The organism is Stenotrophomonas sp. 80084_Sma, from assembly GCF_056481995.1.
The window spans coordinates 1239554-1294869 of the sequence record NZ_CM151177.1; the positions used below are offsets into that span (position 1 = coordinate 1239554).

Sequence of the window (55316 nt, forward strand, 5' to 3'; positions counted from 1 at the left end):
CAGCGCGCTGCGATCCGGGCCATGCAGCGCACCCTGCAGGAGATCGCAGCGACTGGCGACAGCGGGCGTGTTGCCGGCGAGCTGGCCAGCTTCGGCGAGCGTGAGACGATCGTGCGCACGGCGCGGTATCTGGCACTGGACCGGGTGTGATCCGGGCGTGATTGCGGACGTGCCGATGGACGGAGAAGGGGCGGCGGAATCCGCGTGTGTTGCCTGTTCATCCTGCACCCGGAATCATCGCCGCCAATCCTCTACCATGGGCCACCCTGCCCGGACGTGCCGCCCATGCAAGACGCCCTCGTTGCCCAGCCCAAGCCCCCCGTCCCGAGGATCGCGGCCTGGCTGATGATGCTGCTGGGCATGTGGCTGGCGTTGAAGCTGGGCCTGGTGGTGACCCTGCTGTCGGGCCTGCTGGTGTTCCAGCTGACCCACCTGCTGGCCTCCACCGTGGAGGGCAAGCTGCCGCCAGGCCGGGCGCGGGCGATCGCGGTGATCGTGCTGTCAGCGGTGATCATCAGCGCGCTGGTGCTGGCCGGGATCGGCGTGGCGTCATTTTTCCGCAACGAGACCGGTGGACCGGACGCATTGCTGGCGCGGCTGATGGAGATCCTCAATTCGTCGCGGCACCAGGTGCCGGCGCTGCTGCAGCCGTACATCCCCGAGGACATGCCGGCGCTGCGCACGGCACTGAACGACTGGGCCGCCGAGCATCAGCGCCAGCTGGGCGTGGCCGGTACCTCGGTGGTGCAGGTGGGCGTACGCGTACTGATCGGTATGGTGCTGGGCGCGATGATCGCGCTGTATGACGAACTGCCGCTGCCGAAGATGGGCCCGCTGGCGCAGGAGCTGATCGGCCGCACCAGCCGCCTGGCCACCGCGTTCCGCCAGGTGGTGTTCGCGCAGGTGAAGATCTCGCTGCTCAACACCGTGTTCACCGCCATCTTCCTGCTGGGCGTGCTGCCGTTGTTCGGCGTGCACCTGCCACTGTCCAAGACCCTGGTACTGATCACCTTCATCGCCGGCCTGCTGCCGGTGGTGGGCAACATCATTTCCAACACCATCATCACCATCGTCGCGCTGTCGGTCTCGTTCTACGTGGCCGTGGCGGCGCTGCTGTACCTGATCGTGATCCACAAGCTGGAGTACTTCCTCAATGCGCGCATCGTTGGCGGCGAAATCCAGGCCCGCGCCTGGGAGCTGCTGTTGGCGATGCTGGTGATGGAAGCGGCGTTCGGCCTGCCCGGCCTGGTGGCGGCGCCGGTGTTCTACGCCTACGTGAAGCGCGAACTGGTCGACCAGCGCTGGATCTAGTACGGCAGGGTGTGACGCATTCGCCCCAGCCCGGCGCGGGGTGAGACCTTGCCGGCGCGTTCGCGGTGGCTGCGGTATACCCATGGTCACGGTTCGCGCGGCACTGGCTTGGCGCTGCCGGGACCGGCGGCTACAGTGATCCGCACTTCAGGGGAAATTTGCATGGCCGGCAAGGCATCGCCCATCGGACTGCGGACCTGGGTCTGGATCCTGGCGGGGTCGTTCGTGGTCTGTACGCTGCCGTTGATGGCCATCGCGCTGGTCCAGGGCACGCTGCGCTACAGCGCTGCCGAGGACAACCTGGTCAGCCTGCGCCAGCTGCGCCAGACCTTCGACCTGGCCAACCTGGTCTCGGCCGAACGCGGCCCGGCCAACAGCCTGCTCGGTGCCGACCCGGCCGATGCCAGCGAGCATGCGCGGCTTACGCTGCAGCTGGCGGTGGTGCGCAGGCGTGTGGACACCGCGCTGCAGCAGCTGGATGCCGTGTTCACGGCTGATCCGGGCGTGGTGGATGAGCATGGGATGCTGGCGGACGCGCAACGTCGCCTGCAGTCGGCACGCGCGGGCGTGGACCGGGTGGCAGCGCAGCCGCGCGACGCACGACGCGTCGAAGACGTGGAGCGCGCGATCAGCGGCATGTTTGCCGTGGTCGACCGCCTGCACCTGCTGACCTCGGCACAGATCAACGTACTGGTCAGGGCCGACCGCGAAGCGGCGATTCCAGCCATGCAGGGCCAGGTGCTGATCGACCTGCGCGAGCACGGCGGGCGTCTGGCCTCCAACGTGATGGCGCCGGTGGCGGTACCCGGTGCCTGGCGCAACGAACAGGTGCGCGCGGCGCTGCAGACCGAGGGCCGCCTGTTGGAACTGTGGCGGCTGGCCGGCAGCCACGAATCGGTGTTCCGCAGTGATCCGACGCTGTCCTGGCATTGGGATATGGCGCGCCGGCAGTTCTTCGGCGAGTCACTGCCGATGATCGAACAGCTGATCGACGACGGGCGGCGTGGCCTGCCGCCGCCGTGGACCGCTGCCGAGTTCACCACGCGCTACGTGCCGACCCTGCAGTCGCTTGAGGCGCTGCGTGACGGTTACCTGAGTGTGTCCATCGCCAGGTTCGAGCACACCCGCAACCGGGAGGCCACGCGGCTGGCGGTACTTCTGGCCACCGCGCTGGGAACCCTGGTGGTACTGGGTGTGGCGCTGCGTATCGCGCATCTGCAGATCCTGCGGCCTCTGCTGCAGGCACAACGGCAGGTGATCCAGATTGCCTCCGAAGCGCCTGGGCCCGAGCAGCATGTCACCCATCCGCTGGCCGAGATGCAGCGCCTGTTCGATGCGATTGAAGTGCTGCGCGAGAAGTCGCGCGAACGCTCGGCGCTGACCAGCGAGCTGCGCCAGCTGGCCGGCACCGATGAATTGACCGGACTGCTGAACCGTCGCGCGCTGGAGGAACTGGTGCAGCAGCGCCACGACGAGGGGCGGATGAGCGCAGTGGTGATCCTGCTGGACGTTGATCGCTTCAAATCGATCAATGATGGTCATGGCCACGATGCGGGTGATGAAGTGCTGGTACAGGTGGCGCAATTGCTGCAGCGCCATCTTCGCCGCAGCGACAGCATTTCCCGCTATGGTGGCGAGGAGTTCCTGGTGCTGCTGGCCGACGGTGACCTGGCCGCTGGCCGACAGCTGGCCGAATCGCTGCGGCTTGCGCTGCAGCAGCTGGACATCGTGGTGGCCGGCGGTACCGTGCTGCGGGTGACCGCCAGCTTCGGCGTGGCCCGCGGTGCTACCGACGCCTTGGGCTGGCGGACCCTGCTGCGTGCCGCCGATGCGGCCATGTACCAGGCCAAGGCGCAGGGCCGCGACCGCGTGCGGGTCGCCGGTGGTGGGCGCATTCCACGCTGAAACATCATGTTCATCGCTGGCGCACGCATGGCTGCCTAGACTGGACCTTCGACCATTTGGCAGGAGCGCATCATGACCGTTCGCCCCGTCGTTGCTGCAGCGCTGCTGGCCGGGATGCTGGCCGGCTGTACCTCCACTTCGTCGCAGACCGCTGCGGATGCGCCACGCCACCCCTCGGTTGCCGCCGACCTGAGCCCGGTGCCGGCTTTCACCGGCGGCGGTGCGGGTTGGAGCATTGAGATCGCCTCCACCGGCCAGGGCAACCACGATGCCAGCCTCAGCGCTGACGGCCGTACCCTCAAGGGCACGCTGCGCTATCCGGGGCAGCCAGCCGATGCACCGAGCTCGCTGATCGTGCTCAACGGCGAGCTTGGCCAGCAGCCCGCCATCGTCGAGATCAAGCGTGAGTCGTGCCGCACTGCCGAAGGTGTGGACACCCTGGCCAGCGTGCAGGTGACGATGGAAGGGCAGCCGCAGCGCCGCGGTTGTGGCCACCTGGCCGTGTACTGATCCTGTGCGCCGTCGTGCTTGAGATTCCAACCCTGCACACCGTGCGCCTGCGGCTGCGTCCACAGCAGCTGGATGACTTCGGCGTCTATGCCGCGTTCCTGGCCTCGCCGCGTGCGCGGGGAATGGGCGGGCCGTTCGGTGAGGTGGCGGCGTGGGGGCAGTTCTGCCATGACCTCGCCAGCTGGCATCTGTTCGGCCATGGCGCGTTGATGATCGAGCGTGCCGATACGGGAGCCTGCATCGGCCAGGTCGGGATCAATCATGGCCCGCTGTTTCCTGAAAAGGAGCTGGGCTGGTTGCTGTACAACGGCCATGAAGGGCAGGGCTTTGCCACTGAAGCGGCCGGTGCACTACGCGATTGGGCATTCGTGGTGGTGCGGCTGCCGACGCTGGTCAGCTACATGGCGCCGGACAACCTGGCATCGCAGGCCGTCGCGCGGCGCCTGGGCGGGGTGCTGGATGCGAACGCCGTGCGCAGCGATGCGGATGATCTGGTCTACCGCTACAGCACCCGGTAGTGCCGGCCGCTGGCCGGCATCATCGGTGCACCCGGGGGCGTCATCTACGCATGTCAAGCCATGACCCATTGCGCGTGGCGCCCGGGCTTTGCCATCCTCCCTGCTGTTTTCCGTAGCGTGGAATCCCGATGCGTCCTGTGTTCTGGCTGGCTTTGGCCCTGCTGCCCACCCTGGCGGTGGCGCAACCCGCGCGTATTGCCAAGACCAAGGCTCCGGCGCAGGATCCCTTCAGCGAGCTGTTCGACACCGCCTGCATGCAGCACATCGGTGCCCCGGCGCGGTTGCAGTCGCTGATGGAATCCAATGGGCTGTCGCCGTTGCAGCCCGCCGAAGCCGCGACGCTGTTGCAGGGGCAATCGGGCGTGGCCTGGATGGTGCCTCTGGCCAGTGGCCGCTATGCGGTGAGCTGGGCTGACGATGGCACGTGTACTGTCTACGCCGAAAAGGCCGACGCGGCGGTCGTGCAGAAGGGATTCGCCCGGTTGGTGCAGGCCGCACCGAAGCCGTTGCAGGTGCGGTCGCTGCCAGGGCGTGGGCCGCTGTCGGCCGATCAGGTGGCCATCCAGTACGGCTGGGCCACGCCGGGGCAGGGCAAGCTGCAGGTGCGATTCCGCCTGGTCACACGGCAGGCGGCCGAAGCCGGCGTGCAGGCGATGGCCTCGGCGGCCCCGGGCGAAGCGATGCTGGCGCAGGGCGCGCCTGGGCCCTGAAGGGCCCACGCTCGCGATTCAGCCTTTCACGCGGCAAGTGGTATATCGTTTATCGATAAATTCACCCGGGGCGGCGAGGCCACCCCAATGCCGGAGGCCGCTTGACCGCTCGTCCCGCCCGCGCCAGACCCGCGCGAGGCTTGTTCACCCTGGCCCAGGCCGCCGTACAGGCGGTGCGGGCGATGTGCTGGCTGGGCATCCTGGCCGCACTGCTGGCCGTGCCGCTGGTCGCCCACGACCGCAGCTGGCTGCTCGACAGCATCCACGACGCTGATGCCGCTGCCGTGCATGGCAGCGGCCTGTTCCTGCATTTCTGCCTGGGCCTGGGCGCGATCGTCGCGCTGCTGGTGCTGTGCCTGATGTTCCTGCGCCACCTGCTGCGGCTGTTGAAGTCGGCGGCGCGCGAGCGGCCGTTCACCCACGCCAATGCACAGCGCCTGCAGCGCATGGCCTGGCTGATGCTGTCGATGGAGGTGCTGTCGATCCTGATCGGCGCCTACGCCGCCTGGATGGGCCCGGACTTCACCTGGATGGAGGTGGGCGGCGGCATGTCGATCACCGGCCTGGTCGCGGTGCTGATGCTGTTCGTGCTGGCACGCGTGTTTGTCGTGGGTGCGGCAATGCGCGATGACCTCGACGGTGTCATCTGATGGCGATTGTCATCACCCTGGACCGCATGCTGCAGGAACGGGGCATGACCCTGTCCGAGCTGGCCGGGCGCATCGACATCACCCTGGCCAACCTGTCGATCCTCAAAACCGGCAAGGCGCGCGCCATCCGCTTTTCCACACTTGATGCGATCTGCCGTGAGCTGCAGTGCACGCCCGGTGACCTGCTCGGGCATGACCCGGCGCAGGCGCAGGAGGCTGACTGAGTGTTTCCCCTTTTCCCTTACCTACTGACGAAACGGACCTGAAATGGAATGGTTGGCTGACCCCTCGATATGGATGGGCCTTGCAACCCTGGTCGTGCTGGAGATCGTTCTCGGCATCGACAACCTGGTGTTCATCGCGATCCTGGCCGACAAACTGCCGCCGCACCAGCGTGACCGCGCGCGGGTGATCGGCCTGGCGCTGGCCCTGCTGATGCGGCTGGTGCTGCTGGCCGCGCTGGCATGGATCATGAAGTTGACCGAACCGCTGCTCACGCTGTTCGACCACAGCTTCTCCGGGCGTGACCTGATCCTGCTGGGCGGTGGTCTGTTCCTGCTGTTCAAGGGCACGATGGAACTGCACGAGCGGTTGGAGGGCCGGGAGCATCACGAGGATGGCAAGAAGGTCTACGCCAGCTTCGCGATGGTGGTGGCTCAGATCGTGGTGCTCGACGCGGTGTTCTCGCTGGACTCGGTGATCACCGCGGTCGGCATGGTCGACAACCTGGGCGTGATGTACGCCGCGGTGACCATCGCGATGGCGCTGATGCTGGTGGCCAGCAAGCCGCTGACCCGCTTCGTGAACAAGCATCCCACGGTGGTGGTGCTGTGCCTGGGCTTCCTGTTGATGATCGGTTTCAGCCTGGTGGCCGAAGGCCTGGGCTACAAGATCCCGAAGGGTTATCTGTACGCGGCGATCGCCTTCTCGATCCTGGTTGAAGCCTTCAACCAGTGGGTGCGCTTCAATCGCGAGCGCAACGAGCGCCGCCAGCCCTTCCGCCAGCGTACCGCCGACGCCGTGCTGCGCATGCTGGGCGCGCGCCCGGCCAATGGCCACGATGACGAAAACGCTGACGAACACGTCGATGCCGAAGAGCGGTTGCAGCCGGCCGAGCACGAGATGATCCGCAGCGTGCTGGGCCTGGCTGATCGCCCGGTGTCGAGCGTGATGACCGTGCGTGCCGACGTGCAGTGGATCGACCTGGCACGTGGGCAGGAGGATGTGGTGGCACGCCTGGTGGCATCGCCGCACACCCGCCTGCTGGTGGGTGATGGCGACCTGGACAGCCTGCGCGGCGTGGTGCAGAGCCGCGACCTTCTGGCCGACCTGCTGCAGGGCAGGCCGCTGCAGCTGGAGGGCAACCTGCGCGAGCCGCAGTACGTGCTGTCCAGCGCCAGCGCACTGCAGGCGCTGGAACTGATCCGCCAGCACCCGGTGCCGTTGGCGGTAGCGGTGGACGAGTACGGCAGTGTGGAAGGCCTGGTGACCGCCAACGACCTGCTGGCGGCCATTGCCGGTGACCTGGTCGACACCCAGGACGAGCGCTATGGCGTGGAGGCGCAGGGCGAGAACCAGTGGGAGGCCGACGGTGCGCTGACCCTGGACGACCTGCAGCGCCTGGCCGGCGTCTCGCTGCCACGCAGTGCCGACTACATGACCATCTCCGGTCTGGTGCTGGAGCGTCTGGGGCGCCTGCCGGACATCGGTGACACGGTGGAGATTGCGGATGTACGCATCACCGTACTGGCAATGGAGAAGCGTCGCATCGCCCGCCTGCGGGTGGAACGCATCGGGCTTTCGTAGAGTCGAGCCTGCTCGACTGGCCCTCTGTAGAGTCGAGATCCTATGTTCGCGGTCAAGCCTGCTGGAAGCAGGCTTGACCCACCTTCAGCATGGCCGGATCGAAGTCCCGGCCGCTTTTGAAGACACCCCAGGCGATCCTGGCCAGCTTTCTGGCCAGGATGTTGAAGACGGCGGTGCTGGGGTGACCGCGTTTTGACAGCTCGTCGTAGAGCGGTTGCCCCCGGCGACACCGCTTGAGCCCCATTGCGGCCATGTAGAGCATCTGGCGCAGCACTGGCGCGCCCTGTTTGGACAGCCGACGCCGTCCCGTTCTGCCGCCAGACTCGTTGGGCCGGGGATCCAGGCCGGTGCAGGCGATCCACGCGTTGGCGTTGGCCAACGGCCAGCGCGTCATGTAGTAGATCAGGTGAGCGGCGACGGCAGGGCCGATACCAGGGATGGTCAACAGGCGCTTGTAGAGCGCGCCATGCTCTCCATCGCGACCCAAGCGCTGCAGTTCGCTTTCCAGCTCGGACAGCGTCCCAGCCAGAGCGCAGAACAGATCTGACAGCTCCCCGGGGGCACTTTTGCTTACCCCGAAGGATTGCTCCAGGCGCGCGCGTGTCTTTACCAGCGTCTGCCGCTTGCGCAGCAAATCGTGCATCTGTTGCTGCTCGTCGGTACGCGGTACGTATTCACGCAGGCGATCGTTCTCCTTCTTCACGTACCGGGCGATCGCTTCGGCGTCCATGGCGTCCGTCTTGCCACGCGAGCCCGTCGCCCGGCCGTAGTGCTTGATCAGACGTGGATTGATCACATAGACAACGTGGCCTGCTTGGCCAGCCATCCGAGCCAACAACTCGTAGTACCGCCCCGTCGCCTCCATGCCAATCCGGCATCGCTGGGGCAAGGTGTTGAGCCACTGGGCTATGCCGGCCCGGGTGTTGGCGATCCTGTCGCCGGCCTTGCGGTCGGCCACTGCCGGTACGAACTCCTTGGAGTCCACGTCCACGCCAATATCGAGAGAATCAGACATTTGTACGGCTCCCAGCTATCTTTAAGGGGCTGGGGTGGTACCGCACCGACGTTAGCTTGCCTACATCGACGATCCCCTTTGGGGGCCGTACGATCCTTTATCGACGTTCGTGTGCGGGATGGGGATCGCTCGACTCGTCTGTCGGCTAGTATCCGCAGATGCATGCTTGACGGTCCCTCCACCCTGGCTCCTACATACCGCGTAGGAGCCGGGAGGAACATACAAGCCATGCTCGACTGCCTCCTGAGCAGCCGGGTACGGGCTCGGCTCTACACAACACTGCCGGCAACCGTCACCATGGCGGGCCCGCTTTCTTTCCAGGATGGTTGCAGTGCTGAGTACGATCGGTTTGTTGATGGGCCTGTACGTGGCCTGGCGCCTGTTCTGGCCACTGCGCATGCCCATCTGGATGAAGGTCGTGCTGTCGCTGCTGCTGGTGGGCGTTGCCGTGCAGCTGCGCATCGTAGCCACCTTCTGGGGCACGATGGCCTCGCCGGAGATACCGAAGCTGGCCATCGCCACGCTGGCCACCGGCTCCACCGCCGTGTTGCTGCTGGCGCTGGTGATGCTGGTGCTGGACGCCGGCCTGCTGCTGTCGCACCTGCTGCGCTGGCCGCGTACTGTATCGGTCCTGCGCGCGCCGAAGCTGCGGCCGACGGCAGGTCTGCTGGCCCTGCTCGTGAGCGGTTATGGCGTCAGCCAGGGCATGGCGGTACCCAAGCCCCGGCAGATCGAGGTGAGCATTGCCGGCTTGCCTGCCGCGTTCGATGGCTATCGCGTGCTGCAGCTGACCGACATCCATGCCAGCCGCCTGCTGACTGGCGACTGGGTGCGCAAGGTGGTGGACGAGAGCAACGCACTGACGCCGGACCTGATCGTGATCACCGGCGATCTGATCGACGGCAGCGTCGAGGCGCGTCGCGAGGACGCCCGCCCGTTGGCTGATCTGCATGCACCGGACGGCGTCATCGCCATCACCGGCAACCACGAGTACTACGCGCAGTACCAGGCGTGGATGCAGGCGTTCCGCGCACTGCACATGCAGGTGCTGGAGAACAGCCACCTGCAGGTGCGGCGCGGCGATGCGGCGCTGACCATTGCCGGCGTCACCGACCCCGTGGCCGCACGCTACGGTCTGCCGCTGCCGGACCTGGAGGCCGCGCTGGCTGGCGCCGATCCGGGCGCGCCGGTGATCCTGCTCGACCATCGCCCGCGCAACGCACGCGAGGCTGCCGCGCGTGGGGTGAAGCTGCAGCTGTCCGGGCATACACATGGCGGCCAGATCATTGGCATGGACCAGCTGGTGAAGCGCGCCAATGGCGGTTATGTGTCCGGGCGTTACGAGGTGGATGGCATGACACTGTACGTGAGCAATGGTGCTGGCCTGTGGGCCGGTTTCCCGGCACGCATCGGCGTTCCTTCGGAGATCACCCTGATCACCCTGCGCCGCGCCCCGTGACCCCTGACAAACCACATGGAACGAACCATGGCCCATCCCCGCGCACCCATGGAACGTCTGATCCGCGCCAATGCGGACGAGATCAATCGGCTGCGCCAAGCCATCCGCGAAGCCGCTGGTGCGCGCTGGCGTGGCCCGGAACAAATGCAGCAGCACGCGGCAGCCTGCGCGGAATACCGCCAGCGGTATGAACAGCTTGCGTTCCCGGGTGGCTACGCCAATGCGCTGAAGCAACTTGCCGAACGCGATCCAGATACGGTGGATGTCGTGCTGACCTTCCTTGAGGTGCGCCCGTACTTCTTCCGTTCCGGATACATGTGGAAGACGCTGCTGAAGCGCGTGCAGCGGGTGCCGATGGGCGCGAAGCAGCAGGCCCGGATGCAGAAGATCCTCGATGCCTACGCTGCCTACCGGGCGGGAAGCCAGCACACCGGGTAGCTCCACGCCATGCGTGGAGGTCGCGCAGCACCCAGCGTCCCAGCCGGCTCCGGATCGGCAATCATCTGCACTGGGTTCTGAAACCAGGAAACACGCAATGCAGGGAGCGCATCATTCAATCCGGCGTCCGCGCCACGTCGCGCTGCTGGTTGGTCTGCTCGCGCTGGCGGCATGCCAGCGCACAACGGATGCGCCGACCGGGGCACCCGCAGCGGGCACACCGCTTGCCGCCCCGGCCATGGCAGAAGACCTCTCTCCGCTGCTCGATGCCCTGCCGAGCTGTGCGCTGGACGGCTGGTACATCGACGTTCAGACCGATCGCCCGGCACATCCCTGGCTGGCCGCGAATGCGCCGAAACCCTGCAAGGTGGACGAAGAGAATGAGATCGCCACGTTCTGCACGGGTGGGCAATGGAAAGGATTGCCGGTGGAAGAGGTGATCCTGCCGACGATGACGTTCGTCTCGTTCCGTGGGGCCAGGATTGCCTTGCCGTTGGAGAAGGCGCGTTCAATCGCCCGCCAGCACCTGGGGCAGGACTTCCCGGGTGGCGCGGCTTACGAAGCGGGCCGTGAGCCGAAGCTGTTGGCCGACCCGGAGGATGCGCAGCGTTCGTGGCTGCTGTGCAGCACGCCCGAACCGGGGGACGATGCGGGGAGCAAGGGCAGCGTCAGCTATTCCGGCATGAACCTGCCCTACGACCACGACGGTTGCAGCTACCGCTACAGCCCGGTCGACTTCTGCGATGCGCGGCACCGGGCCGCCATTGAAGAAGCTCTCCAGCATCAGAAGCCCAATTTCAACCAGCACTATCTGCTGGTACAGGTCGATGATCGTCCCGGGTACTTCCAGCGCACGCTGGTGCTGGTCGACACCCGCACCGGACGCGCCACGCCATTGCCGATCGATGCCTTCACCGGCACGGCGGGGAAGGGCGGAGACGCCACCGGCTACGGGACCCTGGAAACGGGTGTGGACCAGCAACAGTTCTGCCTTGATGGTGCGTTGCTGGTCTACCGCGTGTTCGAGGAAGGACGCTTCTGCTTCGGCTTTGACGGTGAGCGATTCACCGGCCATGAAACCCAGTACATGCAGGCGACGGACAGCCGATGACCGGTATTTCACCCCGGCCATGACATCCTGCCCCGAACCTGCGCAACCGGGATCGAGGCTGTTGAAGGCGAACACGCAATGACTGCCGAGCGGCAGCGCTCGATGTGGGTGGCCGGCCTGTCCACGGTGGTGGAGTGGTACGACTTCACCTTGTATCTGTACTTCGCCACGGTGCTGTCGCGGGTGTTCTTCGGTGGTGGCGAGCAGGCGCTGCTGGTCACCCTGGCCGGCTTTGCGGTGTCCTACCTGATGCGCCCGCTGGGCGCACTGTGCTTCGGCCACCTGGGGGACCGGCTGGGCCGGCGTTGGATGCTGCTGGCATCGATGGCCTTGATGGCAGCGGCGATGCTGGCCACCGCGCTGCTGCCGACAGCGGCCACGGCGGGCACTACGGCGGGCGTGCTGCTGCTGGTACTGCGCTGCGTGATGGCATTTTCGGTGGGCGGTGAGTACACCGGCGTGGTGGCGTACCTGCTGGAAAGCGCACCAGCACGCCGACGCGGCCTGGTGACCTCGCTGGCCTCGGCCGCCAGCGAAGTAGGCGCACTGCTGGCGGTGGCGATCTCCGCGGTTACCGTGGGGCTGCTCGCGCCCGCACAGCTGGACAGCTGGGGCTGGCGTATTCCGTTCTTCGTCGGCGCGGCGCTGGCACTGGTGATCCTGGTCGCGCGCTCGGGCATGCACGAATCGCCGGAGTTCGAGCGTCAGCGCCGCGAGGGCAGCATTCCGGCTACACCGCTTCGCCACGTACTGCGCAACCATCCGCTGGCGGTGGCACGCACGTTCGCGATCTCGGCGCTGGGCTCGATCACCTACTACGTGGGCATCACCTATGTGCCTGCGTTCCTGCACGCGCGGGGTCATGACGAGGGCGACGCACTGTGGCTGTCGACGATTGCGGCGGTGGCAGTGATCGCGATCACGCCGTTGTGTGGCGCATTGTCCGACCGCGTTGGACGACGGCCGGTGTTGCTGGGCCTGACCGTGCTGGCAGCGTTGTTGCCACTGTCCCTGTTTGCGTGGATGGCGCAGGCGACGGCGCTGGGCATCGTGCTGGCCGCGGTGCTGCTGGCCTGCGTGGCCGGTGGTGTAAGCGCGGTGGCGGCCCCGGCCACGGCCGAACAATTCCCGGGCGAGGGCCGGGTCAGCGGGCTGGCACTGGGGGTGACCATGGCCACCGCCTTCTTCGGCGGTGCAACGCCATGGCTGGCGCAATGGTGGGTGGAGCGCAGCGGCTGGGCGGCGGCGCCGGGCGCGATGATCGCGCTGGTGGCGGTGCTGGTGTTGCCGGTGCTGTGGACCCTGCCCGAGACGGTCCCGGGCAGGGCCAGGCGCTAGCGGGTCAGACCTTCAGGGTCTGCTCGATGTCGGCCAGTACCGCGGCCGCATCCACGCCGATGGCAATCGACTGCACCACGTGGCCGTCCCACACGCTGGGGCCGAACGCCAGGCCTTCCGGCTTGGGAATGGTCATGCCGCGGGCGACACCGTCGGTGGCCACGCGCACGCTGGCGCGCTCGAACTGGAACAGTTCCGGGCGGGTCAGCGCGATGCAGGCGCAGCAGTCATGCACCACCATGCCCTTGTGGCCGGCCTGCAGGTAGAAGTCCACGTAATCCTGCGACAGCGCACGCACCAGCTCGGCATCGGCACCGCCGATAGCGGCCAGCTTATCCAGACCGTCACGGTCCATTTCCACGCGGGTGGTCACGTCCAGGCCGATGGCGGTAACCGGCCAGCTGGCGGTGAACACCACGTCGGCCGCTTCGGCATCGCCCCAGATGTTGGCCTCGGCGGCAGGGGTGATGTTGCCGTTGACGTGGAAAGCGCCACCCATGATCACCACGCCGCGCACCAGGCCGGCGATGTCCGGGGCCTGCTGCAGGGCCAGGGCCAGGTTGGTCATGCGGCCGACCGCGACCAGGGTCACCTCGCCCGGATGGGCGCGGACCAGGTCGATGATCAGCTGATGGGCCGGGCGCGCATCGGCGGCCACGTCCAGGCTGGCCGGCACCGGGTGGTTGCCCAGGCCGTTGTGGCCATGGATGTGCACCGGCCAGGCTTCCGGGGTGGCTTCCGGCTGCAGCGGGCCGCCGGCACCGCGCGCGACCGGAGCGGCAAAGCCCCAGGCCTGCTTCAGGTACAGCGCGTTGTGGGTGGTCGACTCCACCGAGGCGTTGCCGAAGGTGGTGGTGACGCCGATCAGGTCGATCTGGGCGTGCTTGTGCAGGTACAGCAGGGCCAGGGCGTCGTCGACGCCCGGGTCGGTATCGAAAATGACTTTCAGCATGTTGTTGTTCTTCTTCTTCCGTGTGGTGCGGGGGGCGCCGGCGGCCCGGAGGCAGGCCGGCGCGCCCTACATTGTCCCATCTTCATGACAGGCAGGGCCAACATCGGGGTGGAAGGCCATAATGCCTCCAGTCCAGGCACGGAGTCGCCGAATGCTGATCGTTGCCCTTCTGCTGGTCCTGCTGGTGCTGGGCCTGAACGTGGTGGCTACCGTGGTGATCGTCAGGCGTGATGGCCTGTCGGCGGGCGGCCGGACGGTGCAGCTGCTGCTGGTCTGGCTGCTGCCGCTGGTCGGTGCGATCCTGTGCATGGCAGTGGCCACGGCCGATGGCTCGGGAAGCCGGGGGGATGGCGGCGCAAGCTACGACAGCTCAGGTGGTTATTCCGGTGACAACCACAGCCATCACAGCCACAGCAGCTCCGACTGCAGCAGTGATGGTGGTGGGGGTGACGGCGGCAGCTGCGGTGGCGCCGATTGATGAGACGTCCCAGGGTGCCGGCCAAGGTCACGTCCTGGTAGTGCCGGCCGCTGGCCGGCAACCCCAACAGCTCAGCCGCCGCCTTCGGTCGGCAACGGCGCCGGCACGTTCAACAGCCCGCCCGCCGCCACATAGGCGGCCAGTGCCTGGCCCTGGCTCAGCAGATGGCGTTCCATGGTGCGTTCGGCAGCCTGCGCGTCGCGGCGGCGGAAGCATTCCATCAGCTCGCGGTGTTCGGCCAGCGACTGCGCGGTGCGACCCGGGGTCAGCAGCTGACGGCCACGATGCATCTTCAGGATGCGGTGCAGGTCGTGGGTGATGCGGATCAGCCACGGGTTGCCCGCGTAATGCTGCACGGTTTCGTGGATCAGGTAGTTGTTGCGGTAGTACTCGGCGATGTTGCCCTCGGCCGCCGCGGTTTCCATCGCTGCATGCAGGTCTTCCAACTGCTGCACGCCTGCATCGTCGATGTGCTTCACCGCCTCATGCGCGCAGCGGCCTTCCAGCATCGCCATCACCGGGAACAGCTGGTTGAGGTCTTCCAGCGTCAGTCGCGTGACCCGGCTGCCACGACCCGCATCGATCTGCACCAGGCCTTCGGCGGCCAGCAGCTTCAGCGCCTCGCGCAGCGGCGTGCGGCTGATGCCCAGTTCCTCGCACAGCGCGGGCTCGTCGATCCATTCTCCCGGCGGCAGCCGGTAATCGTAGATGCGCTCGCGCACGTGTTCGGCCACCTCTTCGTACAGAGGTGCGCGCTTCTTCGGTGACCGCGGGGCAGGGGCAATGGCCATGGTGGAAGTGTACCGCCAGGTAGTGCCGGCCGCTGGCCGGCAACCCATGATCGCTGGATGGCTTCATGAGAGTGCCGGCCAGCGGTCGGCACTACCGCTGGGCGGTTACATCCAGCCCGGCACCACGAACACCAGCCAGGCCAGCAGCGGTCCGAGCGCAACCACCAGGCCGCTGTAGACCAGGAAGCGGCGGAACAGGGTCTCGCGCTCTTCCTTCGCGGCCGAGGCCACCACCAGTGCGCCATTGGTCGAGAACGGGCTGACATCGACGATGGTGGATGACACCGCCAGCGCGCAGATCACGCCGGCGGCGCTGAGGTGACCCTGCATCAGGAATGGCACCGCCAATGGAATCGTCGCGCCGAGTACCGCTGCCGACGAAGCGAATGCGGAGACGATGCCGCCGACATAGCAGACCAGCAGCGCTCCGAGCAGCGGGATGCCGATGTCGGAGACACCGTTGCCGATGAAGTCCACCGCGCCGGCATGTTCCAGCACGCCGATGTAGGTCACCACGCCGCAGATCAGCAGCACGGTGGACCAGCTGATGCCATCGACCGCACCCTTCTGGCTCTGCGGGGACAACAGCGCCAGCGCCACCGCCACGGTGATCGAGACCAGGCCGACGTTGAGGTTGTAGATCAGCGCGGCCACGCCCAGGCCGAGCAGGCCGATCAGGGTGAACAACCGCTCGCGGGTCAGGTTCACCGCATCCAGTGCCACCGGATCATTGGACAGGGTGCCACCACCAGCGGCCACCAGTGCGCCATGACCTTCGATCGCGAACTGGCGCGACGACGCCTGCGGGCCACCGGCCATCGCCAGCTCGGCATTGCCGAGTGTTCCTGCTGCGGTGATCGAGCCACGGCGCAGCAGGGCGATGCCACCAAAGGCGAAGAAGCAGATCGTCGCCATCATGAAGTTGAAGCCCAGACTGGTCAGGAACACCGCCATCTCGGTCACTTCCAGCCCGGCTTTCTGCACCACGCCATTGGTGATGCTGCCGTACACGCTGATCGGCGAGAAGCCGCCCGCCTGCGCACCATGGATGACCAGCAGGCCCATCATCAGTGGATTGATGTTGTACTGCTTGGCAAAGCGCAGCGCGACCGGGCCGATGATCGCGACCGCCGCCGGGCCCAGTGCACCGAACGCAGTGAGGACCGCGGTGATCACGAACATCACCCACGGAATGGCCACGATATGGCCGCGCACGGCTTTCACTGCCCAGTGCACCAGCAGGTCGATGGTGCCGTTCTTCTGCGCGATGGCGAACAGATAGGTAATGCCGACCAGGGTCAGGAACAGATCGCCGGGAAAGCCGGCCAGGACCTCCTTGCCGCCCATGTCGACCCACAGTCCGCCGATGATGAAGGCCAGCGCGAAGGCGACGGCACCCATGTTGATCGGCATCGCGGTGGCGACGATGAACATGATCACCAGACCGATGATCGTTGCGATTTGTGGACTCATGCGCCCTCCCAGACACGTGACTCACGTACAGCGCGGATGGAGACCCGCCATCCCGGGGTAAGGCGACGTACTGCGTGTTGCGTGATACGTACTGCTCGAACCCGTTACTGCAGCCGCTCCAGCGCGCTGCGGACCCACGCCGCGGCGCCTTCAAGGCTCTGGAACTCTTCCACCGCGCGCACCTCGCAGCACGGATAGGCCGGCGCGACCATGCGCGCCAATGCGTTGCCCGGGCCCAGCTGCAGGAACACCCGCGCGCCACGCTCGAAGGCCTGGCGCATCACCTGCGCCCATTCGATGGTCTGCGCGAGCTGCGCCGACAGCGTGTGGACTGCCGTTGCGCGATCCCGCACCGGTCGCGCATCGATGCCGGCCAGCAGCGGCAGGCGTGGGGCCTGCAGTGGCGAGGCGTCGAGTGCGGCAGCGAACGGTGCGACCGCCGCTGCCAGCAACGGTGTGTGTGCAGGCACGTGCACCGGCAGTGGACGGATGTCCGCACCCTGCGGCCGCGCGGCATCGGCCAGCCGCTGCAATGAGGCGTGCGTGCCGCCCACGATGAAATGGTCCTGCCCGTTGGCGATGGCCACGTGCGCTCCGTGCAGATCGCACAGCGGCTGCAGTACATGGCGTTCCAGGCCAAGCACTGCCTGCAGGCCTGCATCGGCGGGGCTGGCGCTGTCCATCAACAGCGCGCGCTGCGCAGCCAGGGCAAGGCAGGTGGCCGCATCGACGCCGCCGGCGATGGCATGTGCGGCCAGCTCGCCGATGCTGTAACCCGCGATCACCGTCGGCGTTGGCAATACCTCGCGCAGGCCCTGCCAATGCGCCAGGCTTGCTGCGCACAGCAGTGGTTGCGCCCGCACATTGTCGAAGCGGTCGTCGGCCGCCGCAGCGGCGAATACATCGCGGCCAAGCAGTTCGCTCGTGGCATCGAGCACCGGCCGCGCGGCAGCCAGATCGCGCACGCGATCGAACATCGCCGCGTGCTGCGCGCCTTGGCCGGGGCAGAGCAGGGCCAGGCTCATGCCTGCTCCTGCTGCAGCAGGAACACGCTGCAGGCCAACAGGTCTGCGCTGCCGCCCGGGCTCAGCCGGCGCATGACGAAGCCGTCACCGATGCGACGCAGATGTACCTGCCAGTCCGGCGCGAACGTGCCACCGGCGTCCAGGAAGGTGCGTGCCTGCCGCTGGGCCCAGCGCAGGCCGTCGGCGCCGCCGCGGTGCAGCAGGTTGAGGTCATCCACGCACGCGATCAGCTGCATCAGGGTCTGGCACATCGCGGCCTCGCGTGGCAGGCCGCTGGCCAGTGCGTGGCGCAGGGCAGGCAGTGCCACTTCGCGCAGCAGCGGGTAGCCGGCGGCCGCTTGTTCGCGCACACCTTGCACGCCGTGTCGTGCACGCGCGCGCTGGCCAGGGCTGTTCGCATCCAGAGGCGCGTCGGCGAGCTCGGGCGCCCAACGGCGCACTTCCTGGCAGACCTGCTCGGCTGCGGCGACACGGCCCGCGCGGCCCCAGCAGGCAGCGGACGCGGCCACCAGCAGGCCAAGGCTGAAGATCGCACCGCGATGGGTGTTGATGCCCGCAGTGGCGTTCAGCATCGATATCTCGGCGGCGATGCCATGCCGGCGCAGCGTCTGGAACGGCGCCGCGCCGGCACCGGCGTCGGCCACGGCGATGAAATAGTGGCGCAACGCGAACAGGCTGCGCAGGAAGGTGCCGGCATCCATGTCGTGGTGGCTGCCGCGATCGAACGGTGTAACCAGTCCCGGTTTGGGGGCAAGGGCCAGTTCGGCGTGCAGGCTGGCGATGGCAAGGCGCCCCAGGCGCGCGCTGTCCACCGCCGGGGTGGACCGGGCGACGCGCTTCACGACAGCGTTCATGCGACAACTCCAGTGGCGTTGAACAAGGCCTCGCGCAGTTCCAGAGCGGCACCATCAATGCGTTTGACCAGTACTTCGAGGCTGCGACCGGCGTATTCGCGCCAGTTCACCGCGCCACCATCCACCAGGCACAGTTCGCCATCCACGCGATGCCCATAGGCGCTTTCCCAGTGCTGCAGGCGTTCGACCAGCAGGTCGGCCTGGCGCGCGTCATCCACCTGCCACAGCAGGTCGATGTCCGAGCGCGGGTGCACATAGGGCAGTCCGGTGAGGTGCTGCCATGCGAAGGCGCCGAATACGCGGGCTGGTGCAAGCCGCAGCATTGCCTGCAACGCCGCCTGCCAATCCGCCGGAACGCCGCCGGCGAGAACGTCATCCAAGGCAGGGGGAGGCTGCAGCTGCTGGACGTCCTGCAGGGCCACGCGCAGCGCCAGCCGTTGCTTGCCTTCGCTTGGCGGTAGCGGTACCCCCAGACGCAGCCGAGGGTCGGGGTCGTCCGCCGCACAGCGCGCCACCATGGCCGGCAAGCCCTGCGCGAACCACGCTGCCAGGCGTGGTTCCTGTGCAGTCACGTCAGCCCGCCAGTCGGCATCGGCCGACAGCCAGGCCAGCGTGTGGCGGGCGGGCCGCTCAGGCATCGCCGTGGGCCACCGCAGATGAAACGCCTGCCGCCAGGGCACGACCGCCGCGCTGTGCGCCGCGTGCGGCACGCAGGTCGCCTTCGGCGGGCGTGCGCAGCGCCTGCAGCAGGTGCTGGGCAAGATCGCCCTCCCACAGCGATTCCACCGCACCCATCGCCACGTAGTTCTCCACGCCCGGCGCGAACACCGGCGAGCTCTGGCTGAGTGCCTGCAGTTTCTCCAGCGGTTGCTTGGTCACCCGCGCCATCGCGCGCAGGTCCATCACCCGCACCTGTGCATCGGGCAGGGCGTGGATGTGGTCGGCCATCAGGCCGAATGAGAGGAAGCCGCCACTGACGGATTCACCATAGACCAGCGTGACAAGCCGCGCGCCACGTCGACGCGCGAGATCCAGCGTCTGTGCCAGATGCGCGAAACAGCCGTTGATGCCAAGCAGTTCGTCGCGCCGTGCCAGGCGCTGGCCAGCGGTGTCCACCAGCATCACGATCGGTCGCTGTGGAAGCGCGGCGGTGCTGGCAAGCACGGTTTCGGCCAGTGCCAATGCGTGGTCCACGCCGACTTCGAGTTTGTCGGCGGTACCGATCACGGTCACCTCGCCATCCTCGGTGGTGGCGCTGCCGGTCAGCACCGAATCGTTCACGGCAATGGCATGCCCATGCGGGAACAGGGCATCGAGCAGGGTCTGCAGCGGCATGCTCATGGCAGGCTCCGGTCGGCGGTGGCGATGAGGAACGCATCGGTGTCGAGCAGCGGCAGTCGCTCGGGGGCAGTGATACCCAGCCGCGCCCAGATCTCCAGGCCATCGCGGCAATCGCCCCAGGCCTGCACGCGCGCCTTCAGTGCCGCATGGCGTTCCTGCAGCGCGGCCAGTGCAGTATCTGGATCGGTGCTGGTATCGGGCTGCAGCGCATTGCTGGCAGCCTGCGCGAACGCCTCGATGGCATCGGGCACCAGCACCTGTGCCTGGTCGATCAGGTAGCGGTGCTTGCCTCCCGTTATGCGCCAGACCAGCGCGCGATCGCGGGAATCGAATTCCTCCACGCCGCGAACGGTTTCGATCACTTCCGGTCCGGACAGCGACAGCCTGCCTTCCTCGGACATGACCACGGTGCTGCAGCAGCGGGCGACGATGCCCATGCCACCGAACGCGCCATTGCCGCTGCCGATCAGTGCCACCACCGGCACGCCTGCAGCGCGCGCATCCAGCGTGGCGCGCATGATCTCGGAAATGGCAATCAATCCCGCGTTGGCTTCGTGCAGGCGCACGCCACCGGTATCGAGCAGCAGCAGCACACCGTCAGGTCGGGTTTCCGCTGCACGGTGCAGCAGCCCGGTCAACTTGGCGCCGTGCACCTCGCCCACGCCGCCGCCCATGAATTCACCCTGCTGTGCGGCCAGCAGCACGCGTCGGCCGCGCAGTGTGGCTTCGCCGACAACGATGCCGTCGTCGAACGCCGCGGGCTGGTCGAGCTGTGCCAGGTGCGGGCTCATCATCCGCCGCGCCGGGCCGAGGAATTCACGGAACGAGCCGGCGTCGGCCAGGCCGGCGATGCGCTCGCGTGCATCGGCTTCGTAGTAACTGTGGCGCTGCGTCCGGCTCATCGTGGATCTCCAGCAAGCAGGGTTTCCACTGCCTGGTCCAGGCGCAGGCTGACCACCGCCGGGGTCGCACCGGCATCGTTGATCGAGACGCGTACATCGCGCAGTGGATGGCGCTGTGCGAAATCACCGATCACCGCCTCCCAGACGCGGCCAAAGCCCTGCGCGGCGGTGATGATGCGCACCATCATCGCGCCGTCCAGTGCGGCCGGTTCCAGCAGGATTTCCAGGTTGCCCGAGGCCAGTACGCCGACCAGCATTGCATCGCGCGGAAACTGCACCGCCGTGTGTCCTTCGAATCGATAGTCGAGGGTTTCCATGCTCAGCCCCTTACCAGTTGCGGAAGCGCTTGGGCGGGTCGTACAGGCCGCCTGACCAGCGCACCAGGTCCTTCACCGAACGCGCCGCCAGCAGGTCACGGCTGGCATCGCGCACGGAGATGCCGAGGTCATCGGGACGGCGGATCACGCCGCGGTCGCGCAGGTTCTCCACCATCGCGCGGTCGCGTCCCATGCCCACGGCGGTATAGCCGGACACGCCGCGGATCGCCTGTTCGCGCTCTTCAGGGGTGCGGCACAGCAGCAGGTTGGCGATGCCTTCTTCGGTCAGTACATGGCTGACGTCGTCGCCATAGATCATCACCGGTGGCAGCGGCATGTCCGCGCGCTCGGCCAGCTCCCAGGCGTCCAGCCGATCGACGAAGGCCGGTGCCATGTGTTCGCGGAAGGTTTCCACCATCTGCACCACCAACTTGCGGCCACGCGGCATCTCACCGGGGCGTGCGGCCTGCTGGCCGGCCTTGACCCAGGCCTCGCTGGCATGGCGGCGGCCACGTGCATCGGAGCCCATGTTCGGTGCGCCACCGAAGCCTGCGATGCGGTCGCGCGTGGCGGTGGAGCTGTTGCCCTGCAGGTCGATCTGCAGGGTGGAACCGATGAACATGTCGCAGGCATACAGGCCGGCGGTCTGAGAGAACGCGCGGTTGGAGCGCATCGAGCCATCGGCACCGGTGAAGAACACATCGCTGCGTGCGGCGATGTAGTTCTCCATGCCCAGTTCGGAACCGAACGAATGCACCGATTTGACGAAGCCCGATTCGATCGCCGGAATCAGTGCGGGGTGTGGATTGAGGGCCCAGTGCTGGCAGATCTTTCCCTTCAAGCCGAGCGATTCGGCGTAGGTGGGGAGCAGCAGTTCGATGGCGGCGGTATCGAAGCCGATGCCATGGTTGAGGCGGTTGACGCCGTACTCGGCGTAGATGCCCTTGATCGCCATCATCGCCATCAGCACCTGGATCTCGGAGATCTGCGCCGGGTCGCGGGTGAACAGCGGCTCGATGTGGTTCGGCTTCGGGGCCTGCACTACGAAGTTGACCCAGTCAGCAGGGATATCGACGCGGGGCAGGGTGTCGACGATCTCGTTGACCTGGGCGATGACGATGCCGCCACCGAACGCGGTGGCCTCGACGATGACCGGGGTGTCTTCGGTGTTCGGGCCGGTGTAGAGATTGCCGTGGCGATCGGCGGCCTGCGCGGCGACCAGCGCTACGCGGGGCGTGAGGTCGATGAAGTAGCGGCCGAACAGTTCCAGGTAGGTGTGGATGGCACCGATCTGGATGCGCCCTTCGGCCACCAGGTTGGCCAGCCGCACCGATTGCGGGCCGGAGAACGAGAAGTCCAGTTTCGACGCGATGCCACGCTCGAATACATCCAGGTGCGACGGCAGAGACAGCACCGACTGCACCATGTGCAGGTCGTGCACCCGGGCCGGGTCAAGGTCGGCCAGGGCCTGGGCGAGGAAATCGGCCTGTTTCTGGTTGTTGCCCTCCAGGCAGACCTTGTCGCCTGGCTCCAGCAGTGCGTGCAGCAGCTCGCCCACGTCGGTGGCGGCGACCTCACGTCCCCGGGCCCACGGCGCGGCACGTTCCAGGCGGGCCTGGCGGCTGCGTTCCAACGTATCCCAGCTCGGGTTCATCGACCGGCTTCCGATTGGTGTCGATGTAATTACGGCATAATTACAGTCGGGCATGCAACCCGCACTGCAGCAAAAAGAAGGGCCCGCGCGAAGGCGGGCCCATTCAGATTGAAATGGAGGATGACCCGCATCGATCGGGGTAGTGCCGGCCGCTGGCCGGCTCCGCGTCATCGATGCATCGCTTGGAGCCGGCCAGCGGCCGGCACTACCGTTTCTGGTGGCTCAGAACTTCCAGCGCAGGCTGGCCGACACGAAGCGCGGTTCGCCGTAGTTGTTGTAGTCCAGATTCGCCCAGTAGGTCTTGTCCAGCGCGTTGCGCACGCTCAGCGTTGCCGTCCAGTAGTCGCTGATGCGGTAGTTGGCGTTGAACTGGACCAGCATGTAGGCCGGCTGGTTCACCGTCACCGTGCCGCCCAGCGGGTAGGCGATGTTGTAGCCCTGCACCTTGCTCTGCCACTGCACGCCACCGCCGATGCTCAGGCGCTCCAGCGCGCCGCGCAGCTGCAGCTGGGTGTTGAGCTGCAGCAGGTCCTTCGGCGGGTTGGCGTACAGCAGATCGGTGGCGGCGCGGGTGACCTTGACGTGGGTATAGCCGGCGTTGACCGTCCAGCCCGGCAGGATCTCGCCGTTGACGTCCATCTCCCAACCGCGCGCCTTGGTGCCGTTGACGCCGACGTAGGCGGAGGTGCCATCGCTCAGCGAACCCTCCGGCACGCCCATGTCACGCACCGCGTAGTTGTCCTGCTTGGCTTCGAACACGGCGGCATTGGCGGTCAGGCGGCCATCGAACCACTGCGTCTTGATGCCCGCTTCCAGGTTCGAGCCCTGTACTGGCGCCAGCAGGTTCTCGTTGCGGTCCTTGAAGTTCTGCGGGTTGAAGATCTCGGTGTAGCTGGCGTACGCCGAGACGTTCGGGGTGATGTCGTAGACCAGGCCCACGTAGGGAGTGACTTCATCGCTCACCTTGTACGCGCCGCTGGTGCCGGTGTAGGCGCCTGCGGCGTTGTAGGAGCGGCTGAGGGTTTCCCAGCGGCTCAGGCGTGCGCCGGCAATCAGCGACAGCGGATCGGCCAGGCGCAGGCGGGTGGCCAGATAGACGCCACTCTGCGTGGTCTTGGCCACGCGGCGCGCGCCGGTACGGCGGTAGGTGACCTCGGAGATGTCGCCGTTCCAGCTGTACACGTTGGGAATGTAGTAGCAGCGTTCGCCGCCGCAGCGTGCCCAATCGTTCGGGAAGTTCAGCGCCAGGGTGTTGGTGGTGCCTTCCAGGTCCGACCACTGTGCGCCGAGGGTCACATCGTGGTCGCGGCCGAACAGATCGAAGCTTCCGGTCAGGTAAGCATCGACGTTGCGCCGGGTGTCCCTCGAATCACCGGCGGCCGCGCGCAGGAAGATGCCCGAGCCGGTCACCGGGTCCGGGTTGCCGGTGCCGTACAGGCGCACGTTCTGCACATTGCCACGGGTGTAGGCGGTGTTGATCTTCAGCAGCCAGTTGTCGCCGAAGCGCTGTTCCAGGTTGGCGAAGGCAGTGTTGCTCTCGCGCTTCCAGTAGCTCCACTTCGGCGACAGGTTGGTCGAGCGCGGCAGGTGCGCGAAATGGCCCTGGTTGTCGAAGAACGGCACGGTGCCCCAGGTCGAGCCGGTCGGATTGTTGTCCTGGCTCTGGTAACCGAGGGTGATCGTGGTGCTGTCGGTGACGTCGCCTTCCAGCACCGCCATGCCGGCCATCTTGTTCTCGTCGTAGCGGTCGTAATACAGGCCACGATCGGTATAGGCGGCGACCACGCGGCTGCGGAAACGGCCGTCATCGGTCAGCGGCGCGGTCACGTCCGCCTCCATGCGTCGATAGTCCCAGCTGCCGGCGCTGATCGCGAACGAGGCATCGAACTCCTTGCCCGGCCGCTTGCGCAGCAGGTTGACGGTGGCCGACGGCACGCCGGCGCCGCTGAGCAGGCCGTTGGCACCGCGGATCACTTCGATGCGGTCGTAGAAAGCGGTGTCGTATTCCTGGTTGGTGGAACCGCTGTAGGTGGGAATGCCATCGACCTGGAAGTCGGTGATGGCGAAGCCGCGTGCGTAGTACAGCGGGCGCTGGGTGTCATAGAAGGACACGCTGACGCCGGTGACGTTGCGCATCACGTCGTTGATGCTGAACAGCGACTCGTCCTGCAGGCGCTTCAGGCTGATCGCAGTGGCCGACTGCGGGGTTTCCTGCAGTGTGATCGGCAGGCGGGTGGTGCTGGATGGCGGAGCGGACTGCTCGGCACGGACGCTGACCCGGTCCAGGGTCTTGGCATCGGATGCATCGGCGGCGGCCTCGGCGAACGCCGGAGACGCGACCAGCGCGAGCGAAGAGAGCAGGGCAGCCGGCAGCAGCGCACGGCGGGGCAGGCGGTTACGGAACGTCAGGGACATGGTGGGTTCGAAGCTCGGAGACGGGAAGGGGGCGGCAACAGTCGTCCAGCACCCGGGGCGGCGGCTTCGGGCACATCAGGTCCATCTGGGAGGGGCGCGGTCACTGCGAAGGACGCAAATGTAAATAATTCTTAACAACATTACAATTCGCGTCATTGTGCATAGGATTCCCGGCGCCGGGCATCGCTTTCTGCAGCAGGGAGCGGCCCAAACGCGAACGGCCACCCGAAGGTGGCCGTCCGTGTCTGCTGCAGGGAATCTGCCAGGCTTACAGCGCCTGCAGTTCCTCGTTGGCGTTGCGCTTTTCCTTGGCCGGTGCCGGAGCCGCTGCAGGAACCGCTGCCGGCACCGGCGCCGCCGCGTTCGCATCCACCGGCACCTCCAGATACGGCAGATGCAGGGTCTGGCTGGTCAGCGTACGGATCTCGTTGACCAGCGCGGCGCTGTCGTTGAGCTTGCGCCCGTACGACGGCACGATCTCGCGCAGGCGGGCTTCCCAGCCGGCCTTCATCTGGTCCGGGAAGGCCTTGGCCATCAGGTCCAGCATGATCGGCGGCGAGGTCGACGCACCCGGCGAAGCGCCGAGCAGGGCGGCGAGGGTGTGGTCCTTGTCGGTCACGATCTCGGTACCGAACTGCAGCACCGGGCCCTTCAGCGGATCACGCTTGATGATCTGCACGCGCTGGCCGGCGGTGACCAGCTTCCAGTCACCCGGCTTGGCAGTGGGGAAGTACTTGACCAGCTCGGCCTGGCGGTCGGCATCGTTCAGGCGCGCCTGGCCCATCAGGTACTGCACCAGGTCCAGGTTGTCCTTGCCCACTTCCAGCATCGGGCCGACGTTGTTGTGGTTCACCGACGAGTACAGGTCCCACCACGAGCCGTGCTTGAGGAACTTGGTGCTGTACAGCGCGAACGGCCCGAACAGGACCACCGGCTTGCCGTCCAGCTTGCGCGCATCCAGGTGCGGCACCGACATCGGCGGCGAACCGGTCTCGGCCATACCGTAGGCCTTCACGCCGTGGCGCGAGGTCACGTCCTGGCCCTGGAAGGCGAGGAACTGGCCACCGACCGGGAAGCCGGCGTAGTCCTTCGATTCCGGAATGCCGGACATCTGCAGCAGCTTCAGTGCAGCGCCACCGGCACCGATGAACACGAAGCGGGCGTGGGTGGTGGACTCGGTGCCGGCCTTGAGGTCCTTCACCGTCACGTTCCAGCTCTTGTCGGCGTTCTGCCGCAGCGCGCTCACTTCGTGGTTGAGGTGCAGGCTGAAGTTCGGGCTGCGCTGCAGGCCGGCGGTCAGCTGGCGGGTGATCACGCCGAAGTTGACGTCGGTGCCCAGCGGCATCCAGGTTGCGGCAACCTTCTGCTTCGGGTCACGGCCTTCCATCAGCAGCGGGGCCCACTGCTTGATCTGGGCCGGATCCTCGGAGTACTGCATGCCGTAGAACAGCGGATTCTTCACCAGGGCCTGCTGGCGCTTGTGCAGGTAGGCGATGTTGTCATCGCCCCAGACGAAGCTCATGTGCGGGGTCGGGTTGATGAAGTCGCTGGGCTGGCTCAGCCGGCCTTCCTTCACCTGGTGCGACCAGAACTGGCGCGAGACCTCGAACGATTCGGCGATGCCGACCGCGCGCTTGGTCTCGATGCTGCCGTCGGGCAGTTCGGGGGTGTAGTTCAGTTCGGCGAAGGCCGAGTGGCCCGTGCCGGCGTTGTTCCAGCCGTCGGAGCTTTCACCGGCGACGCCGTCGAGGCGTTCGTAGACCTGGATGTTCCAGTCCGGCTGCAGTTCCTGCAGGTAGGTGGCCAGGGTGATGCTCATGATGCCGGCGCCGACCAGCACAACGTCGACGGGCTTGTCGTTGCTGGCGGCGGGCACCGAGCGCTGGGTCAGCGGCCAGTACAGGAACAGCGCGGCGGCCAGCAACAGCAGCACGAGCAGGGCGAGCAGGGCCTTGCCAAATTTCTTCATGGGGGCGGGATCGTTGGCGGAGGGGAAGGGGTCAGGATGCGCGTGGGGCAGGGAAAGGGCGTGAAGAAACAACGCCTTGCGCCATCCATCCGCGATTCTAACCGGATCCGGTCCGTTTTTGATGCAACGCAGCATCCGACGTTTCGCGGCCCCGTCACGTGAGCGGCGGGCCCAAGCCTGGCGATCGTAGCCCCAGTAGCGCCAGGCCATGCCTGGCGACGCCTTCAATCAGACCAGCTCCAGAATCTCGTCACCGGCCTCATCGATCTCCCCGGTCGGGCGCCAGCCCAGGCGCCGGTAGAAGCCATGCGAGCGCGAACGCGGGTCGGCCGAGCACGCCAGGAACAGCCGGGTATGGCCCGCATCGCGGGTCAGGCTGACCACTTCCTGCAGCAGCTGCCGACCGACGCCACGGCCTTCGTAGTCCGGCAGCAGGGCCAGCACCAGCACCTCGCCACTGTCGCGGTCGGCGAAGCAGTAACCGGCCATGCGCTCCCCTTCCCAGGCGACGCGGCCGATCGAATCGCCCTGGGCGATGCCGGCCGCCCAGCTTTCCGGCGTGATGCCCAGCTCCGCCAACTGCGCGGCACTGAAGGCGTTCTCGCGGGTGCGCCCGCGCAGGTCGATGCAGGCGGCGGCATCTTCGGGGCGCGCATCGCGGACGAATACAGGCATGCAGGGCATCCTTGCAGTGATCGGCCGACCAGTATCCGCATCGCGCATGGACCTGGTGTGGAGACTTCGTGGAGATTGGATGGAGCAAAAAGGGGACGGAGGGGATTAAGTCGTTTAAGGCCTATACGACATTCTGGGCAAAGACGACTTAATCCCCTCCGTCCCCTTTTTTGCAGGGCTGCCTCAGCGCTTGCGCCGCACCAGCGCTGATGAGGCGTCCAGCACGGCGCGGGTCAGCAGGGCCATGGTCTGGACGTCACCCTTCCAGTGCTGCCAGTACAGCGGCACGTCTTCCCACGCGCGCTGGCGTACGTAGACCAGGCGGCCGGCGTCCAGGTGCCGCTTGACCAGCGGCAGCGGGTTCATGGTCCAGCCCATGCCGCCCAGGTTGGCCTGCACAAAGGCGCGGGTGGAGGGAATCCACCAGGTCGGTGCGGTGCTGGGCAGGTCGTCGCCGGCCATGCGCCGGGCAAAGCGCGACTGCATTTCGTCTTTGCGGTTGAACACCAGCACCGGCGCCTGCGCCAGCGCCTGCGCGGTCACGCCCTTGGCAAAATGGCGTTCGCGGAATTCGGGGGTACAGGTGGCGGCGTAACGGATGCTGCCCAGCGCGTGGATCTGGCAGCCCTGCACCGGCTCGTCCAGCGTGGTCACCGCACCCAGCACTGTGCCCTGGCGCAGCAGTTCGACGGTGTGGTCCTGGTCCTCCACGCGCAGGTCCAGGGTGGTGCCGGTGCTCTGTGCGAACTGCGAGGCGGCCTGCGGGAACCAGGTTTCCAGGCTGTCGTGGTTCACCGCCACCGGGATGCTGGCCTGCGGCAGGTCTTCGTCAGCCAGGCCCATCCGGTGCAGGGCGTCGTGCTCGAGCAGGGCGGTCTGCTCGGCCAGCTGCACCAGCACCTGGCCCTCGGCGGTGGCGGTGGCCGGGGTGCCGCGCTTGACCAGCAGGCGACCGACCCGATCCTCCAGTGCCTTGACCCGCTGCGAGATGGCCGAGGGCGTGACATTCAGCGACTGCGCGGCGCGGTCGAAGCTGCCTTCGCGGATCACTGCGGCGAGGGCGCGCAGCTGGGCATGGTCGATACGCATCGAATTAAGTTCCGCTAATGTTGGTTTAGGAAGTTTAGCTCGTCTTTTCCATGTTGCGGCGCGACAATGGCGCTCGTTCCGGTGCTGTCCGCCTTCGCGAGGCACCGTCCCCCCAAGCAAGTAAAGGCAGTGAATCCCATGTTCTCGGTCATCTCCGCCAGCACCGGCCTCGGTGCCTGGTTCTCTGGTGCAGCTACCGGCATCGGCCTGTTCGCCGTGGTCGGGGCCCAGAGCGCCTTCATTCTGCGCCAGGGCATCCTGCGCAAGCACATCGTGCCGGTGGTTGCCACCTGTGCGGCCATCGATGCGATCTTCATCTTTGCCAGCGTGGCTGGCCTGCGCACGCTCACTTCAGCGCTGCCGTGGCTGACCACCGCCGTGCTGTGGACGGGCGTGGCGTTCCTGGCCTGGTACGCCATGAAGTCGGCACGCCGTGCGATTGCCGGTGGCGGCGGCATGGGCGAGGCTGACAGCGACGACGGCAGCCGCCGCGCGGTGCTGATGGCCGCGGTCGGCTTCTCGCTGATCAACCCGCACTTCTGGCTGGACATGATGGTGATCGGCTCGATCGCCGAGAACTTCGGCAACGCCCGCATGGCCTTCGCCGCCGGTGTGGTGACTGCCAGCTGCCTGTGGCTGACCGCGCAGGGCCTGGGCGCACGCCTGCTGGCGCCGCTGTTCACCAAGCCCAGTACCTGGCGCGTGCTCGACGGCACCATCGCCGTGATCCTCAGCATCCTGGCCCTTACGTTGGCGGTGCGCGGGGTCCACTGACCCGGCGCACGCCCCCCGAACCCACGTCCTGACTCTCTCCAAGGTAGTGGTAACGACGGCACCGGCAACGGTGCCGTCGTTTTTTCTGCCGATGTGGCGCGGCAAACGGTCACGTGCCTAGAATCGTGCATCCGGACAGGGTGTCCGGTTTTCCATGGGGGAAGGATGCGCAGGATTGTGCTGGCTGTACTGTTGAGCGCGGTTGTGGGTGGGGCATCGGCCGCAACGCTGGACCTGGATCGCTATCTGCGGCAGGAGTCGTTTACCGACATCAAGATTTCACCAGGGGGCGAGTACATCGCCGCGACGGTTCCGCTGGAGGCGGGAACCGCATTGGCGATCTACCGCATTGCCGACATGAAGATGGTCGGCAGCTTCCGCCCGCCCCGCAACGATCACGCCCACACCTTCGACTGGGTCAGCAACGAGCGGCTGCTGGTGGGCATGGCACAGAAGTTCGGCGTGCTGGACCGGCCGACGCCGACCGGTGAACTGTTCGGTATCAATGCCAACGGCAAGGGCGGCGAGCTGCTGGTGGGGTACCGGGTTGCCGACCAGAGCCTGGGCACCAACATCAAGGTCAAGCCGGCAGGCCTGGTGGCCGCCTACCTCAGTGATGAGCTCAAGGACGATGACCGCAACGCGCTGGTGACGGTGATCCCGCTGGTCGGCAGTTCGCATGCGCAGGTCGAGCGCATGGACGTGATCACCGGTCGCCGCAACGCCGTGGCGCGCGCTCCCATTCCCGATGCGGACTTCACGACCGATGAGCAGGGCGAGGTGCGTTTCGCACGCGCTGTCGTTACCGATGGCACGCAGAAGCTCTACTACCGCACGGGCAGCAACAGCGACTGGGTCCTGCTCAATGATGAATCCCTGAGCAAGCGCATCGAGGCGCCGCTCGGCTTCTCGGCCGATGGTCGCCTGGCGTACCTGCAGGTCGAGCAGGCAGATGGACCTGATGCCATTGTCAGCTGGGACCCCCAGAGCAATGAACGACGCACCGTGCTGCGCGATGGGAGTGCCGACCCGGCGCGCATCATCCGGCGCCCCGGCAGCCGCGTGCCGGTCGGGGCCCTGTTCCTTGGCAGTGCGCCGCGAACGGCATTCTTCGATGACGCCTCGGACGACGCTCGCCTGTACCGCAGCCTCGAAGCCGGCCTTGGCGGAGCGGTCTACATCACCTCCAGCACGCGCGATGGCAAGACGGTGCTGGTGGAAACCTGGTCAGGCAGCAATCCGGGCGATTTCTATCTCTATGACACGGTTGGCAAGAGTGCACGGCACCTGATCAGCCGCAGCGACTGGATCGACCCCGCGCTGGCGGCGGAGGTGCGTCCGATCAGCCTGACGGCGCGTGATGGGCGTTCGCTGCATGGCTTCCTTACCGTCCCGCATGGCCGCGAGGCCCGTGCGCTGCCGATGGTGGTGGTGCCGCACGGAGGTCCGATCGGTGTTGCCGACCAGGGCGCCTATGACACCGAGACACAGATGCTGGCGGCGGCAGGTTACGCGGTACTGCAGGTGAATTTCCGCGGCTCTTCCGGCTATGGCCGGGCCCACATGCAGGCCGCGCGAAAGCAATGGGGGCTGTCGATGCAGGATGACGTCACCGATGCCACGCGTTGGGCGATCGAACAGGGCGTGGCCGACAAGAACCGCATCTGCATCTATGGGGCCAGTTACGGTGCCTATGCGGCGATGATGGGGGCGGTGCGCGAACCGGGCCTGTACCAGTGCGCGGCCGGCTACGTCGGCATCTACGACCTGCCGTTGATGTACGCCCGCGGAGACATCCAGAGCGACGAGTCAGGCCTGGCCTACCTGCGGAACTGGCTGGGATCGCCCAAGGATCTTGCAGAGCGTTCCCCGGTGAATCTGGCCGCGCAGGTGCGGGTGCCGGTATTCCTGGCCGCGGGTGGTCAGGATCAACGTGCGCCGATCGTGCACAGCGAACGCATGGAAGCTGCGTTGAAGAAGGCCGGCACGCCGGTGGAAACCCTGTACGTCAAGAATGAAGGGCATGGTTTCTATTCCCCTGCCAACCAACGTGCGTACTACAGCAGGTTGCTGGCCTTCCTCTCGCGCAGCCTGGGGGGCCAGGTGGCCGGGCAGGCCGCACCTGCGGAGAAGAGCAGCGCGCCCTGAACAAGCCGGGGGCGGCGGATGATCGATCCGCCGCCCCCGGAGTTCGCCTGCATCGGGCTTACTTGACCCCGTGCATCATCTTCTTCAGCAGCGGCGCGGCGATGAAGGCGGCCAGCGCACAGCCCAGGCCGATCCACATCAGCAGCCAGAACAGGTGCGCATAGGCACCGGCCGCGGCCACCATGTCCAGCGATTCGCCTTCCGGTACCTCGATCGCGGCCAGCTTGCCGAACAGCGCGGCCAGCGTTTCCGAGAACGCGGTTGCCAGGAACCAGGTGCCCATCATCAGGCTCATCACCCGCGGCACGGCCAGCTGGGTCACCGCCGACAGGCCGACCGGCGACAGGCACATCTCACCGCTGGCCAGCAGGAAGTAGGCCAGCACCAGCCACCACACGCTGGCCATCTCGCCGGTGGCGCCGACCTGCTGTGCGGCCAATGCCAGCGGCACGAACGACAGCGCGCCGATCACCAGACCCCAGGCCGATTTGACCGGCTTGCCCGGTTCCCAGCCGCGGCGGTCCATCCACGTCCACATTGCGGCGAAGGCCGGCGCCAGCAGCACCAGGAACAGGCCGCCGAGGTAGGTCAGCGAGCCGGCGGTCTGCGGAATCACCAGGCAGTCGCGCACCAGCAGCACCAGCATCAGCACGACGATGGCGGCGAAGAACGTTCGCGGCGCAGATGAGCCCGGACGGCGCTCGGACAGCCGCGCGCTGACCACGAAGCCCAGCGGCGCCAGCAGCAGCGAGATGATCGACCAGGGCAGCGGGGTACCGCCGGTGATCACCAGCGAGGGCACGATGTCCTTGGTCAGCAGCCGGTCGGTGAAGGTCACCCACGAGCCGTAGGACTGCTCGTACATGGTGAAGAACACCAGCGCCATGAAGATCAGCACCATCAGCGCGATCATCTGCTGGCGCTGTACCGGCGTGCACTTGCTGCCGGTGAACCAGGCGAACCAGACCAGCACGCCGCCCAGCACCACCACCATCAACATCAGTGCCAGGCTGATTTCACCGCCCAGCGCGAACGCGCCGTTGCCGGCCGCCCACATCAGCCACGCCACCGGCAACACACCGAGCACCGCGCACAGATAGATGAGCCATTCGCGCGGCAGGCCCAGCACCTTCTGCTTCAACGCCGCCGGTTGCGGCGGCTCGGCGTGGCCCTGCAGGTACTTCTGGCCCCACAGGAACATGGCCAGGCCGGCCAGCATGCCGATGCCGGCCGCACCGAAACCGTACTTCCAGCCGTAGGCCTCGCCGAGGAAGCCGCACACCAGCGATGAGAACAGCGCGCCCAAATTGATGCCGGCGTAGAACAGCGAGAAACCCGAATCGCGGCGCGGATCGTCCTTGGCGTACAGCTTGCCGACAATGGTGGAGATGTTCGGTTTCAGGAAACCGACGCCCATGATGATCAGCGCCAGCGACAGGTAGGTCACCGCCAGTGCCGAGGTGTCGCGCACCACGTCGCCGTTCACCCGGTACGCAGCGTGGCCTTCGAAGGCCATGCCGAGGTGGCCGAGTACCAGCAGGATGCCGCCGAACAGCACGGCCCGGCGCATGCCCAGCCAGCGGTCGGCCAGCATGCCGCCGAATACAGGGATGCAGTACACCAGGCCACCGTAGGCGCCGAGCAGGTCCAGGCCGGCTTTGTCGCCGAACAGGTGGTACTTGGTGAGGTACAGCAGCAACAGCGCCTTCATGCCGTAGAAGGAGAAGCGCTCCCACATTTCGGTGAAGAAGCAGACGTAGACGCCTTTGGGGTGGCCCAGGAAGTCGTCGGAAGCGATAGCGGTGGAATTCATCGCGGAATTATAGGCCTGTGGCCCGATCCGCTTTCAGTAGATCCACGCCATGCGTGGATTGCCGGACTGGCCTGGGCGATCACAGGTACCGCAACCACGCCAGGTCACGCCTTCGCGCCTTGAACCGCGCGAATGCCCGGGTCGGCGGGTACAGCACCACCGCCAGCGCGCAGGCCACCAGCAGCAGGCCGCTGACCGAGTCCAGGGCATACAACTCGCCATGGGTCGGCCCCCAGGCCGCCAGCGCGCCCAGGTACAGCGCCTTCAGCACATACAGGTGCAGCAGGTAGAAGAACATCGGCGCGGCGCCGATATCGGCCAGCGGGCGCAGCGCACGCGCCAGTGGCGGCCATTCGTACAGGCGCAGCAGCAACAGCCCTACGCCCAGAGTCAACAGCAGGAACTGCAGCGACGGCGGGTACTTGGTGATGTTGAGCACGCTCATCCAGGTGCGCAGCGCGCTGGTCTGGTACTGCCACGGTGCATCTCCATATTGGTTGGCGAACCGCAGCAGCGCGAACATGGCCAGCGCACCGACGCCTGCCCACAGCAGCCAGTGCTGGCGCTGCGTCGGGTCGCGCTCGCGGGCGAACCACGGTCCCAACAGATAACCCAGAGCGATCACCCCGATCCACGGCAGCACCGGATAGGAGGTGCGCAGGCGCAGCGCGCCGGCCTCGATCCAGTCGCGCTGGTGCAGCACTTTCCACAGCACCGCCAGCAGGCCATTGCCTTGCACCCGTAAGCCGTCGAACAGGTTGTGCCCGGCCACCACCGCGATTGCCAGCACCAGCAGGGCCGGGCGTGGCAGCCACAGCAGCCCGGCCAGCGCGATCATGCTCAGCCCGATGGCCCAGATCACCTGCAGGTACAGGGTTTCCGGCGGCAGCTGGAAGGTCCAGGCGAAATTCACCAGGGTCAGTTCCAGCACGACCAGGAACAGCCCGCGCTTGAGCAGGAATGCGGCCGTGGCCCGGCGCGGATCCGCCTGGCGCTGGCCGTACAGCCAGGCCGACAGGCCGGTCAACAGGACGAACACGGGTGCGCACAGATGCGCCAGCAGACGGCAGGCGAACAGCGCAGGGGAGACCGTCGCTGCGTCCATCGGGTCGCTTACCTGATGCTGCAGGAAGAAGGTCTCGCGCACGTGGTCGAGCAACATCAACAGCATCACGGTGCCGCGCAGCTGGTCGATGGAGGCCAGGCGAGAGGAGGGGGAAGGGGGCATGCGATGCAGTAACAGCAAGGTAGCATTAAGATATAACATATCATTTGCTGTGCGCCCAGCCGGACTTTGCCGGGTCGGTCGATTGCCGGTCCACGTACTGGCCCATTGCGCTGCAGCACACGCCCCCATCCTTTGGCACGCTGGACTTGATCTGCCCTGAACGCTAGCGTGGCAGGGATTTTTTGCCAGCAGGGGCTTCCATGAACCACGACGCTGCGCCAAAGCAGCTCACCTTCCGCGCAGTGGCCCTGGCCATCGTGCTGGCGGTGGTGCTGTCGGCCGCAAACGCCTACCTCGGTCTGTTCGCAGGCCTGACCATCGCCACCGCCATTCCCGCCGCGGTGATTTCCATGGGCGTGCTGCGCCTGCTGGGCGGTGGCTCCATCCTTGAAAACAACATCGTGCAGACCGGTGCTTCGGCCGGTTCGTCGATCGCCGCCGGTGTGATCTTCACCATCCCGGCGCTGGTGATCATGGGCTACTGGCCGGACTTCAAGTACTGGTGGGTGCTGGGCATCGCCGGCCTCGGCGGCCTGCTGGGCGTGTTGTTCTCGGTGCCGCTGCGCCGTTCGATGATCGTCGAAGACCCGCTTCCGTTCCCGGAAGGCAAGGCTGCGGCGGAAGTGCTCAAGGCCGGTGAGAATCCGGGCCCGGGCCTGAAGATCCTCGGCCTGTCGGCGGTGATCGGTGCCTTCGTCAAGCTGGCCGCGGAAAGCGGCATGCGCCTGATCCCGGACGCCTGGGCCACCTCGGCCTACGTCGGCAGCTCCAAGGTCACCGCCTTCATCGGTACCAACCTGTCGCCGGCACTGCTGGGCGTGGGCTACATCGTCGGCCTCAACGTCGGCATCGTGGTGGTGTCCGGTTCGATCCTGACCTGGCACATCGCCATTCCGATCTACCAGGCGTTCTTCATGAACACCGATCCGGGCCTGGCCGCCTCGGTGGCTACCGCATCCTCCACCGAGGCGGCGTTCGCCATCTGGGGCGCGAAGATGCGCTACCTGGGTGTGGGCGCGATGCTGATTGGCGGCATCTGGACCCTGATCTCGCTGCGCAAGTCGCTGCTCAACGGCGTCAAGAGCGGCTTTGCCGCTGCCCGCAAGAGCGGTGGCCCGGTGCTGGCGCACACCGAGCGCGACCTGCCGATGAAGTGGATGCTGGTGGCCCTGGTGGTCTTCGTGCTGCCGCTGCTGGCCCTGTACCAGGCCATCGTCGGCCAGTGGCACGTGTCGATCCCGATGACCATCATCATGATCGTTGCCGGCTTCCTGTTCGTGTCGGTGTCGGCCTACCTGGCCGGCTTGATCGGTTCGTCCAACAACCCGGTGTCGGGCATCACCATCTCCACCATCCTGTTCGCCTCGGCCGTGCTGGTGGTGCTGCTGGGCGCCGATGGCCTCAAGCCGGTCGGTGCCGGCGGTGCGCCGCTGGGCGCGGTGGCGGCGATCATGATCGGCGCGGTGGTGTGCTGCGCCGCAGCGGTTGGCGGTGACAACCTGCAGGACCTCAAGGCCGGCTACATCGTCGGCGCCACCCCGTGGAAGCAGCAGCTGATGCTGGGCATCGGTGCCTTCTCGTGTGCGCTGATCATGGCCCCGGTGCTGAACCTGCTGGCCACCGCCTACGGCATCGGCGTGAAGTCCGAGCTGCACCCGAACGCGCTGGCTGCGCCGCAGGCCAACCTGATGGCCTCGGTGGCCAAGGGCCTGTTCGGTGGCGAACTGCCGTGGACCTTCATCGGCATCGGTGCCGTGGTCGGTGCCGCCATCATTGCCTTCGACAGCTGGCTGAAGTCGCGCAACGCACGCTTCCGCGTGCCGGTGCTGGCCGCCGCCATCGGCATCTACCTGCCGCTGGAGCTGATGGTGCCGATCTTCCTCGGCGGCCTGATCGCCCACCTGGTCGAGCGCTTCCACAAGGTGCGAGCCGATGACGAAGAAGGCCGCGACCGCGTGCACAAGCCGGGTGTGCTGTTCGCTGCGGGCCTGATCACCGGTGAGGCACTGATGGGCATCGCTATCGCGATTCCGATCGTGGTCAGCAGCCGCGCCGACGTGCTGGCCGTGCCGTTCCACCTGCCGGGCGCGCAGTGGATCGGCCTGGCCGTGCTGTTCCTGGTGGGCTGGCTGATCTACCGCACCGGCAAGTACACCAAGGCGTAAGGGATGGGTAGTGCCGGCCGCTGGCCGGCAATCCCGGAATCCCGTGATACCCCTGGTTGCCGGCCAGCGGCCGGCACTACCGCAAACCGCGCTACGGCGCGGTTTGCTTTTTCTGGCGGCGGGGCCAACCCCGCGCGCAGCCATGACCGATGGCCTTGGCAGCCCCGGCCGCACGGGCCTACCATCGGTTTTTTGCCGTCCTGCGGAGACCCCGATGAAACTGCGTCATGCCCTGCTGCCACTGAGCCTGCTGGCTGCCCTGCCCAGCGTTGCCGCTGCCCGTGGCCTGGAAGTCCGCGACATGGTGGCCATGGACCGCGTCTCCGCGCCGGTACTGACCACGGACGGTGGCACTGTGGTGTTCGCCAAGCGCAGCGTGGACGCCAACCTGAAGGCCTCCACCGCGCTGTTCGCGCGCAACCTGCGCACGCGTGACGCGGCCCCGCCGAAGCAGATCACCCCGGCCGGCTGGAGCGTCAATTCCGCGTCGCTGTCGGCCGATGGCCAGACCGTGTATTTCCTCAGTGCCAAGAACGGCAGCCAGCAGCTGTACGCGCAGCCGATCAACGGCGGCACCCCGCGCCAGCTGACCGACTTCCCGGTGGACGTTGACAGCTACCACGTGTCACCGCAGGACGACCGCGTGCTGTTCAGTGCCGGCGTGTTCCAGGCCTGTGCCTCGGATCTGGCCTGCACCGAGAAGAAGCTGAAGGAAAAGAAGGACGCCAAGGCCAGCGGCCAAGTGTGGGATTCGCTGTTCGTGCGCCACTGGGATGCCTGGAACGACGGCCGCCGCAACACCCTGTTCGTGGCACCGCTGCCGGCAGCCAAGGCCGGCGCGGTCAAGGGCGCCTCGGCGCTGAGCGCGACCATCGACGGCGATGCACCGTCCAAGCCGTTCGGTGGCAATGACGATTTCGCGTGGTCGCCGGATGGCGCCAGCGTGGTGGCCAGCATCCGCGTGGCCGGCAAGCAGGAGCCGTGGTCGACCAACTTCGACCTGTACCGCTTCGACGCTGCGGGCAAGCAGGCGCCGGTCAATCTGACCGCCTCCAATCCGGCCTGGGATGCCGGCCCGGTGTTCAGTGCCGACGGCAAGACCCTGTTCTACCGTGCGATGAAGCGCCCGGGCTTCGAGGCCGACCGTTTCGGCCTGATGGCGATGGACCTGGCCAGCGGCAAGAGCCGTGAGATCGCGCCGCAATGGGATCGCTCGGCGGGCGGCATCACCCTGTCCGCCGACGGCGCCAGCATCTACACCACCGCCGATGACCTCGGCGAGCACCCGCTGTTCCAGATCGACGTGGCCAGCGGCAAGGCCACCAAGCTGATCGGCGACGGCAGCGTGACCTCGGTGGACGTGGCCGGCACCAGCGTGGCGATCACCCGCAACAGCCTGAAGAGCAACGACCAGGTGCTGGTCGGCCTGCTGCCGGCCGCCGGCGAAGCCATCGGCGAGCTGCGCGCGCTGACCCCGGCCGCTGGCGACGTGCTCAAGGACGTCAGCTTCGGTGACTACGAACAGTTCGAGTTCAAGGGCTGGAACAACGACACCGTGCACGGCTATGTGGTCAAGCCGCACAACTACCAGGAAGGCAAGTCGTACCCGGTCGCGTTCCTGATCCACGGCGGCCCGCAGGGCAGCTTCGGCAATGGCTGGAGCTACCGCTGGAATCCGCAGACCTATGCGGGCCAGGGCTACGCCGTGGTGATGATCGACTTCCACGGCTCCACCGGCTATGGCCAGGCCTTCACCGATGCGATCAGCCAGCACTGGGGCGACCGCCCGCTGGAAGACCTGCAGAAGGGATGGGATGCGGCGCTGAAGAAGTATTCCTTCCTCAACGGTGACAAGGCCTGTGCGCTGGGCGCCAGCTACGGCGGCTTCATGGTCAACTGGATCGCCGGCAACTGGAACGGCCCGTTCAAGTGCCTGGTCAACCATGACGGCGTGTTCGACCAGCGCATGATGGGCTACGCCACCGAAGAACTGTGGTTCACCGAGTGGGAGCAGGGCGGTACGCCGTACCAGAAGGCGGCGAACTACGAGAAGTTCAACCCGGTCAACCACGTGGCGGACTGGAAGAAGCCGATCCTGGTCATCCACGGCCAGCAGGACTTCCGTATTCCGGTCGAGCAGGGCCTGGCCGCGTTCACTGCTGCCCAGCGCCAGGGCATCGAATCGAAGTTCCTGTACTTCCCGGATGAAAACCACTGGGTGCTGAAGCCGAACAACAGCATCCTGTGGCATGACACCGTCAATGCCTGGCTGAAGCAGCACATCGGCAACTGATGACTGCAGCGCCGCCCTTCGGGGCGGCGCTTTTGTTTCGCCATCTGCTGTACCGGTGGGTGCCGACCGTTGGTCGGCACACCTTCCTGATCTGCCGCCAACAGCAGCCGGCCAGCGGCCGGCTCTACCCAGAGCGCCTGCATGCCCTCGACCGCCCTGATCCAGAACGACATCGTCGTCTTCGGTTTGATCGCCGCCACCCTGGGCGCCGTGTTCTGGACCGCCTCGCGCGAGCAGGGCCTGTGGAAACGCTTCTACACCTTCGTGCCGGCACTGCTGCTGTGCTACCTGATTCCCGGCATCTACAACACCGTCGGCCTGATCGACGGCCAGAACACCAAGCTCTACAACCCGATCGCACGCGACATCCTGCTGCCGGCAGCGCTGATCCTGCTGACCCTGGCGGTGGACATCAAAGGCATCCTGCGGCTCGGCCCGAAGCTGGTGCTGATGTACCTGGGTGCGTCCGCCAGCATCATGCTGGGTGCGGTGGTGGCGTTCCTGGTGATGCGCGCGATCCATCCCGACACCGTGGCCGGTGACACCTGGGCCGGCATGGCCGCACTGGCCGGCAGCTGGATCGGCGGCGGGGCCAACATGCTGGCGATGCGCGAAGTGTTCGACGTCAACGCCACCACGTTCGGCCAGTTCGCGGTGGTCGATGTCGGTGTCGGTTACGTGTGGATGGCCGCGCTGATCTTCCTGGCCGGGCGCGCAGCGAAGATCGACGCGCGCAGCGGTGCCGACACGTCGGCCATCGATGAGCTGAAGGAGCGCATCGCGCGCTTCCAGGCCGAGCATGAGCGCGTTCCCAGCCTCACCGACCTGATGCTGATCGTGGCAGTGGCCTTCGGCGGCGTGGGTCTGTCACACGCGATCGGTGCGCCGCTGGCAGCATGGTTCAAGGCCAATGTCAGCTGGGCCCCGCAGTTCAGCCTGGATGCGCCGTTCGTGTGGGTGGTGGTGCTGTCGACCACGCTGGGCCTGAGCCTGAGCTTCACCCGTGCACGCACGCTGGAAGGTGCGGGCGCCTCGCGGCTGGGTTCGCTGCTGCTGTACTTCCTGATTGCCTGCATCGGCATGCAGATGGATCTGCTGGCGCTGCTGGACCGCCCGTGGCTGTTCCTGCTCGGCCTGATCTGGATTGCCGTGCACATCGCGCTGCTGTGGTGCCTGGGCAAGCTGCTGAAGGTGCCGTTCTTCTATTTCGCGATCGGTTCGCAGTCGAACATCGGTGGCCCGGCTTCGGCGCCGGTGGTGGCTGCAGCCTTCCATCCGGCCCTGGCGCCGGTGGGCGTGTTGCTGGGCACGATGGGCTACGCCACCGGCACCTACCTGGCCTACATCGTCGGCATTACCCTGCGCGCGCTGGCAGGGCAGGGCTGATGGGGTAGTGCCGGCCGCTGGCCGGCAACCAGGTAATGCTGCACGGGTTCATGAGGTTGCCGGCCAACGGCCGGCATTACCGATGCGTTACGCCACCGGCAATCCGCGTTCGATCAACCACGCCTTCGCGTCTTCGGCATCCTGCTCGAACCACGCCTGTGTCGACCCCAGCCGATACGTATACCCCCAGGCATCCATGTCGGCCATCAACCGCGCACAGCCAACGCCAGGCAGCTGCCCGGCCAGCACGATCTGCAGGTAGCAGGTGGCATCTTCCTCGGCCACCGAGTCGGTGGCGTCGGTATGCACCTGCGCACGCCGCTCCGGCGGTAGCACGATCAGATGGCAGGCTTCGTGCAGCATCGAGTGCACGGGCGTGTCATCGCGCACGTACACGTTGCTGGCGATGATGCCGGCCTCGGGCTCGCCCCAGTAGCTGCCGGGAATCGGTTCACCGGCCGCGACGTGGTGCAGCTGCAGGCCATGCGCGGCGAGCAGGCACTGCGCATCAGCGAAGGCGATGTCGCCCACGCAGGTGATGTCCACGGCGGTTGTCGTATCGGTCATGCGGGTCAGGCAGCCCCGCCCGTGCAGGCACGGGCGGGGCAGAGCATCAGGGTTTGTCCGGGCCTTCAGGCAGCGCCACGGAGATGTCCAGCACATCGTGCTGGCCATCCTTCACCAGGTCGACCTTCACTGCATCGACGTCGATGTTCACGTACTTCTTGATCACTTCCAGCAGCTCGCGCTGCAGCAGCGGCAGGTAATCGGGGCCGCCGCGGTTGCTGCGCTCCTGCGCGATGATGATCTGCAGGCGGTTCTTGGCGGTTTCGGCGGTGGTCTTCTTCGCTTTGAGGAAATCAAACAGGCCCATGCTTACCCTCCGAACAGCTTGCTGAAGAAGCCCTTCTTCTCGACGTTGGTGAAGCGCATCGGGCGTTCTTCGCCAAGGATGCGCGCGACGGCGTCGTCGTAGGCCTGGCCGGCTGCGGACTCGACATCCAGGATGACCGGCTCGCCCTTGTTGGAGGCGTTGAGCACGTCACCCGACTCGGGGATCACGCCGATCGCCTTCAGGCCGAGCACTTCCTCGACGTCGGCGATGCTGAGCATCTCGCCGCTTTCCACGCGCAGCGGGGTGTAGCGGGTCAGCAGCAGGAAGGCCGGCACGTCCTGGCCGGACTCGGCCTTGTGGGTCTTCGAGTCGAGCAGGCCGATGATGCGGTCCGAGTCGCGCACCGACGACACTTCCGGGTTCACCACCACCACGGCACGGTCGGCGAAGTACATCGCCAGGAAGGCGCCCTTCTCGATGCCGGCCGGGGAGTCGCAGATGATGTAGTCGAAGCCGTCGGCGGCCAGGTCCTTCAGGACCTTGCCCACGCCTTCCTGGGTCAGTGCGTCCTTGTCGCGGGTCTGCGAGGCGGCCAGCACGTACAGGTTCTCGAAGCGCTTGTCCTTGATCAGGGCCTGCTTGAGGGTCGCTTCGCCGTGCACGACGTTGACGAAGTCGTACACCACGCGGCGTTCGCAGCCCATGATCAGGTCGAGGTTGCGCAGGCCGACGTCGAAGTCGATCACCGCCACCTTCTTGCCGCGCCGTGCCAGGCCGCAGGCCAGGCTCGCGCTGGAAGTGGTCTTGCCGACGCCGCCCTTGCCGGAGGTGACTACGATGATTTCAGCCAAAGGACTTCTCCTGATGATTCTGTTTGGGTGCTGCGTCAGTCCAGCGCAGCGATCTTGATCTGGTCCTGTTCCAGCCACACCTGCACGGCCTTGCCGCGCAGGGAGTCCGGGACATCGTCCAGTACCTTGTAGTGGCCTGCAATGGCGACCAGTTCCGCATGGAAATCACGGCAGAAGATGCGTGCCGCGGTGTTGCCCTGTGCCCCTGCCAGCGCGCGGCCGCGCAGGGTGCCGTAGATGTGGATGCTGCCATCGGCGATGACCTCGGCGCCGGCGCCGACGGTGGCCATCACGGTCAGGTCGCAGTTTTCAGCGTACAGCTGCTGGCCCGAACGCACGTTGCCCAGCTGCATGCGGCCCGGCTGCGGTGCGGCGGCGTCGGCAACCTTGGCCACCGGCGTGGCCGGTGCCGGCTTCGGTTCGGCACGGGCTGCGCGACGCGGTTCCGGCGCGGGCGGCGGCGGCGGGGCCGGCTCGGCCTCGGCACGCTCGTACTGGGCGCGGAACTTGGCCAGCAGTGGCAGCCCGAGCTGCTGCGAGAGCAGGTCGACCGCGCTGGTGCCATAGGCCAGCGCCACCGGCAGCACGCCGGCACTGCGCAGGCCATCGACCAGCGCCTGCGCGGTGGCCACGTCCGGCACCTGGCTCAGGCCGCCGAAGTCGAGGATCACCGCGGCGCGGCCGAACAGTTTCGGCGCACGGGTGACGCGTTCGCGCATTTCCTGCACGAGGCGTTCGACATCAAGGGTACGGATGCGCAGGTTGGCGATGCCCACCTGGCCGATCTTCAGTTCACCGGCCTGTTCGTAATCGAAATTCACCGCCACGCTCAGGTCCCCGTCGGCCGCTGTGCCTGCGCCGGCAGATGCCGGGCACGTGTCCATGCCACATCCGGCAGCTTGCCGCCGTAGGTCTCCTGGACCCACGGGTAGCTGCACAGTTCCTTGGCCAGCATGCTGGCGCGCACGTCGACCTGCGGCATGGTGTTCTGGCCCAGCTCGCGGAAGCCGAAGCTGCCGTGGAAGAGCAGGGCGGCATCGGCGCCATGGTCGAGGAAGACTTCGCAGGTCATCTGCGGGTAGCGCAGCTCGGCAAAGCTCTGCGCGTCGGCATAGAACGCACGGCCGACGCCACCGCCACGACGGCGGCTGGCGACCACGATGCGGTCGATATAGAAGAACGGGGTGTCCAGCTGCTGCTTGAACCAGGCGAAGTTGCTGCTGTCGTGCTGGCTGTCGCTGCCGAAGCCGATCAGGAAGCCGGCCAGGTTGCCGTCGCGCTCGGCGACACGGAAATATTCAGCGGTTTCGTAGAACAGGCGCAAGCGGGCCGCATCCAGGGGAAGGATGGCCAGGCCAGCGTTGTTGTTCAAAGCCAGGACGGAATCGAGCTCGTGCTCGCGCACGTCGCGGATGACAATCGACATTGTGACTCCGTGGGGTAACGCGGTTGGTCCGTCAAATTGGACCCTGCGCACGATTATTGCATGCCCGGGGTGGGCTGCGGCATGAACAGGGGACCTCGGATGCATGACTTCCGTGGGAGTGCGCGACGCGGGCCGGGCCCGTAGAGTGCTGGCATGTTGGGAGTCCTCAGCCATACCCGCGTCCTCCGTCTGGCCGGCCTGTTTACCTGGGTCATGGTCGGCCTGCCACTGGCGTACTCGCAATTCGAGAACCTGCACAGCCGCAGCGATATGGGCAGCTGGGCGATCCTGTTGTTCGTCGCCTACCTGTCCTTCGGCGCCGCGTACTACTGGCTGACCCGCCTCCTGCGCAGTGACAGCGACAGTCACACCACCTGGCTGGACCGCGGCCTGCTGCTGCTGCTGACGGTTTCGGCGCTGGGCGTCAGTTTCCTCAGTGGTTCGGGCCTGGGCAGCATCCTGATGATGGTGGCTGCCGGCGTCATTCCGTGGATGCTGTCGGCGCGTCTGTGCGTGCTGTGGCTGCTGGTCAGCCAGCTGGCGGTGGCCCCGGTCTATTACATACTGCTGAACTTCCCGCTGTTCGAAGCCGTGATGCAATCGCTGCTGTATGGCGGCTTTTCCATGTTCATCTTCGTGACCAGCCTTGTCGCGAGACAGCAGACCCAGGCCCGCGACGAGCAGCGCAGGCTCAATTCGGAGCTGCGTGCCACTCGTGCCCTGCTGGCCGAAAGCGCCCGCGTCAACGAGCGAACCCGCATTTCGCGTGAGCTGCACGATCTTCTGGGGCATCAGCTGACCGCACTGACCCTGAACCTCGAAGTGGCCGGTCACCTGGCCGAGGGCCAGGCGCTGGACCATGTGAAGCGCTCGCATGCCTTGGCCAAGCTGCTGCTGGGCAACGTGCGTGAGGTGGTCAGCCAGCTGCGCGAGACCGGCGCCATCGATCTGGCGGCGGCGCTGCGCCCGCTGACCGAGAACGTGCCCTCGCTGGACATCCAGCTGGAGATCGAGGATCCGCTGAACGTGGAGGACCCGCAGCGGGCCCACGTGCTGCTGCGCTGTACCCAGGAGATCATCACCAACGCGGTGCGCCATGCCGGCGCCCGCCACCTGTGGATCAAGGTGTACCGTGAAGCCCCCGACCGGGTGGTGGTGGAGGCCCGCGACGACGGCGTCGGCGCGGATATGGTCAATGTGGGCAATGGCTTGCGCGGCATGCGCGAGCGCCTGCAACAATGTGGTGGCCAGCTGCAGGTCGAAACCCGTCCCGGTGAAGGCTTCCGGCTGCGGGCGACGGTGCCGGCAACGGTGCTGGTGGCCGCCCTTACCAAGGTTCCTGAAGGAGTGCGTTGATGATTCGCGTCTGCCTGGTCGACGACCAAACCCTGGTGCGGCAGGGAATCCGCTCCCTGCTGGCGCTCGACGACGGTATCGAGGTGGTGGCCGAGGCCGGCGATGGCCGGCAGGCGGTCGAACTGATACCGCAGGTGCGCCCCGACGTGGTGCTGATGGACATGCGCATGCCGGTGATGTCCGGGCTGGAGGCGCTGCAGGTGCTGTCGCGCCAGGAGCAGCTGCCACCGACCATCATCCTCACCACCTTCGATGACGACCAGCTGGTGCTGGCCGGGCTCAAGGCCGGAGCCAAGGGCTACCTGCTCAAGGACGTGACCCTGGCGCAGCTGGTCGGTGCCATCCGCACCGTGGCCGACGGCGGTTCGCTGGTGCAGCCGGCCGTGACCCAGCGCCTGCTGTCCGGCCTGGAGCACATGCGCAACGAGTTCGTCAGCCTGGACCGCCCGGACCCGTTGACCGACCGCGAGACCGAGATCCTGCGCCTGATGGCCAGTGGCTTCTCCAACAAGGAGATCGCCAACTCGCTGGGTGTGGCCGAAGGCACCATCAAGAACCACGTGTCCAACATCCTGTCCAAGCTGGGCGTGCGCGACCGTACGCGCGCCGTACTGAAGGCGTTCGAACTCCAGCTGGTCTGAGGAAAACCTTTTCAGGACAATGACTTGAGTTCCAGTCATGGCCCTCGGGTGGGGTTGCCCCCTACTTCACGGGTATCGGTATGCGGTACCCTTCGAATTCTTTGTCCATACAAATACGCAGCCGGCAGGGAAACCGGTGCGCCAATCCCGATAAACAATGCCCGCGAAGCCTGCTAGGATTGGCGCTTCGCTTCAATCAACCCGGCCGTGGGATCGGCCCCGGAGACTCTCTGAATGACCCGTATTATCGAGTTCCTGATCGCCTTGGGGATCGTGGCTGGCCTGTTCGTCATCATTGGCGTATGTCTGCCGGGCGAGCGTCACATCACCGAAAGCATCGAGACCAACCGCAAGATGACGATCGTGTACGACACGGTCAGCAGCCTGCGCCGCTTCAAGGACTGGAACCCGCTGGTACTGCGCGATCCCGCCGTTGAACTGAAGCTGTCCGGCCCGGCCTCCGGCGTCGGTGCCACCCTCGACTTCACCTCCAAGGACCTGGGCACCGGTTCCTGGAAGATCACCGAAGCCGAAGAGAACAAGCGTGTTGCGATCGCCATCGATGACGCCACCAAGGGTCACGACAAGATCACCACCTTCACGCTGGAGCCGACCGGCAAGGGTGGCCGCAACGTCAAGATCACCCAGGACTACTCGGTGAAGTACGGCTTCGACCTGTTCGGTCGTTATGCAGGCCTGTATGTCAGCCGCCAGATCGGCGACGACATCAAGATGGGTCTGTCGCGTATGGCCAACATGCTGGCCAGCGTTCCGAACGTGGACTACCGCACCCCGGAAGCCCCGCTGACCGATCTGGCCATCGTCAATGTGCCGGCTGAAGACCTGCTGGTCGTCAACGCCGGTAACGTGGACCGCGGTCAGGACACGATCACCAAGTCCATCAAGGACAACCAGGAGTGGATCAAGCGCGTGATGGAGGCCAACGGCCTTGAAGCCGCCGGTCCGTTCCGCATCATCACCACCGATTTCGGTCAGGAGAAGTACGCCTTCGACATCGCCCAGCCGGTGAAGAAGAAGGGGGCTGAAGGTGCCACCGCTGAAGAGCTGACCGTCAAGATCGACGGCGGCGCTCCGGTCAAGTACGTGCACGTGGCCCCGCACCGTTCGGCGCATGCCGCCTACACCGGCCACATGGCGGGTCTGGACGTGGCCCGCAACGGCCTGCGTGCCTGGGCTGTGACCAACGGTTCGGAAGTGGTCGATCGCCCGTACGAAACCTGGAAGGACGGTCTGGACAAGTCGTTCACCCCGGAAGCGACCTACGACATCTACTGGGCCGTCAAGTAAGCCTCGGCTGACCCATGTAGTGTTGGACACGAAAACGCGCCGCTCATTGCGGCGCGTTTTTTTTCATCTGGCGCCCGGCAAGGGCGCTGCGCAAGGAGCCCACATGTTCAATCTCGAACGTCGCGCACGTAAGCCATCACTGCTGGCCTGCCTGGGGGCGCTGCTGGCCGCCGCCTCTATCGGCCTGTCGGCCTATGCCTCGCACGGTGTGGCCGACCCGCTGGCGCAGCAGCATCTGAACATGGCGGCGCTCTATGCGTTCGCGCATGGCGCGGTACTGGTGGCGCTCGGGCCGCGCGCGCAGGGCGCGATCGCGCACCTGGCGTTGTACGTGCTGCTGCTGGGCGTGCTGCTGTTTTCCGGCAGCCTGGTGGGCGGTGCGTTGTGGCAGTGGCCGACACGGATGGCACCGATCGGTGGCACCAGCATGATGGCTGGATGGGTGCTGCTGGCGATCAATGCGTTGAGGCGGTGACGGTCGCAGGGCTGTCGCTCCGATCCATGCCGATGCGATCGTGATGGTCCATGGGCGTTACTTTTCTTTTCGCGCGAAAAGAAAAGTAACCAAAAGAAACGCGCCGCCGGCCGCGAGCCGGTGCTGCGCACCGGTCCCCTGTGCTCCTCGGCCCGTCGAGGGACGGTGCGGGAACTCGCTGCGCTCAGACACCCGCACCTCTTCGCCCTCGCCGGACCTGCGGTGCTCGGCTCGCTTGAAGGCGGACCCAACAGCCGCGCGCTGATCCGTTGTAGAGGCTTCGAGCGAAGCGACCGGCTTCTGTCTTTGCCTTCTTGTTCCATCTCGTGGTGGGCGCGCGCGGAATCCGCCCGGACAGCTCCATGAAGTTCGCCGTGCAGCCGCCACGAGGGGCTCAGCCGTTGGCCGGTCTCCAGCACCAGTGCCAAGGTTCGTAGACGATCCCATGCGGGTTGTCGCGCGGGTAGCTCAGCTGGAAGCCATGCCCACCGGCATTCGCCTGCAGCCACGCAAACGCGTCGGTGGCTTCGAACGATTCTTCAGCCGGGGCGTCGCCCGGTGTACCGATGTCCAGCGCGTGGCCGCTGTGGTGTTCACTGAAACCCGGTGCGGCATTCACCTTCAGGATCTCCGCCACGCTCAGGCCGCGCGCCAGCTTCCGTTCGAAGATGCCCAACTGGTAGGCATGGCTGCGGAAGCCGGAGATGGCGTCCAGCGCAATGCCATCCTGTGCCGCATGCAGTCGCATCCGTCGCCAGCCCTGCGCGGCGCCACGGCGCAGCCATAGCGGGCGGGCGAAGCGATCGCGGCCGGCAAAATGCAGCAGGCAGGGTTCGGGTTCCAGCGGCAGGCCGCTGTCGTCGGCGTAGCGCTGCGGGTCCAGGCCAAGCTGCTGCAGGCGCTGCTGCAACCCGGCCAGCGGCAGCCACTGATCTTCCAGTCCGGCGCCGAAGGGCCGTGCAGCCGCGGTGTCCAGCAGCGCCAGTGCATCCTCGACCCCGGGCTCGCGCGGCAGGCGCGGCACCATCGAATGCACGCCGTGCGGCAGTACCGCCGCCAGATAGCGGCCATCACGCTTGCGCCGCAGCACCCACTGCGCCTGCGACAGCAGGCGTGCATCCAGGTTGCTGCGTGCGCGCAACAGGTGGGCGGGCCACAGCTCGATGGCCTCGGTATTGATCAGCAGGGGCGGGCGTCGTTGCATCGCCTCAGCTTACTGCCGTGGTGCCGACGCGGCCACCTTGCGCAGCGCATCGAGCAGCGCCTGCGGCCGGTCCACGCTGAGCAGCAGCGTGCTGCCATCACTGACCGGCAGGGCGAGGACACGCGCACGGTCGGTGACCAGCGCGAAGCCCTTGCCGCCACCCTGCAGGCGGAAGTGGCCCGAGTAGAAGCCCGGCATTGAATAGCCATTGGTTTTGACACGGATGCCATAGCGGCGGTCACGCTGCAGGTCGACCACCTCGGCCTGGTCCAGCCGCAGCTGCGCCACCGGCACGCGCCGCCGGTACATCGTCGAGCGCACGTCCAGCACGTTGCCGGCCAGCTCCACCCGGCGACGGAAGAAGGCGGCCCCCAGCCCGACAGCGAGTACAGCGATGACGATCAGGCTCCATGCCGCACTGCCGCCCATCCGGAACCAGGGCGGCGACAGCGTTACTTCGATCCAGGGTGCGTTCGCCGGTGCCTTGTACAGCTGCGCATACAGGCAGGCCACGAAGGCAGCCAGCAGCGGCAGCACGATCCACAGCACGCGCAGCGGCGAACTCTCGGCCACGTCAAAGGGTTTCGGGTCACTGCCGCCCATGGTTCAGGCCTCCTTCTTGAACACCAGCATCGCCGGGCGCATCGGCGCCGGGATGATGATGTTGACCAGCTCCCAGCCCAGCTGGCCCTGCCGGCTCAGCTCGGCCTGGACATCCTCGGCCTTGAGTACGCCCATCATGGAGGTCTTGACCTCGATGGTCTGGTAGCTCCAGCGCTTGCTCATTCCTTGTCCTCCGACGATGGCGTGGGTTTGGGCAGGCGTCCTGCCTTGCGCAGGGCGTCGCGCAGCACGTACTCGATCTGCGCGTTGAGGCTGCGCAGCTCGTCATCAGCCCAGCGCTGCGCCGCGGCCAGGACCTCGGCATTGATGCGCAGCGGATAGGCTTTCTTCTCACTCATGGGGGGCTCCTGGCGGGGCGGTGGGGCGCCCCGTTGCGAGGGTGGCTCAGTACAGCGAGCCTGCATTGACGATCGGCTGGGTGCCGCGGTCCGAGCACAGCACGGTCAGCAGGTTGCTGACCATGTGCGCCTTGCGTTCCTCGTCCAGCTGCACCACGCCGTTCTTCTGCAGTTCGGCCAGGGCCATCTCGACCATGCCGACCGCACCGGCAACGATGCGCGTGCGTGCGGCGATCACCGCGTTGGCCTGCTGCCGCTGCAGCATCGCCTGGGCGATTTCAGCGGCGTAGGCGAGGTGGCTGATGCGCGCATCGATCACCTGCACGCCGGCGTCGGCCAGGCGCTCGGCCAGTTCGTTCTTCAGGTGCTGGGAAATCTCGCTGGCATGACTGCGCAGGGCCAGCTGGCCATCCTCATGCTGGTCGTAGGGGTAGCTGGTGGCCATCGCGCGCAGCGCCGATTCGGACTGGATGTGCACGAAGCTCTCGTAGTCGTCCACGTTGTAGACCGCCTCGGAGGCATCGACCACCTGCCAGACGATGACCGCGGCGATCTCGATCGGGCTGCCGTCCAGCTCGTTGACCTTCAGCTTGCCGCTCTCGAAGTTGCGCACGCGCTGGCTGACCCGGCGCTTGGCGTAGAAGGGGTTGTTCCAGCGCAGGCCGTTGTCCTTCACGGTGCCCACGTATTTGCCGAACAGGCTCAGCACCGCCGCCTGGTTGGGCTGGACGGTGTACAGGCCGGCCAGGGCTAAGATCGCCAGCGCCGCCACCAGGATGCCGGCCAGCATCAGCAGCAGGTTGGGGGAACCGGTGCTGGCCTTGGCTGCTACCCCCAGTACGAACAGGGCGCCGCCGGCGAGGGCGACAAGCAGGGCGCCGGCCAGCGTGCCGAGGCCGTTGAGCGAAGACAGCGACTTCTCTTTCATGGCGGTACGTCTTTGAGGGTTCGGAATGAAGATATCAAAGTGATATCACTTATAGACTACCGTTCGTCGGATGCCGTGGCCGGGACGGTCGGCCAGCTAGAATGCCCACCCGCCTTCACATCGCTGCTGGAACCGCCATGGCCAAGCTTGGAACTCCGTTGTCCCCCTCCGCCACCCGCGTGCTGCTGCTCGGCTCGGGCGAACTCGGCAAGGAGGTGGCCATCGAGCTGCAGCGGCTGGGCGTGGAAGTGATCGCCGCCGACCGCTATGCCGATGCCCCGGCCATGCAGGTCGCGCACCGCTCGCATGTGATCGACATGCTGGATGCGATGGCCCTGCGCGCGCTGATCGCCCAGGAGCAGCCGCACCTTGTGGTGCCGGAGATCGAGGCCATCCATACCGAGACCCTGGTCCAGCTGGAGCAGGAGCAGGGCCTGCGGGTGATCCCGACCGCGCGCGCCGCACGCCTGACCATGGACCGCGAAGGCATCCGCCGCCTGGCCGCCGAGACCCTGGGCCTGCCGACCTCGCCGTACCGCTTCGTCGATACCGAAGCCGAGTACCGCGCCGCCGTGGCCGCCATCGGCCTGCCGTGCGTGGTCAAGCCGGTGATGTCGTCCTCGGGCAAGGGCCAGAGCACACTGCGCAGCGAGGCGGACATCGCCCCGGCGTGGGAGTACGCACAGACCGGTGGCCGCGCTGGCGCCGGCCGCTGCATCGTCGAAGGTTTCATCGACTTCGATTACGAGATCACCCTGCTGACCGTCCGCCATGCCGGTGGCACCTCGTTCTGCGCGCCGATCGGCCATCTGCAGAAGGATGGTGATTACCGCGAAAGCTGGCAGCCGCAGCCGATGTCGAGCGCCGCGCTGGCGCGTGCCGAAGAGATTTCGCGCGCGATCACCGACGACCTTGGCGGCTGGGGCCTGTTCGGTGTCGAGCTGTTCGTGAAGGGCGACGAGGTGTGGTTCAGCGAAGTGTCGCCGCGCCCGCACGACACCGGCCTGGTGACGCTTGTTTCGCAGGAACTGAGCGAGTTCGCGCTGCACGCGCGCGCCATCCTCGGCCTGCCGATCCCGGTGATCCGCCAGAGCGGCCCGTCGGCCTCGTGCGCGCTGCTGGCGCATGGCGAGGGCGTGCCGTACTTCAACAACGTCGCCGCCGCCCTGCAGGTGCCGGACACCGCCGTGCGCCTGTTCGGCAAGCCGAGCGTGCACGGCCATCGCCGCGTGGGCGTGACCCTGGCGCGCGCGGAAACCATCGACGAAGCGCGCGCCATCGCGCGTGATGCCGCCGACGCAATCGGCGTCGAACTGCGCCCGTAAAGCAAAAAGGGGACGGAGGGGATTAAGTCGTTTGTGGCACAAACGACTTAATCCCCTCCGTCCCCTTTCTGTTATTTCACATCCACCCACACCAGGTGATGGTCGCTGCCATCGGCGATCTTCGCTTCCGGGCTTTCATTGGCCGGCCAGAACACGCCGCTGCCGATGTACTCGAAACCGGTGGAGGGCAGCACGTAGTCCAGGCGCATGGTGCCGGACTTCGGGCCGAAATCGCCGGTGGCGTGGAACGGTGCGCCCTTGCGCTCGATGCCCTTGGCCGCATAGGCCAGGCTGGTCTGCTCGCCACCAACGCTGCGCGGGGTGGGGTAGCGCAACACGCGGGCGTTCTCGATCAGTTCGACGATCGCCTCATGGCGGCCATCGCCGTCGACCGGGTCGTTGTTGAGGTCGCCGAGGATCACGAAGCGCGCGTCCTGCGCCAGGCCGCCGCACTGGCCCTTGTCGTCGCACAGCCACGGCTTGTCTCCCTTGGACAGGTATTCCTGCCACAGGCGCAGTTCGTCGTGGTTGCGCGCGGCGTTGCGCTTTTCCGGGCCATCGAACACTGGCGGGGTCGGGTGCGAGACCAGCGCGTGGACCACGCCGGCCGGGGTCTTCACCGGCACGTCCCAATGTGACTTCGACGACAGCCGCAGCTGCGACCACACGTGGTCGTTGTAGAAGCTCTTGCCGGTGCGCGGGTCGACCGGACGGATCGCGCCCGGCATCGCGCTCCACTTCAGCAGCTGGAAGCTGCGCACCTTGGCTTCATCGATCGGGTAGCGCGACAGCACCAGCATGCCGTACTGGCCCGGGTGCAGGCCGTAGCCCCAGGCATCGTTGCCGCGGCTGCGGCCTTCGCCGCCGACCACGCCGTTGTTGTACAGGTCCAGGCCGCTGGGCACGCCGGTGTTGACCGGGGCCAGGTAGCGGTAGGCGAAGTGCAGCGGCTTGCCGCCGCCGGGCTGGGCCACTTCCAGGTAGCGCTTCTGGAACAGGTCGGCGGCGCGGTGGGCGTCGTCGAAATCGAATTCGTTCAGCAGCACCAGGTCCGGGCGTGCCTGCTGCAGCACCGCGGCGATCTTGCGCGCGTGCTCGCTGTCGCCTTCCAGCTCCTTGATCAGGCCACCGGTCTCATCGGAGTACAGCGAGGTGTTGTAGGTGGCCAGGCGCAGCGCAGCAGACGGCTTTTCGGTCATCGCAGGGGACGTGGCGAAGGCGGGGGCGGTGGCGCCGCAGAGCAGGGCCAGGGCGAGGATCTGGGGTCGGAGGTTCATGCGCCGTATTGTGCACCCGGCCCGGTGTCAGTGGTTTGTCAGCGTCCGTCCAGTTCGTCGTCGAAATCGTGCCAGCGGCGGCCGTCATAGGCTTCCAGCGGTCGATAGCGCCGTTTGTAGTCCATCTTCTGATGCCCGCGGATCCAGTAGCCCAGGTAGACGTGCGGCAGGCCCTCGCGGCGGGCCCATTCAATCTGCTGCAGGATCGCGAAGGTGCCCAGCCCACGCGCGGCATGGTCCGGGTCGAAGAAGGTGTAGACCGCCGACAGGCCATGCTCGGTGACGTCGGTCACCGCCACCCCCAGCAGCTGGCTGGGCTGGCCATCGTGGCCGGGCAGGCGCATCTCCATGAAGCGGGTGTGTGACCAGCTGCCGATCAGGAACTGCTCGAACTCGTGCGGGCCGTGGTCATCCATGCCGCCGTTGGCATGGCGGTGGGTCAGGTAGCGGTGATACAGCGCGAACAGGTCATCGCGGGCGGTGGCCGCGGTGATGCGTACTTCCAGGTCTTCATTGCGGGCGGCACAGCGGCGCTGGCTGCGGTCCGGGGCGAAGCGGGCCACCGGGATGCGCACCGCTACGCAGGCCTGGCAGTGCGCGCAATGCGGGCGGTAGACCAAGTCGCCGCTGCGGCGGAAGCCCCAGCTCAATGCCAGCGGGTACAGGCCGCCGAGACGACGGTCGTGCGGATCCAGCACCAGGTCGCGTGCCACCCTGTCCGACCAGTACCCGCAGGGGTGTTCGCCGGTCTGGAAAAGCCGCAGTTCGTCGTCTCTGTCGCCGTGTATCGCCATGGGCACAGCATAGCCCCAGGCTGTCGCAGTGGCGGCGACTGTCCGCCGGATGAATGGAACCGGCAGCGGCGTCAACCGATGTCGCGCCCGGGCGTTGTAGTCCCCCGAGGGTGAAGTGATCACCCCGACGCAATCCCCATCCCCAGGAGTGACCTCATGATCCGTACCCCCCTGCTGCTGGCCCTGCTGCTCGGCACTTCCGCTAGCGGTATCGCGCTGGCCGCCGATGCCCCGACTGCGCCGGCGCAGCGCCCGGCCAAGCTGGACACCAACGGCGACGGCGTCATCGACCGCAGCGAAGCCGCTGCCAACCCGCGCCTGGCCGCGAAGTTCGACGAGCTGGACAAGAACAAGGACGGCAAGCTCTCGCGCGATGAGCTGCCGCGCTGGCAGCATGGTCGCCGTGGTGGCCACGGCGGTGAGCGCTGGGCCAAGCTGGACGTCAACAAGGACGGCCGCATCAGCCGCGAGGAAGCCAAGGCCGATCCGCGCCTGGCCGCGCGCTTCGACGAGCTCGACCTCAACAAGGACGGTTACCTGGACAAGGCCGACCGCGAGCTGCGCATGAAGCAGCGTCGTGATGCCTGGTTCGCCGCCGCCGACACCAACAAGGATGGCCAGCTGAGCAAGGCCGAGTTCGACGCGGCCAAGGGCCCGATGCACGGTGGCCCGCGCCACGGCGGTCCGCGCGATGGCGCGGCGCCGAAGCCGCAGCGCTGAGGTTCAACGCAGTGAATGACGACAACGCCGGCGCACTGCCGGCGTTGTCCGTTACAGGCGGCCGCTGCGCATCAGTGAGTACACCACCAGCGCGATGACCATCAGGTTCATGGCGATGATGCCGGTGCGGCCGTACATCGATTCGAACTTCCAGTTGATGCCGGTGCGTCCGCGGCGGGCCGAATCGCGCGCGATCATCGGTGCCATCACCCGCTGCAGCGGCACCAGGCACTGGTAGTTGACCACGCCCAGGCCTACCGCCAGCACCGTCAGCTGCGCCCAGACCGGCGCCTGCAGCATCACAGCCAGCAGGATCGCCAGGCACCAGAACATGCCGGTGATGATGTTGAGGTAGAGGAAGCGGCGCACGTCGCGGCGCTCGGACGCCGTTTCGGTGTACGACATCAGGAAGCGGCCGCCGAGATAGCTGCCGATCGCACCACCGACCACGCCGCCGATCACCGCCCCCCAGCTTTCGGCCGGCAGCACGTGCAGCTGGCCCAGCGTGGCAGTCAGCGAGCCCATCGCGGTGCCGCCCGCAGCGCTGGCACCGCCGAGGCCAAGCTTGCTGCCGCCGATGCCGACACCGGTGCCGAGCAGCACCGCAGCACTGGCCGTGCCGGGCGCAGCCACCAGTACCATCGAAACCACCGCCGTAGCGAACGCGGCACTGGGTGCGCTGCTGCGCGCGAACTCGCCGA

55 protein-coding genes (2 of these 55 running past the window's edge) are annotated in these 55316 nt (G+C 66.7%); 25 read left to right on the plus strand and 30 right to left on the minus strand.

Annotated elements, in window-relative coordinates; all coding sequences use genetic code 11:
• From ACZK3W_RS05735 to ACZK3W_RS05775, 9 genes are all read left to right on the plus strand, one after another.
• Positions 1 to 150, plus strand: the final stretch of a protein-coding gene (locus tag ACZK3W_RS05735; RefSeq protein ID WP_125893729.1) for an isocitrate lyase/PEP mutase family protein. It extends 699 nt beyond the left edge of the window; the window shows 150 of its 849 coding nt (coding positions 700–849); the start codon falls outside the window, past its left edge; the stop codon is at positions 148 to 150.
• Positions 151 to 285: 135 nt separating this feature from the next.
• Entirely contained in the window at positions 286 to 1311 is a 1026-nt protein-coding gene (locus ACZK3W_RS05740; RefSeq protein WP_012510371.1) for an AI-2E family transporter, read from the plus strand.
• Positions 1312 to 1473: 162 nt separating this feature from the next.
• Positions 1474 to 3216: a GGDEF domain-containing protein gene (locus tag ACZK3W_RS05745; protein WP_032127635.1), complete on the plus strand. Its 1743-nt coding sequence runs from the start codon at positions 1474 to 1476 to the stop codon at positions 3214 to 3216.
• A 72-nt stretch (positions 3217 to 3288) separates the two neighbouring features.
• Positions 3289 to 3726 carry a hypothetical protein gene (locus ACZK3W_RS05750; protein WP_125893731.1) on the plus strand — a complete coding sequence of 146 codons (438 nt, stop codon included), beginning with the start codon at positions 3289 to 3291 and terminating at the stop codon, positions 3724 to 3726.
• 14 nt (positions 3727 to 3740) lie between these two features.
• On the plus strand, positions 3741 to 4244 hold the full coding sequence (locus tag ACZK3W_RS05755) for a GNAT family N-acetyltransferase (RefSeq protein ID WP_478450564.1): 504 nt from the start codon (positions 3741 to 3743) through the stop codon (positions 4242 to 4244).
• A 128-nt stretch (positions 4245 to 4372) separates the two neighbouring features.
• Complete coding sequence (locus tag ACZK3W_RS05760; protein ID WP_100437520.1) at positions 4373 to 4954, plus strand: NMCC_0638 family (lipo)protein; 582 nt, start codon at positions 4373 to 4375, stop codon at positions 4952 to 4954.
• Positions 4955 to 5136: 182 nt separating this feature from the next.
• The gene (locus tag ACZK3W_RS05765) at positions 5137 to 5604 is read left to right on the plus strand and encodes a DUF2975 domain-containing protein (RefSeq protein ID WP_125893794.1); all 468 of its coding nucleotides are present in this window, start codon (positions 5137 to 5139) and stop codon (positions 5602 to 5604) included.
• The gene (locus ACZK3W_RS05770; RefSeq protein WP_032127628.1) at positions 5604 to 5828 is read left to right on the plus strand and encodes a helix-turn-helix domain-containing protein; all 225 of its coding nucleotides are present in this window, start codon (positions 5604 to 5606) and stop codon (positions 5826 to 5828) included. Before ACZK3W_RS05765 ends, ACZK3W_RS05770 begins: the two co-directional genes overlap by 1 nt.
• 43 nt (positions 5829 to 5871) lie before the next feature.
• Positions 5872 to 7410 (plus strand): TerC family protein, encoded by a 1539-nt coding sequence (locus ACZK3W_RS05775; RefSeq protein WP_478450565.1) that lies wholly within the window; start codon positions 5872 to 5874, stop codon positions 7408 to 7410.
• A gap of 52 nt (positions 7411 to 7462) precedes the next feature.
• Here the strand turns inward: ACZK3W_RS05775 and ACZK3W_RS05780 are convergent, their stop codons facing one another.
• Positions 7463 to 8425: an IS110 family transposase gene (locus ACZK3W_RS05780; protein WP_107314971.1), complete on the minus strand. Its 963-nt coding sequence runs from the start codon at positions 8423 to 8425 to the stop codon at positions 7463 to 7465.
• A gap of 322 nt (positions 8426 to 8747) precedes the next feature.
• Between ACZK3W_RS05780 and ACZK3W_RS05785 the strand changes: the two genes are divergently transcribed.
• The 4 genes from ACZK3W_RS05785 to ACZK3W_RS05800 all read left to right on the plus strand — a co-directional run bounded on the left by ACZK3W_RS05785 (position 8748) and on the right by ACZK3W_RS05800 (position 12771).
• Entirely contained in the window at positions 8748 to 9884 is a 1137-nt protein-coding gene (locus ACZK3W_RS05785; protein WP_478450566.1) for a metallophosphoesterase, read from the plus strand.
• 27 nt (positions 9885 to 9911) lie between these two features.
• A complete protein-coding gene (locus tag ACZK3W_RS05790; RefSeq protein WP_180837926.1) occupies positions 9912 to 10322 on the plus strand; it encodes a hypothetical protein in 411 nt (136 codons plus the stop codon).
• 97 nt (positions 10323 to 10419) lie between these two features.
• Entirely contained in the window at positions 10420 to 11433 is a 1014-nt protein-coding gene (locus ACZK3W_RS05795) for a hypothetical protein (protein WP_478450827.1), read from the plus strand.
• A 78-nt stretch (positions 11434 to 11511) separates the two neighbouring features.
• Positions 11512 to 12771 (plus strand): MFS transporter, encoded by a 1260-nt coding sequence (locus ACZK3W_RS05800; RefSeq protein ID WP_478450567.1) that lies wholly within the window; start codon positions 11512 to 11514, stop codon positions 12769 to 12771.
• Between the two features lie 4 nt (positions 12772 to 12775).
• Here the strand turns inward: ACZK3W_RS05800 and ACZK3W_RS05805 are convergent, their stop codons facing one another.
• Positions 12776 to 13723: a nucleoside hydrolase gene (locus ACZK3W_RS05805; RefSeq protein ID WP_004147861.1), complete on the minus strand. Its 948-nt coding sequence runs from the start codon at positions 13721 to 13723 to the stop codon at positions 12776 to 12778.
• Between the two features lie 151 nt (positions 13724 to 13874).
• Between ACZK3W_RS05805 and ACZK3W_RS05810 the strand changes: the two genes are divergently transcribed.
• Positions 13875 to 14201: a hypothetical protein gene (locus ACZK3W_RS05810; RefSeq protein ID WP_478450568.1), complete on the plus strand. Its 327-nt coding sequence runs from the start codon at positions 13875 to 13877 to the stop codon at positions 14199 to 14201.
• 71 nt (positions 14202 to 14272) lie between these two features.
• On the opposite strand, the gene ACZK3W_RS05815 is transcribed toward ACZK3W_RS05810, so the two are convergent.
• The 13 genes from ACZK3W_RS05815 to ACZK3W_RS05875 form a co-directional block, all read right to left on the minus strand.
• The gene (locus ACZK3W_RS05815) at positions 14273 to 14992 is read right to left on the minus strand and encodes a GntR family transcriptional regulator (RefSeq protein WP_057499721.1); all 720 of its coding nucleotides are present in this window, start codon (positions 14990 to 14992) and stop codon (positions 14273 to 14275) included.
• A 105-nt stretch (positions 14993 to 15097) separates the two neighbouring features.
• On the minus strand, positions 15098 to 16465 hold the full coding sequence (locus tag ACZK3W_RS05820; protein ID WP_032127621.1) for an SLC13 family permease: 1368 nt from the start codon (positions 16463 to 16465) through the stop codon (positions 15098 to 15100).
• Positions 16466 to 16569: 104 nt separating this feature from the next.
• The gene (gene mdcH / locus ACZK3W_RS05825) at positions 16570 to 17490 is read right to left on the minus strand and encodes a malonate decarboxylase subunit epsilon (RefSeq protein WP_201118385.1); all 921 of its coding nucleotides are present in this window, start codon (positions 17488 to 17490) and stop codon (positions 16570 to 16572) included.
• Positions 17487 to 18344: a triphosphoribosyl-dephospho-CoA synthase MdcB gene (gene mdcB / locus ACZK3W_RS05830; protein WP_478445565.1), complete on the minus strand. Its 858-nt coding sequence runs from the start codon at positions 18342 to 18344 to the stop codon at positions 17487 to 17489. The genes mdcH and mdcB overlap by 4 nt, the downstream gene beginning before the upstream one ends.
• Complete coding sequence (gene mdcG / locus ACZK3W_RS05835) at positions 18341 to 18982, minus strand: malonate decarboxylase holo-[acyl-carrier-protein] synthase (protein ID WP_478450569.1); 642 nt, start codon at positions 18980 to 18982, stop codon at positions 18341 to 18343. Before mdcG ends, mdcB begins: the two co-directional genes overlap by 4 nt.
• Entirely contained in the window at positions 18975 to 19679 is a 705-nt protein-coding gene (gene mdcE / locus ACZK3W_RS05840; protein WP_180837939.1) for a biotin-independent malonate decarboxylase subunit gamma, read from the minus strand. The genes mdcG and mdcE overlap by 8 nt, the downstream gene beginning before the upstream one ends.
• Before the next feature lie 2 nt (positions 19680 to 19681).
• Entirely contained in the window at positions 19682 to 20587 is a 906-nt protein-coding gene (locus tag ACZK3W_RS05845; RefSeq protein WP_478450570.1) for a biotin-independent malonate decarboxylase subunit beta, read from the minus strand.
• Positions 20584 to 20904, minus strand: coding sequence for a malonate decarboxylase acyl carrier protein (gene mdcC, locus ACZK3W_RS05850; RefSeq protein ID WP_180837932.1), 321 nt, complete (start codon positions 20902 to 20904; stop codon positions 20584 to 20586). Before mdcC ends, ACZK3W_RS05845 begins: the two co-directional genes overlap by 4 nt.
• A gap of 10 nt (positions 20905 to 20914) precedes the next feature.
• Entirely contained in the window at positions 20915 to 22558 is a 1644-nt protein-coding gene (mdcA, locus tag ACZK3W_RS05855) for a malonate decarboxylase subunit alpha (protein ID WP_478450571.1), read from the minus strand.
• A gap of 222 nt (positions 22559 to 22780) precedes the next feature.
• The gene (locus tag ACZK3W_RS05860; RefSeq protein WP_478450572.1) at positions 22781 to 24973 is read right to left on the minus strand and encodes a TonB-dependent siderophore receptor; all 2193 of its coding nucleotides are present in this window, start codon (positions 24971 to 24973) and stop codon (positions 22781 to 22783) included.
• A 268-nt stretch (positions 24974 to 25241) separates the two neighbouring features.
• Positions 25242 to 26942 carry a malate dehydrogenase (quinone) gene (mqo, locus tag ACZK3W_RS05865; protein ID WP_478450573.1) on the minus strand — a complete coding sequence of 567 codons (1701 nt, stop codon included), beginning with the start codon at positions 26940 to 26942 and terminating at the stop codon, positions 25242 to 25244.
• Positions 26943 to 27170: 228 nt separating this feature from the next.
• Complete coding sequence (locus tag ACZK3W_RS05870) at positions 27171 to 27617, minus strand: GNAT family N-acetyltransferase (protein ID WP_121503931.1); 447 nt, start codon at positions 27615 to 27617, stop codon at positions 27171 to 27173.
• 183 nt (positions 27618 to 27800) lie between these two features.
• Positions 27801 to 28706 (minus strand): LysR family transcriptional regulator ArgP, encoded by a 906-nt coding sequence (locus ACZK3W_RS05875; RefSeq protein ID WP_010483397.1) that lies wholly within the window; start codon positions 28704 to 28706, stop codon positions 27801 to 27803.
• A gap of 138 nt (positions 28707 to 28844) precedes the next feature.
• On the opposite strand from ACZK3W_RS05875, the gene ACZK3W_RS05880 reads away from it, so the two are divergent.
• Both ACZK3W_RS05880 and ACZK3W_RS05885 read left to right on the plus strand, forming a co-directional pair.
• Positions 28845 to 29480: a LysE/ArgO family amino acid transporter gene (locus tag ACZK3W_RS05880; RefSeq protein WP_005408523.1), complete on the plus strand. Its 636-nt coding sequence runs from the start codon at positions 28845 to 28847 to the stop codon at positions 29478 to 29480.
• A 165-nt stretch (positions 29481 to 29645) separates the two neighbouring features.
• Positions 29646 to 31628, plus strand: coding sequence for an alpha/beta hydrolase family protein (locus ACZK3W_RS05885; RefSeq protein ID WP_253145491.1), 1983 nt, complete (start codon positions 29646 to 29648; stop codon positions 31626 to 31628).
• Positions 31629 to 31686: 58 nt separating this feature from the next.
• On the opposite strand, the gene ACZK3W_RS05890 is transcribed toward ACZK3W_RS05885, so the two are convergent.
• Entirely contained in the window at positions 31687 to 33441 is a 1755-nt protein-coding gene (locus ACZK3W_RS05890) for a peptide MFS transporter (RefSeq protein WP_478450574.1), read from the minus strand.
• Positions 33442 to 33520: 79 nt separating this feature from the next.
• Positions 33521 to 34669, minus strand: a complete 1149-nt coding sequence (locus ACZK3W_RS05895; protein WP_478450575.1) for an acetyltransferase domain-containing protein — start codon at positions 34667 to 34669, stop codon at positions 33521 to 33523.
• A 200-nt stretch (positions 34670 to 34869) separates the two neighbouring features.
• Here ACZK3W_RS05895 and ACZK3W_RS05900 point away from each other — a divergent pair, with 200 nt between their 5' ends.
• The 3 genes from ACZK3W_RS05900 to ACZK3W_RS05910 all read left to right on the plus strand — a co-directional run bounded on the left by ACZK3W_RS05900 (position 34870) and on the right by ACZK3W_RS05910 (position 40513).
• Positions 34870 to 36834: an OPT family oligopeptide transporter gene (locus ACZK3W_RS05900; protein WP_125893769.1), complete on the plus strand. Its 1965-nt coding sequence runs from the start codon at positions 34870 to 34872 to the stop codon at positions 36832 to 36834.
• Between the two features lie 214 nt (positions 36835 to 37048).
• Positions 37049 to 39127: a prolyl oligopeptidase family serine peptidase gene (locus ACZK3W_RS05905; RefSeq protein ID WP_180838695.1), complete on the plus strand. Its 2079-nt coding sequence runs from the start codon at positions 37049 to 37051 to the stop codon at positions 39125 to 39127.
• A gap of 141 nt (positions 39128 to 39268) precedes the next feature.
• Complete coding sequence (locus ACZK3W_RS05910; protein WP_478450576.1) at positions 39269 to 40513, plus strand: DUF819 family protein; 1245 nt, start codon at positions 39269 to 39271, stop codon at positions 40511 to 40513.
• An 87-nt stretch (positions 40514 to 40600) separates the two neighbouring features.
• Here ACZK3W_RS05910 and ACZK3W_RS05915 read toward each other — a convergent pair whose 3' ends face one another.
• The 5 genes from ACZK3W_RS05915 to ACZK3W_RS05935 are packed head-to-tail and all read right to left on the minus strand — an operon-like array spanning position 40601 to position 43625.
• Positions 40601 to 41080 carry a hypothetical protein gene (locus tag ACZK3W_RS05915; protein WP_125893775.1) on the minus strand — a complete coding sequence of 160 codons (480 nt, stop codon included), beginning with the start codon at positions 41078 to 41080 and terminating at the stop codon, positions 40601 to 40603.
• 46 nt (positions 41081 to 41126) lie between these two features.
• Positions 41127 to 41387: a cell division topological specificity factor MinE gene (minE, locus tag ACZK3W_RS05920; protein ID WP_004148073.1), complete on the minus strand. Its 261-nt coding sequence runs from the start codon at positions 41385 to 41387 to the stop codon at positions 41127 to 41129.
• 2 nt (positions 41388 to 41389) lie between these two features.
• Positions 41390 to 42199: a septum site-determining protein MinD gene (gene minD / locus ACZK3W_RS05925; protein ID WP_010483375.1), complete on the minus strand. Its 810-nt coding sequence runs from the start codon at positions 42197 to 42199 to the stop codon at positions 41390 to 41392.
• Positions 42200 to 42234: 35 nt separating this feature from the next.
• Positions 42235 to 43083, minus strand: coding sequence for a septum site-determining protein MinC (minC, locus tag ACZK3W_RS05930; protein ID WP_050509775.1), 849 nt, complete (start codon positions 43081 to 43083; stop codon positions 42235 to 42237).
• Positions 43029 to 43625, minus strand: coding sequence for a GNAT family N-acetyltransferase (locus tag ACZK3W_RS05935; RefSeq protein WP_032127604.1), 597 nt, complete (start codon positions 43623 to 43625; stop codon positions 43029 to 43031). The genes minC and ACZK3W_RS05935 overlap by 55 nt, the downstream gene beginning before the upstream one ends.
• 153 nt (positions 43626 to 43778) lie before the next feature.
• Here ACZK3W_RS05935 and ACZK3W_RS05940 point away from each other — a divergent pair, with 153 nt between their 5' ends.
• The 4 genes from ACZK3W_RS05940 (at position 43779) to ACZK3W_RS05955 (ending at position 47405) form a co-directional block, all read left to right on the plus strand.
• Complete coding sequence (locus ACZK3W_RS05940; RefSeq protein ID WP_049461775.1) at positions 43779 to 44981, plus strand: sensor histidine kinase; 1203 nt, start codon at positions 43779 to 43781, stop codon at positions 44979 to 44981.
• Positions 44981 to 45622 (plus strand): response regulator, encoded by a 642-nt coding sequence (locus ACZK3W_RS05945; protein WP_006424175.1) that lies wholly within the window; start codon positions 44981 to 44983, stop codon positions 45620 to 45622. The genes ACZK3W_RS05940 and ACZK3W_RS05945 overlap by 1 nt, the downstream gene beginning before the upstream one ends.
• 234 nt (positions 45623 to 45856) lie before the next feature.
• Positions 45857 to 46930 (plus strand): polyketide cyclase, encoded by a 1074-nt coding sequence (locus tag ACZK3W_RS05950; RefSeq protein ID WP_032127602.1) that lies wholly within the window; start codon positions 45857 to 45859, stop codon positions 46928 to 46930.
• A gap of 103 nt (positions 46931 to 47033) precedes the next feature.
• Positions 47034 to 47405, plus strand: a complete 372-nt coding sequence (locus tag ACZK3W_RS05955) for a DUF423 domain-containing protein (protein ID WP_019659313.1) — start codon at positions 47034 to 47036, stop codon at positions 47403 to 47405.
• Positions 47406 to 47799: 394 nt separating this feature from the next.
• Here ACZK3W_RS05955 and ACZK3W_RS05960 read toward each other — a convergent pair whose 3' ends face one another.
• The 5 genes from ACZK3W_RS05960 to ACZK3W_RS05980 are packed head-to-tail and all read right to left on the minus strand — an operon-like array spanning position 47800 to position 50499.
• Positions 47800 to 48609, minus strand: a complete 810-nt coding sequence (locus ACZK3W_RS05960) for a M15 family metallopeptidase (RefSeq protein WP_032127600.1) — start codon at positions 48607 to 48609, stop codon at positions 47800 to 47802.
• A gap of 9 nt (positions 48610 to 48618) precedes the next feature.
• Complete coding sequence (locus ACZK3W_RS05965) at positions 48619 to 49212, minus strand: PH domain-containing protein (protein ID WP_032127599.1); 594 nt, start codon at positions 49210 to 49212, stop codon at positions 48619 to 48621.
• Between the two features lie 3 nt (positions 49213 to 49215).
• Complete coding sequence (locus ACZK3W_RS05970) at positions 49216 to 49395, minus strand: DUF4177 domain-containing protein (RefSeq protein ID WP_032127598.1); 180 nt, start codon at positions 49393 to 49395, stop codon at positions 49216 to 49218.
• Complete coding sequence (locus ACZK3W_RS05975) at positions 49392 to 49571, minus strand: type II toxin-antitoxin system antitoxin (protein WP_065178114.1); 180 nt, start codon at positions 49569 to 49571, stop codon at positions 49392 to 49394. The genes ACZK3W_RS05970 and ACZK3W_RS05975 overlap by 4 nt, the downstream gene beginning before the upstream one ends.
• 46 nt (positions 49572 to 49617) lie before the next feature.
• Positions 49618 to 50499, minus strand: a complete 882-nt coding sequence (locus ACZK3W_RS05980; protein WP_180838700.1) for an SPFH domain-containing protein — start codon at positions 50497 to 50499, stop codon at positions 49618 to 49620.
• A 137-nt stretch (positions 50500 to 50636) separates the two neighbouring features.
• Between ACZK3W_RS05980 and purT the strand changes: the two genes are divergently transcribed.
• Complete coding sequence (purT, locus tag ACZK3W_RS05985) at positions 50637 to 51824, plus strand: formate-dependent phosphoribosylglycinamide formyltransferase (RefSeq protein WP_049404703.1); 1188 nt, start codon at positions 50637 to 50639, stop codon at positions 51822 to 51824.
• A 71-nt stretch (positions 51825 to 51895) separates the two neighbouring features.
• Here purT and ACZK3W_RS05990 read toward each other — a convergent pair whose 3' ends face one another.
• Positions 51896 to 53101 (minus strand): endonuclease/exonuclease/phosphatase family protein, encoded by a 1206-nt coding sequence (locus tag ACZK3W_RS05990; RefSeq protein WP_478450577.1) that lies wholly within the window; start codon positions 53099 to 53101, stop codon positions 51896 to 51898.
• Positions 53102 to 53139: 38 nt separating this feature from the next.
• Complete coding sequence (locus ACZK3W_RS05995) at positions 53140 to 53895, minus strand: arginyltransferase (RefSeq protein ID WP_012510405.1); 756 nt, start codon at positions 53893 to 53895, stop codon at positions 53140 to 53142.
• Between the two features lie 156 nt (positions 53896 to 54051).
• On the opposite strand from ACZK3W_RS05995, the gene ACZK3W_RS06000 reads away from it, so the two are divergent.
• On the plus strand, positions 54052 to 54615 hold the full coding sequence (locus tag ACZK3W_RS06000; protein WP_478450578.1) for an EF-hand domain-containing protein: 564 nt from the start codon (positions 54052 to 54054) through the stop codon (positions 54613 to 54615).
• A gap of 51 nt (positions 54616 to 54666) precedes the next feature.
• Here ACZK3W_RS06000 and ACZK3W_RS06005 read toward each other — a convergent pair whose 3' ends face one another.
• Positions 54667 to 55316, minus strand: partial view of an RNA polymerase sigma factor gene (locus tag ACZK3W_RS06005; RefSeq protein WP_049398908.1) — the 3' portion only. Its footprint extends 568 nt past the window's final position; the window shows 650 of its 1218 coding nt (coding positions 569–1218); its start codon lies off the right edge, out of view; its stop codon occupies positions 54667 to 54669.

Coding starts and splice junctions, on each gene's coding strand:
- ACZK3W_RS05775 (WP_478450565.1), top strand. CDS start 5,872: ATGGAATGGTTGGCTGACCCCTCGATATGGATGGGCCTTGCAACCCTG.
- mdcC (WP_180837932.1), bottom strand. CDS start 20,904: ATGGAAACCCTCGACTATCGATTCGAAGGACACACGGCGGTGCAGTTT.
- ACZK3W_RS05880 (WP_005408523.1), top strand. CDS start 28,845: ATGTTCTCGGTCATCTCCGCCAGCACCGGCCTCGGTGCCTGGTTCTCT.
- ACZK3W_RS05740 (WP_012510371.1), top strand. CDS start 286: ATGCAAGACGCCCTCGTTGCCCAGCCCAAGCCCCCCGTCCCGAGGATC.
- ACZK3W_RS05790 (WP_180837926.1), top strand. CDS start 9,912: ATGGCCCATCCCCGCGCACCCATGGAACGTCTGATCCGCGCCAATGCG.
- ACZK3W_RS05770 (WP_032127628.1), top strand. CDS start 5,604: ATGGCGATTGTCATCACCCTGGACCGCATGCTGCAGGAACGGGGCATG.
- ACZK3W_RS05810 (WP_478450568.1), top strand. CDS start 13,875: ATGCTGATCGTTGCCCTTCTGCTGGTCCTGCTGGTGCTGGGCCTGAAC.
- ACZK3W_RS05915 (WP_125893775.1), bottom strand. CDS start 41,080: ATGACCGATACGACAACCGCCGTGGACATCACCTGCGTGGGCGACATC.
- ACZK3W_RS05875 (WP_010483397.1), bottom strand. CDS start 28,706: ATGCGTATCGACCATGCCCAGCTGCGCGCCCTCGCCGCAGTGATCCGC.
- purT (WP_049404703.1), top strand. CDS start 50,637: ATGGCCAAGCTTGGAACTCCGTTGTCCCCCTCCGCCACCCGCGTGCTG.
- mdcA (WP_478450571.1), bottom strand. CDS start 22,558: ATGAACCCGAGCTGGGATACGTTGGAACGCAGCCGCCAGGCCCGCCTG.
- ACZK3W_RS06000 (WP_478450578.1), top strand. CDS start 54,052: ATGATCCGTACCCCCCTGCTGCTGGCCCTGCTGCTCGGCACTTCCGCT.
- ACZK3W_RS05820 (WP_032127621.1), bottom strand. CDS start 16,465: ATGAGTCCACAAATCGCAACGATCATCGGTCTGGTGATCATGTTCATC.
- ACZK3W_RS05870 (WP_121503931.1), bottom strand. CDS start 27,617: ATGCCTGTATTCGTCCGCGATGCGCGCCCCGAAGATGCCGCCGCCTGC.
- ACZK3W_RS05765 (WP_125893794.1), top strand. CDS start 5,137: ATGTGCTGGCTGGGCATCCTGGCCGCACTGCTGGCCGTGCCGCTGGTC.
- ACZK3W_RS05795 (WP_478450827.1), top strand. CDS start 10,420: ATGCAGGGAGCGCATCATTCAATCCGGCGTCCGCGCCACGTCGCGCTG.
- ACZK3W_RS05750 (WP_125893731.1), top strand. CDS start 3,289: ATGACCGTTCGCCCCGTCGTTGCTGCAGCGCTGCTGGCCGGGATGCTG.
- mdcE (WP_180837939.1), bottom strand. CDS start 19,679: ATGCCGCTGCAGACCCTGCTCGATGCCCTGTTCCCGCATGGGCATGCC.
- ACZK3W_RS05895 (WP_478450575.1), bottom strand. CDS start 34,669: ATGCCCCCTTCCCCCTCCTCTCGCCTGGCCTCCATCGACCAGCTGCGC.
- ACZK3W_RS05760 (WP_100437520.1), top strand. CDS start 4,373: ATGCGTCCTGTGTTCTGGCTGGCTTTGGCCCTGCTGCCCACCCTGGCG.
- ACZK3W_RS05990 (WP_478450577.1), bottom strand. CDS start 53,101: ATGAACCTCCGACCCCAGATCCTCGCCCTGGCCCTGCTCTGCGGCGCC.
- ACZK3W_RS05905 (WP_180838695.1), top strand. CDS start 37,049: ATGAAACTGCGTCATGCCCTGCTGCCACTGAGCCTGCTGGCTGCCCTG.
- ACZK3W_RS05805 (WP_004147861.1), bottom strand. CDS start 13,723: ATGCTGAAAGTCATTTTCGATACCGACCCGGGCGTCGACGACGCCCTG.
- ACZK3W_RS05785 (WP_478450566.1), top strand. CDS start 8,748: ATGGTTGCAGTGCTGAGTACGATCGGTTTGTTGATGGGCCTGTACGTG.
- ACZK3W_RS05970 (WP_032127598.1), bottom strand. CDS start 49,395: ATGAGCAAGCGCTGGAGCTACCAGACCATCGAGGTCAAGACCTCCATG.
- mdcG (WP_478450569.1), bottom strand. CDS start 18,982: ATGCCTGAGCGGCCCGCCCGCCACACGCTGGCCTGGCTGTCGGCCGAT.
- ACZK3W_RS05800 (WP_478450567.1), top strand. CDS start 11,512: ATGACTGCCGAGCGGCAGCGCTCGATGTGGGTGGCCGGCCTGTCCACG.
- mdcB (WP_478445565.1), bottom strand. CDS start 18,344: ATGAACGCTGTCGTGAAGCGCGTCGCCCGGTCCACCCCGGCGGTGGAC.
- ACZK3W_RS05815 (WP_057499721.1), bottom strand. CDS start 14,992: ATGGCCATTGCCCCTGCCCCGCGGTCACCGAAGAAGCGCGCACCTCTG.
- ACZK3W_RS05745 (WP_032127635.1), top strand. CDS start 1,474: ATGGCCGGCAAGGCATCGCCCATCGGACTGCGGACCTGGGTCTGGATC.
- ACZK3W_RS05975 (WP_065178114.1), bottom strand. CDS start 49,571: ATGAGTGAGAAGAAAGCCTATCCGCTGCGCATCAATGCCGAGGTCCTG.
- ACZK3W_RS05860 (WP_478450572.1), bottom strand. CDS start 24,973: ATGTCCCTGACGTTCCGTAACCGCCTGCCCCGCCGTGCGCTGCTGCCG.
- minC (WP_050509775.1), bottom strand. CDS start 43,083: ATGGACACGTGCCCGGCATCTGCCGGCGCAGGCACAGCGGCCGACGGG.
- minE (WP_004148073.1), bottom strand. CDS start 41,387: ATGGGCCTGTTTGATTTCCTCAAAGCGAAGAAGACCACCGCCGAAACC.
- ACZK3W_RS05890 (WP_478450574.1), bottom strand. CDS start 33,441: ATGAATTCCACCGCTATCGCTTCCGACGACTTCCTGGGCCACCCCAAA.
- ACZK3W_RS05960 (WP_032127600.1), bottom strand. CDS start 48,609: ATGCAACGACGCCCGCCCCTGCTGATCAATACCGAGGCCATCGAGCTG.
- ACZK3W_RS05980 (WP_180838700.1), bottom strand. CDS start 50,499: ATGAAAGAGAAGTCGCTGTCTTCGCTCAACGGCCTCGGCACGCTGGCC.
- ACZK3W_RS05935 (WP_032127604.1), bottom strand. CDS start 43,625: ATGTCGATTGTCATCCGCGACGTGCGCGAGCACGAGCTCGATTCCGTC.
- mqo (WP_478450573.1), bottom strand. CDS start 26,942: ATGAAGAAATTTGGCAAGGCCCTGCTCGCCCTGCTCGTGCTGCTGTTG.
- mdcH (WP_201118385.1), bottom strand. CDS start 17,490: ATGAGCCTGGCCCTGCTCTGCCCCGGCCAAGGCGCGCAGCACGCGGCG.
- ACZK3W_RS05965 (WP_032127599.1), bottom strand. CDS start 49,212: ATGGGCGGCAGTGACCCGAAACCCTTTGACGTGGCCGAGAGTTCGCCG.
- ACZK3W_RS05845 (WP_478450570.1), bottom strand. CDS start 20,587: ATGAGCCGGACGCAGCGCCACAGTTACTACGAAGCCGATGCACGCGAG.
- ACZK3W_RS05945 (WP_006424175.1), top strand. CDS start 44,981: ATGATTCGCGTCTGCCTGGTCGACGACCAAACCCTGGTGCGGCAGGGA.
- ACZK3W_RS05995 (WP_012510405.1), bottom strand. CDS start 53,895: ATGGCGATACACGGCGACAGAGACGACGAACTGCGGCTTTTCCAGACC.
- ACZK3W_RS05940 (WP_049461775.1), top strand. CDS start 43,779: ATGTTGGGAGTCCTCAGCCATACCCGCGTCCTCCGTCTGGCCGGCCTG.
- ACZK3W_RS05900 (WP_125893769.1), top strand. CDS start 34,870: ATGAACCACGACGCTGCGCCAAAGCAGCTCACCTTCCGCGCAGTGGCC.
- ACZK3W_RS05950 (WP_032127602.1), top strand. CDS start 45,857: ATGACCCGTATTATCGAGTTCCTGATCGCCTTGGGGATCGTGGCTGGC.
- ACZK3W_RS05780 (WP_107314971.1), bottom strand. CDS start 8,425: ATGTCTGATTCTCTCGATATTGGCGTGGACGTGGACTCCAAGGAGTTC.
- ACZK3W_RS05885 (WP_253145491.1), top strand. CDS start 29,646: ATGCGCAGGATTGTGCTGGCTGTACTGTTGAGCGCGGTTGTGGGTGGG.
- ACZK3W_RS05910 (WP_478450576.1), top strand. CDS start 39,269: ATGCCCTCGACCGCCCTGATCCAGAACGACATCGTCGTCTTCGGTTTG.
- ACZK3W_RS05955 (WP_019659313.1), top strand. CDS start 47,034: ATGTTCAATCTCGAACGTCGCGCACGTAAGCCATCACTGCTGGCCTGC.